45 protein-coding genes (1 of these 45 running past the window's edge) are annotated in these 57671 nt (G+C 67.7%); 26 read left to right on the top strand and 19 right to left on the bottom strand.

Annotation, left to right across the window (positions count from 1 at the left end; all coding sequences use genetic code 11):
* Positions 1-359: 359 nt before the first annotated feature.
* The 10 genes from AB0I04_RS37590 to AB0I04_RS37635 form a co-directional block, all read right to left on the bottom strand.
* Positions 360-755 (bottom strand): integrase core domain-containing protein, encoded by a 396-nt coding sequence (locus tag AB0I04_RS37590; RefSeq protein ID WP_360895931.1) that lies wholly within the window; start codon positions 753-755, stop codon positions 360-362.
* A 434-nt stretch (positions 756-1189) separates the two neighbouring features.
* The gene (locus tag AB0I04_RS37595; protein WP_360895934.1) at positions 1190-1987 is read right to left on the bottom strand and encodes a BTAD domain-containing putative transcriptional regulator; all 798 of its coding nucleotides are present in this window, start codon (positions 1985-1987) and stop codon (positions 1190-1192) included.
* Positions 1988-2355: 368 nt separating this feature from the next.
* Entirely contained in the window at positions 2356-3609 is a 1254-nt protein-coding gene (locus tag AB0I04_RS37600; RefSeq protein ID WP_360895937.1) for a hypothetical protein, read from the bottom strand.
* A gap of 949 nt (positions 3610-4558) precedes the next feature.
* Entirely contained in the window at positions 4559-5575 is a 1017-nt protein-coding gene (locus tag AB0I04_RS37605) for a hypothetical protein (protein WP_360895940.1), read from the bottom strand.
* Between the two features lie 63 nt (positions 5576-5638).
* The gene (locus AB0I04_RS37610; RefSeq protein ID WP_360895942.1) at positions 5639-6529 is read right to left on the bottom strand and encodes a carbohydrate ABC transporter permease; all 891 of its coding nucleotides are present in this window, start codon (positions 6527-6529) and stop codon (positions 5639-5641) included.
* A 4-nt stretch (positions 6530-6533) separates the two neighbouring features.
* A complete protein-coding gene (locus AB0I04_RS37615; protein ID WP_360895944.1) occupies positions 6534-7451 on the bottom strand; it encodes a sugar ABC transporter permease in 918 nt (305 codons plus the stop codon).
* A 10-nt stretch (positions 7452-7461) separates the two neighbouring features.
* Positions 7462-8754, bottom strand: a complete 1293-nt coding sequence (locus AB0I04_RS37620) for an extracellular solute-binding protein (RefSeq protein ID WP_360895948.1) — start codon at positions 8752-8754, stop codon at positions 7462-7464.
* 83 nt (positions 8755-8837) lie between these two features.
* Positions 8838-9860, bottom strand: coding sequence for a LacI family DNA-binding transcriptional regulator (locus tag AB0I04_RS37625; protein WP_360895950.1), 1023 nt, complete (start codon positions 9858-9860; stop codon positions 8838-8840).
* A gap of 267 nt (positions 9861-10127) precedes the next feature.
* Positions 10128-10418 carry a hypothetical protein gene (locus AB0I04_RS37630; protein ID WP_360895953.1) on the bottom strand — a complete coding sequence of 97 codons (291 nt, stop codon included), beginning with the start codon at positions 10416-10418 and terminating at the stop codon, positions 10128-10130.
* A gap of 236 nt (positions 10419-10654) precedes the next feature.
* On the bottom strand, positions 10655-10918 hold the full coding sequence (locus tag AB0I04_RS37635; protein WP_360895956.1) for a hypothetical protein: 264 nt from the start codon (positions 10916-10918) through the stop codon (positions 10655-10657).
* A gap of 290 nt (positions 10919-11208) precedes the next feature.
* Here AB0I04_RS37635 and AB0I04_RS37640 point away from each other — a divergent pair, with 290 nt between their 5' ends.
* The 5 genes from AB0I04_RS37640 to AB0I04_RS37660 all read left to right on the top strand — a co-directional run bounded on the left by AB0I04_RS37640 (position 11209) and on the right by AB0I04_RS37660 (position 16951).
* Positions 11209-12771, top strand: a complete 1563-nt coding sequence (locus tag AB0I04_RS37640) for a DMT family transporter (RefSeq protein ID WP_360895959.1) — start codon at positions 11209-11211, stop codon at positions 12769-12771.
* A 633-nt stretch (positions 12772-13404) separates the two neighbouring features.
* Entirely contained in the window at positions 13405-14355 is a 951-nt protein-coding gene (locus tag AB0I04_RS37645) for an EamA family transporter (RefSeq protein ID WP_360895962.1), read from the top strand.
* Between the two features lie 63 nt (positions 14356-14418).
* Complete coding sequence (locus AB0I04_RS37650) at positions 14419-14943, top strand: hypothetical protein (protein WP_360895965.1); 525 nt, start codon at positions 14419-14421, stop codon at positions 14941-14943.
* A gap of 447 nt (positions 14944-15390) precedes the next feature.
* The gene (locus AB0I04_RS37655; protein ID WP_360896179.1) at positions 15391-16278 is read left to right on the top strand and encodes a sigma-70 family RNA polymerase sigma factor; all 888 of its coding nucleotides are present in this window, start codon (positions 15391-15393) and stop codon (positions 16276-16278) included.
* 25 nt (positions 16279-16303) lie between these two features.
* Complete coding sequence (locus AB0I04_RS37660) at positions 16304-16951, top strand: hypothetical protein (RefSeq protein ID WP_360895968.1); 648 nt, start codon at positions 16304-16306, stop codon at positions 16949-16951.
* A gap of 70 nt (positions 16952-17021) precedes the next feature.
* On the opposite strand, the gene AB0I04_RS37665 is transcribed toward AB0I04_RS37660, so the two are convergent.
* The gene (locus tag AB0I04_RS37665; protein ID WP_360895970.1) at positions 17022-18182 is read right to left on the bottom strand and encodes a hypothetical protein; all 1161 of its coding nucleotides are present in this window, start codon (positions 18180-18182) and stop codon (positions 17022-17024) included.
* A 231-nt stretch (positions 18183-18413) separates the two neighbouring features.
* Here AB0I04_RS37665 and AB0I04_RS37670 point away from each other — a divergent pair, with 231 nt between their 5' ends.
* Positions 18414-19418, top strand: a complete 1005-nt coding sequence (locus tag AB0I04_RS37670; RefSeq protein ID WP_360895973.1) for a hypothetical protein — start codon at positions 18414-18416, stop codon at positions 19416-19418.
* A 69-nt stretch (positions 19419-19487) separates the two neighbouring features.
* Positions 19488-19949 carry a hypothetical protein gene (locus AB0I04_RS37675; RefSeq protein ID WP_360895976.1) on the top strand — a complete coding sequence of 154 codons (462 nt, stop codon included), beginning with the start codon at positions 19488-19490 and terminating at the stop codon, positions 19947-19949.
* Positions 19950-19971: 22 nt separating this feature from the next.
* Here AB0I04_RS37675 and AB0I04_RS37680 read toward each other — a convergent pair whose 3' ends face one another.
* Entirely contained in the window at positions 19972-21363 is a 1392-nt protein-coding gene (locus tag AB0I04_RS37680; protein WP_360895979.1) for a hypothetical protein, read from the bottom strand.
* Between the two features lie 240 nt (positions 21364-21603).
* Complete coding sequence (locus AB0I04_RS37685) at positions 21604-23448, bottom strand: AAA family ATPase (RefSeq protein ID WP_360895982.1); 1845 nt, start codon at positions 23446-23448, stop codon at positions 21604-21606.
* Positions 23449-23599: 151 nt separating this feature from the next.
* On the opposite strand from AB0I04_RS37685, the gene AB0I04_RS37690 reads away from it, so the two are divergent.
* On the top strand, positions 23600-26116 hold the full coding sequence (locus AB0I04_RS37690; RefSeq protein WP_360895985.1) for an ATP-binding protein: 2517 nt from the start codon (positions 23600-23602) through the stop codon (positions 26114-26116).
* A 101-nt stretch (positions 26117-26217) separates the two neighbouring features.
* The gene (locus tag AB0I04_RS37695) at positions 26218-30078 is read left to right on the top strand and encodes a hypothetical protein (RefSeq protein ID WP_360895988.1); all 3861 of its coding nucleotides are present in this window, start codon (positions 26218-26220) and stop codon (positions 30076-30078) included.
* Between the two features lie 119 nt (positions 30079-30197).
* Here AB0I04_RS37695 and AB0I04_RS37700 read toward each other — a convergent pair whose 3' ends face one another.
* From AB0I04_RS37700 to AB0I04_RS37710, 3 genes are all read right to left on the bottom strand, one after another.
* Positions 30198-30677 (bottom strand): hypothetical protein, encoded by a 480-nt coding sequence (locus AB0I04_RS37700; RefSeq protein ID WP_360895991.1) that lies wholly within the window; start codon positions 30675-30677, stop codon positions 30198-30200.
* A gap of 166 nt (positions 30678-30843) precedes the next feature.
* Positions 30844-34512 carry a C40 family peptidase gene (locus tag AB0I04_RS37705; protein ID WP_360895994.1) on the bottom strand — a complete coding sequence of 1223 codons (3669 nt, stop codon included), beginning with the start codon at positions 34510-34512 and terminating at the stop codon, positions 30844-30846.
* Positions 34513-34653: 141 nt separating this feature from the next.
* Positions 34654-35295, bottom strand: coding sequence for a hypothetical protein (locus AB0I04_RS37710; RefSeq protein ID WP_360895997.1), 642 nt, complete (start codon positions 35293-35295; stop codon positions 34654-34656).
* A gap of 102 nt (positions 35296-35397) precedes the next feature.
* On the opposite strand from AB0I04_RS37710, the gene AB0I04_RS37715 reads away from it, so the two are divergent.
* The 8 genes from AB0I04_RS37715 to AB0I04_RS37750 all read left to right on the top strand — a co-directional run bounded on the left by AB0I04_RS37715 (position 35398) and on the right by AB0I04_RS37750 (position 43267).
* Entirely contained in the window at positions 35398-35979 is a 582-nt protein-coding gene (locus AB0I04_RS37715; RefSeq protein ID WP_360896000.1) for a hypothetical protein, read from the top strand.
* Between the two features lie 82 nt (positions 35980-36061).
* Positions 36062-37309 carry a hypothetical protein gene (locus AB0I04_RS37720; protein ID WP_360896003.1) on the top strand — a complete coding sequence of 416 codons (1248 nt, stop codon included), beginning with the start codon at positions 36062-36064 and terminating at the stop codon, positions 37307-37309.
* Between the two features lie 29 nt (positions 37310-37338).
* Positions 37339-37683 (top strand): hypothetical protein, encoded by a 345-nt coding sequence (locus AB0I04_RS37725; RefSeq protein WP_360896006.1) that lies wholly within the window; start codon positions 37339-37341, stop codon positions 37681-37683.
* 29 nt (positions 37684-37712) lie between these two features.
* The gene (locus AB0I04_RS37730) at positions 37713-39641 is read left to right on the top strand and encodes a helicase HerA-like domain-containing protein (RefSeq protein WP_360896009.1); all 1929 of its coding nucleotides are present in this window, start codon (positions 37713-37715) and stop codon (positions 39639-39641) included.
* Positions 39642-39643: 2 nt separating this feature from the next.
* Entirely contained in the window at positions 39644-40270 is a 627-nt protein-coding gene (locus AB0I04_RS37735) for a hypothetical protein (protein ID WP_360896012.1), read from the top strand.
* A 16-nt stretch (positions 40271-40286) separates the two neighbouring features.
* Complete coding sequence (locus AB0I04_RS37740; RefSeq protein WP_360896015.1) at positions 40287-40973, top strand: TIGR00266 family protein; 687 nt, start codon at positions 40287-40289, stop codon at positions 40971-40973.
* Positions 40966-41679 (top strand): NERD domain-containing protein, encoded by a 714-nt coding sequence (locus tag AB0I04_RS37745; protein WP_360896017.1) that lies wholly within the window; start codon positions 40966-40968, stop codon positions 41677-41679. Before AB0I04_RS37740 ends, AB0I04_RS37745 begins: the two co-directional genes overlap by 8 nt.
* 346 nt (positions 41680-42025) lie before the next feature.
* Positions 42026-43267 carry a hypothetical protein gene (locus AB0I04_RS37750; protein WP_360896019.1) on the top strand — a complete coding sequence of 414 codons (1242 nt, stop codon included), beginning with the start codon at positions 42026-42028 and terminating at the stop codon, positions 43265-43267.
* 60 nt (positions 43268-43327) lie between these two features.
* On the opposite strand, the gene AB0I04_RS37755 is transcribed toward AB0I04_RS37750, so the two are convergent.
* Both AB0I04_RS37755 and AB0I04_RS37760 read right to left on the bottom strand, forming a co-directional pair.
* Positions 43328-44437 carry a trypsin-like peptidase domain-containing protein gene (locus tag AB0I04_RS37755; protein WP_360896022.1) on the bottom strand — a complete coding sequence of 370 codons (1110 nt, stop codon included), beginning with the start codon at positions 44435-44437 and terminating at the stop codon, positions 43328-43330.
* Positions 44438-44531: 94 nt separating this feature from the next.
* Positions 44532-45674, bottom strand: coding sequence for a peptidase (locus AB0I04_RS37760; RefSeq protein ID WP_360896024.1), 1143 nt, complete (start codon positions 45672-45674; stop codon positions 44532-44534).
* A 344-nt stretch (positions 45675-46018) separates the two neighbouring features.
* Between AB0I04_RS37760 and dxr the strand changes: the two genes are divergently transcribed.
* From dxr to AB0I04_RS37805, 9 genes are all read left to right on the top strand, one after another.
* Entirely contained in the window at positions 46019-47260 is a 1242-nt protein-coding gene (gene dxr, locus AB0I04_RS37765) for a 1-deoxy-D-xylulose-5-phosphate reductoisomerase (RefSeq protein ID WP_360896182.1), read from the top strand.
* Positions 47257-48438, top strand: coding sequence for a site-2 protease family protein (locus AB0I04_RS37770; RefSeq protein WP_360896027.1), 1182 nt, complete (start codon positions 47257-47259; stop codon positions 48436-48438). Before dxr ends, AB0I04_RS37770 begins: the two co-directional genes overlap by 4 nt.
* A gap of 111 nt (positions 48439-48549) precedes the next feature.
* The gene (ispG, locus tag AB0I04_RS37775) at positions 48550-49707 is read left to right on the top strand and encodes a flavodoxin-dependent (E)-4-hydroxy-3-methylbut-2-enyl-diphosphate synthase (protein WP_360896030.1); all 1158 of its coding nucleotides are present in this window, start codon (positions 48550-48552) and stop codon (positions 49705-49707) included.
* A gap of 237 nt (positions 49708-49944) precedes the next feature.
* A complete protein-coding gene (locus AB0I04_RS37780) occupies positions 49945-51591 on the top strand; it encodes an alpha/beta hydrolase (RefSeq protein ID WP_360896033.1) in 1647 nt (548 codons plus the stop codon).
* 181 nt (positions 51592-51772) lie between these two features.
* A complete protein-coding gene (locus AB0I04_RS37785; protein WP_360896036.1) occupies positions 51773-53326 on the top strand; it encodes an alpha/beta hydrolase in 1554 nt (517 codons plus the stop codon).
* Positions 53327-53542: 216 nt separating this feature from the next.
* Entirely contained in the window at positions 53543-55120 is a 1578-nt protein-coding gene (locus tag AB0I04_RS37790) for an alpha/beta hydrolase (RefSeq protein WP_360896039.1), read from the top strand.
* Positions 55121-55342: 222 nt separating this feature from the next.
* A complete protein-coding gene (locus AB0I04_RS37795; RefSeq protein WP_360896185.1) occupies positions 55343-56185 on the top strand; it encodes a GNAT family N-acetyltransferase in 843 nt (280 codons plus the stop codon).
* Positions 56186-56264: 79 nt separating this feature from the next.
* A complete protein-coding gene (locus AB0I04_RS37800; RefSeq protein WP_360896042.1) occupies positions 56265-57161 on the top strand; it encodes a hypothetical protein in 897 nt (298 codons plus the stop codon).
* 241 nt (positions 57162-57402) lie between these two features.
* Positions 57403-57579, top strand: coding sequence for a hypothetical protein (locus AB0I04_RS37805; RefSeq protein ID WP_360896045.1), 177 nt, complete (start codon positions 57403-57405; stop codon positions 57577-57579).
* A 3-nt stretch (positions 57580-57582) separates the two neighbouring features.
* Here AB0I04_RS37805 and AB0I04_RS37810 read toward each other — a convergent pair whose 3' ends face one another.
* Positions 57583-57671, bottom strand: partial view of a hypothetical protein gene (locus AB0I04_RS37810; protein WP_360896047.1) — the 3' portion only. 463 nt of this gene lie beyond the right edge of the window; 89 of the gene's 552 nt are visible here — the last part of the coding sequence; the start codon falls outside the window, past its right edge — the gene reads right to left on this strand; it ends in the stop codon at positions 57583-57585.

A 57671-nucleotide genomic window follows, 5' to 3' on the forward strand; every position in this document is an offset into this window, starting at 1 on the left:
AATCGCCTCGGCGTCGTCGATGTCGGTCTTGGCGCGCCGTCGTCGGCGCCGCCGCTCGGCGGTCCGGTTGGCCTGGACTTCCCGCACGTCATAGCACAGCGACCCGGTAATCAAGCAAAGCCACCGAAGCCTCGGCCAGCTGCACAGCCCTTCGAACACAGTGACACCGTCTCGGCAGGCCACGACTCCGCGACCGGGTTTCGACACCCTTCAGGTTGTCGCTCACGCAGGCCGGCGGTTACCCCCTGAGCGTGTCCGAGGTGTCCGGACACGCTCAGGGGGTAGCCGGACACCTTGTAGGGTTCCAAAACCGCGTCCACGGCCTCTGAACTGCAGTTTTCTGGATCATTCGGTGATCTTCATGCCGCCCGGTCGTACTCGTGGATCAGTCCGCCGAGGACCTTGCGACGCAGTATCCGGCCCGTCGCCAGGTCTGTGACCGGGGCTGTGATGCCGTCGCCGCCGTCCGGTGGCCGCAGGCTCCCGCCCCGATGCGGGCGATGCCGTTTATGGTGCGCGACGTACTTCTCCAGGACCGTCCGCAAGTGCCGCGCCCCGGTGATCAGCATCCGGTCGGTGAACTCGGATCGGACGGTACGCACCCAGCGTTCGGCATAGGCGTTCGCCTGCGGGCTGCGCGGCGGGATCTTCACCACCTCGATCCCGGCGCCGGCCAGCACCGCGTCAAACGCCTCGGTGAACTGGCCGGCCCTGTCCCGGATCAGAAACCGGAACCGGGCAGCGCGCTCCCCCACGCACCATCCTGGGGAGCAACCGGGCCAGGGCAGCGAGCACCATCCGATCCGCCCAGTCCAGCCTCGGCCGGGGGTTCTGCCGCCGCAGCACGGCGACCTCCTGGCGCACCACCAGCAACGCGGCATCATTCGACGCTGCCGAGCGCGCCAGTAGCACCATCCGGCCGGCCAGGCGCACGAAGATCAGGTAAAGCTTCCGCACTGTCACAAGCCCGCGATACTGCCAGCCCCTCGACCACCACCGCAGGAAAACCCACAGGTCAATCGCTTATCACCTTGTTTTGAACAACACAGGCCGAATTTTCGGCACTAACAGCCAGCTCTGGAATCAGGGCGGCCTGGCTTGACATGACAAGCTCCGCTCATTCTCTGCTCGAATTCGAATGCACGCCATTTTGGGAAGGGTAAGACGCTTAATTATTGGAAGTTGGTCCTTACGCGGACGGGATGGAGTTCGAGTGGGCTTGGAGGTTTTGGCCGAGGGTAGGTAGCGGGAAGTTGAGGGTGGGTTCTTCGTCGCGTCTCAGGATGCGGATGTGCAGTTGTTGGAGGCTGGTGCTCGGGTCGATGCCCAGGTTCTCGTTGATCGAACGGCGTGTGCGTTCGTAGAGTAGGAGCGCGTCAGCTGACCTGCCGTCCTGGAAATAGGCGACCATGAGGTAGCCGATGAGTTTCTCTCGATAGGAATTTACCGTCATGAGGGTGGGAAGGTTTTCGGCCACCGCTTCGTGCCTGCCGTGCTGCAGGCACAGCTCCGCCCATCGCTCTACTGCGGTTAGGTACCGATCTGTCAATCGCGGCACCATGTCACGCCTCAGTACCTTTGAGTCCACATTGGACAAGGGCGTCCCTCGCCACAACCTGACAATCTTCTCCAACTCCCACATCGCCGACTCGCCGCGCGCGATCTGCAAGGCCCGCTCCATCTGCAGCAGGTCGAGCTGATCATCGTCCACCCACAATCTGTATCCCGCACCTGCTGATTCCAGTGTTAGGGCATCGCCAAGCGCGCCTCGCAGCCGGAATACCGCATTCTGAAGCGCGCTGCGCGGGTGGGTCGGGCTGCCGCGGTCCCATACGGCCTCGATGAGATCATCGACTGGCACTGCCTGATTGGCTGAGATCAACAAGGCTGCGAGCAGTGATCGTGTACGTACACCAGGCAGAGGTATCGGACGTCCCGCGCGCGTCACTTCAACGGGACCCAGTACCGCGAAATAGGGTGTCGCCACCTTGGAACCTTTCTGCTACAGAATCAGAACGTTGGTCAGATCCGGACCACCTGGTCGAACACCGAGCGCGTCGATACCGACCACCAGATCCATGGCCGGCCCCGGCTACGGTGCCCGAAAACGCACCGAACCCGTTACCAGAGTGGAGGTGACCCAACTCGAGAAAGCAGCCCGGACGGTGGCCTGATGTCCAACTGCCACGGACACTCCTGGGGCTCTCGCATGGGCAGGAGGCCCGGCGTGTGCCGGGCCCCCTTGTTTAGGAGCACTCGTTGAGTAGCCGACTCGTACCTCGGTCGCGACGGCGTAGGCGCCGTCCCGGCCGGGCATTGTTTGAGCCTGAAGGCCGGATCGCCTTCAGGCGAGGTTTAGGGGGTCTCGGCCTTCGCGCTTGGCCCTGGCCCCTTCTTCCTCCCGTACTTAATCGTGAAGTACAAAACCAAGAGGCCGGCGAGCATCATGCTGCCGGCCCCGACCAGCTCCAGCTTCGGGACGGATTTATGCTGCCCGAACACCTGCCAGAGAACTCCGACGAGGGGCCCGAATTGGCTGACGGCCTCGTTGATGGGACTTTGGCGGGCCAGTAGATGGTTCGCGAGCAGGCCGATCAACGGCCCTGCCCCCATCCACAACATCATCCACAGCAGCGCGTCGTGCGCCCAGATGTCAGAGCCGTGCGAGTGGTCATACTTCCGGCCCCAGAGCAAGAGCCCGACGCCGGTGATTAGGAAGGCGAGCATTTGGGTGAATTGGCCGAAAATGATGTTGGCCTCATCGATGTGCGAGCTCGCGTTCTGGACGAACGAGAGCCCACAGACTGCGGCGGCCCCCACGGTGGCAATGGCGATCCCGAGGGGGATGTTATTCCCCCTCCCTCCGCCTTGGGCGGAAAAGGCCACCATCGCCACTGAGACAGGCAGCAATGAGAAGCTCGCCCCAACCGCAGCCTTTCGGGGCTCGTACAACCACGCTTGGGCGACCATGGCGCAGATTGATCCGAGCGCGAACAACGCGGTCAGAGTCCCGAAGGGGACCAACATCCCCGCCGCTCTGTAAGCGGCGAGATTTGCGATGTTCAATCCCCCCCACACGACGGCTAGCCCCGCGACCTGGCGGTGCTTGCGTCCTAGTTTCCGCCAGAGACGCCCGAAGACGACGGGCATCCAGGCCAGTTTGCGCCGGAGACGCCTGAAGAGCGGCAGCCCGGCCAGTCGCCCGAAGACGACGGGTACCCAGGCCAGTTTGCGCCGGAGACGCCCGAAGACGACGGGCATCCAGGCCAGTTTGCGCCGGAGACGCCTGAAGAGCGGCAGCCCGGCCAGTCGCCCGAAGACGACGGGTACCCAGGCCAGTTTGCGCCGGAGACGCCCGAAGACGACGGGCATCCAGGCCAGTTTGCGCCGGAGACGCCTGAAGAGCGGCAGCCCGGCCAGTCGCCCGAAGACGACGGGCATCCAGGCCAGTTTGCGCCGGAGACGCCCGAAGAGCATAGTGAGGGCCTGGGTGGCGGTGCCGATCAGCACCGCCACCGCGAACGGGGTGATCCCGCTGGCAGAGCTGTTGGTGAGCACCTTCGCCGAACAGATGGTGCCCATCAGCAGGTTCCACAGTCCCAGGAGCACCGCCGCGCTAGGACGGTGCCGAGCCGTCTCGTGTTGACCCGGTTGGGTCCTTCCTTCCCGTGACATCTTTCCCTCTGTGTGTCACGGCGTAACGAAACGGCTCGAGTTAGTCATCGCTCGCGCTGTTTCGCTACGCCCAACGGAGAAGCAGGCCGCGGATGCGGACCTGCGGGGCGCAACGACCAGCCGAGCGACATCTCTCGGTTGTGTTGCGTTAACAATTCTGACATATAGTGGGATTATTTGCTAGACTGATTAACGTGCAAGCCTCTCTTTGATGCGGCGGCCTAGTCACCCGTCGGCAGGGGCGCACGGAACGGCGGGAAGACTTCCCCTTCCTCTGTGTGGGAAGTCAACCCGCCGCTTCCGCTTCAGGGGGATTGTTTTCGTAAGCCTCGAAGAAGATCAAGCCGATGGCTCTAGCGGCCGCCTTCCTTGCTCAACATCCGCCAGATCCTGAAGGCTGACGGTGGACTGGCTGACACTGAATACCTCGGCACACCTTGGCCACCACCGCCTGGACGGGGTTGGGGCGCGTCACCACCAGGCCGTACAGCCCGGCCGCCGCGGGTCGTCTGCCGGAGAGACCAGATCTCCGATCGCCTCACGGGCCCGGCCGGTCAGTGTGAGCGGTCGGGCCCGACGAGTTCGAACCTGTAATACCTGAGGTTGACCATTGCCCTGCAAAGGGTCACGCCCTGACGCGACAGGCGTTACCACGATGGAAATCCCTGTCGCGTCAGGGCGAAAGCTTTCGGCCGTGTGAACTGCTGTCTCGTATTATCGGGGCGTGTGCCGCACACGCCCGGCGGATCGGCCGGTCCGCCGGGCGTCCGGTCAGTAGGTCACCAGGTTGAAGCGGCCCGGTGGTACGGCCGCGGTCGCGGCAACCGTCCACGGCGAGTACGGTCTGAAGCGGCGCTTACCGTGCCGGAAAGTGATCCTGGGATCATGCGAGCCGATCCAGGCGCGCCACACCAATTTTCGAGTCGGCCATGCCGTAGAACACGTAGTGGAGGCCGTCGACTTCCTCAATTGCCGTGGGGAACACGACATTCGGCACGATGCCGTCTCGCTCGTCGGCAGTCTCCGGGGACAGGATCGGCTCGGCAGTACGGGCCAGCACGTGACCGGGGTCGGCCTGGTCCAGCAGCATCGCTCCGGCGGCGTAGTGGACGTTCGGCTGGTGGTCGGTGCCTGCGACCAGTTCGCCGCTCACACCGTGGTGGAGGAGCAGCCAGCCTTCGTCCACGCGGATCGGGGCCGGTCCGGCACCGATCTTCAGCTCTTCGAACGGGAACTCGCTCATCGCCACGAGCCGGTGGTCGCGCTGGTACACGAGCGCGGTGATGTCGCGTTCAACCAGGTCTACTGGCACATAGGAGATCCAGATGCCGGGCCGGTCATCGGTGATCTGCGCCGGCAGCCGAACTCCCTCGCCCTCGCGGATCCAGCCAAGGTCCCACATCGGCCGGTGCAACATCGCATAGGAGAGGCGGCCGTCGGGGTCGGGCACGGGCTCGGGGAAGAACACCGCGTCCTTGTTCGGGAACAGGTTGAGGTCGGTGTCGAGACCGGGCTGATAGCTGAAGTGCACCGGTCCGAGTCGCCGCCACGTCGACAGATCCTCGGAGACGGCCAGGGCGAGGCGCGGGCCGAGTGGCCCGTACGCGACATAGGTCATGACGTGTACGCCGAGGGACGGTATCCAGGTTGTCCGTGGGTCCTCGACGCCTGCGTTGTTCGCGCCGCGCTCCCAGCCCTCGTCGGGGGCGAGCACGACACCGCGGCGCTCGACACCGGTCGGGACCCCGTCGGTCAGCATGACCTCTGCCAGACCGACCCGCGAGACGTTGCCCGTGGCGACTAGGCGGGGGAGCAGGTGAAGACGGCCGTCCGGGGTGCGGCCGCTGGCCGGGTTGAGGACGCCCTCGGCCTCGTTCGCTTCGCCGGGTTGGGGCGACATGACCACGCCAAGGCGAGTGAGAGTGTACGGGACGGTAGTGGAGATGGTGGAGGTCAAGAGGTGTTAACCCTTCACGCCGGAACCGAGGTTAGTGGACACGAAATGGCGCTGAAACGCTACGAATATGACGACGGCGGGTGCGGCGAGCACGCAAGCTCCCGCGAGGATGGCGCCGTACGGGTTGTCGGACCGTGCCGCGACGTTGCTGATGTAGTTCGCTAGTGACACGGCGAGCGGCTGCATGTTCTGTTGCTTTGTGATCAGGAACGGCCAGAGGAACTCGTTCCACGGCCCGATGAAGGTCATCAGCATCGCCGTGACAAGCGCCGGTTTGACCAGCGGCAGCGCGACCCGCAGCAAGATACGTAGCTCGCTCGCGCCGTCGATGCGGGCCGCGTCGAACAGCGTCGACGGGACTTGCAGGAAGTACTGCCGGAACACGAACACGGCCGTGGAATTGATGGCGAACGGCGCGATCATCCCGAGGTAGGAGTCGCCGAGTCCGTAATCCCGCACGATCAGTACGTACAGCGGGATCGTCAGGAGCTGGAACGGCACGACCTGGACGAGTAGCATCGCGCCGAACAGCAGCCCGCGGCCGCGGAAGTGCAGTTGCGCCAGCGCGTATCCGGCGAGGACGCCGAACACGACCGTACCGAGCAGCACACCGCCGGTGAAGACGCCGGAATTGACCAGTCCGCTGACCAGGTCGATGTTCTTGTCGATGCTGCGGTAGTTGCCGAGCGAGAGGTTCCCCGGATTCGGCACCGCGCCGGACAGCGAGCTGTCCACCGTGGTCTGCAGCGACCCGATGAACATGTAGTAGAAGGGGAACAGGAAACCGATCGCGCCCAGAATGAGCACCGGCAGCCGCCAGCCGATCCACGTCTGCCGCTTCTTCTCCGGATGCTGGGTGGTCACGGCTACTCGCGCCACCCGAACATGCTGGACCATGTGATCATTTCCTCCGCAGCAGGTAACGGTCGGCCAGTGCGACGACGAGCACGGCGAGCACCAGCAGTACGCCGATGGCCGCGCCTACATCCGGATGCCCCTGCTCGATGCCGCGCTGGTACATCACCAGTACCGGCGATGCCGACGCTCCGTCCGGCCCACCTCCTCCGGTGAGCAGGTACGGCTCGGTGAAAAGGTTCGCGCCTGTGACCAGCGAAAGCAGTACCACAAGGGTCGTGGCCGAACGCACACCAGGAACCGTGACCGACCAAAAGGTGCGCCTTCGAGACGCGCCGTCGACTGCCGCAGCCTCGTAGAGCTCTTTGGGCACGTTCTGCAACGCAGCGAGGTACAGCAGGATGAAGAAGCCTAGCTGTTTCCACGTCACGTACATTGCAACGGAGGGCATCGCCAGGTGTGAGTTGACCAGCCATGACGGATGCGGGGCGAGCGGACCCAGCGCCTTGTTCACCAAGCCCGACGAGCTGAAGAGGAACAGCCAGACGCCGACCACAGCCACGCTAGCGGTCACATACGGGATGTAGTACGCCGCGCGGAAGAACGCGCGGAACGGGATCGCCGCATTCAGCGCGGTCGCCAGCAGCAGTGACAGCGCGACGGTGAGCGGCACGTTGATCACTAGGAACAGTGCGATGTTCCCGAATGCCTGCCGCACCGCCGGGTCGGTGAGCGCCTCCTTATAGTTGTCCAGCCCGACCCATGGCCGGGGGACCGAGACGCCAGGCGCGGTGAATATGAACCGGTGGAACGACATCCACACGGCCAATCCAAGCGGATAGGCGAACACCGCGACGAGAAACACGGCATACGGTGCGGTGAAAAGGAGGCCTACCGGCCTACGGCCAAGGAGAGTCGTAAAGCGTCGCGCCCCCTTGGCCGAAGCCATGGTGGTGGTGGTCATCGCCGACGCCTCAGGAGTGCTTCGCCAGGCCGTCGATCTTCGTCGCGGCCGTGTGCAATTCCTGCAGCGGGTCGCTCTTACCGAAAATCACTGAGCGGGACCACGCGTCGCGGAAGGTCTGCCAGATCGTCACGGAGTTCGGTATCGACGGCACCTCGACGATCCGGTCGGCCTGCGCTGCGAAGTCGTTGTACGCTGGATTCTTGGCGAAGTAGTCCGCATAGGTTTGCTGAAGGTTCGTCCGCATCGGCATCTGGCCGGTCTTGCCGAGCAGCTTGCCGTCCTGATCGACGCTGGTGATGAACTTTGTGAAATCCCAGGCGGTGCCGCGGTTCTTGCATGAGGCGTACATGCCGATGTTCTTGGCGTCGCTGAACGTGTGGATCGAGTTGGCCGGCATCGCCTGCGAGGTCGGTACCGGGACCACGCCCCAGTCGACCTTGCCCTTGTAGACGTTGACCGCCCAGGGGCCGACGGTGGCCATCGCTGCGACACCGTCGGCGAAGGCATCGCCGTTGTACTTCTCGGTCCCAGCCAGGTTCCCCGCGTAAATCGAGCGCCAGAATCGCGCGACCGACTGTCCAGCGGGAGTGTCGAACTGCGACTTCCCATCGGCCACCAACGGCTTGCCGCCCGACTCGGCCGCGAACATCGGGTAGAAGTCGAACCACGACTGGAAGAACTCACTGGTGGGCGCCGGGTAGATTGCATACTTGGAGACCTTGGCCGCGACCAGTTTCTTCGCCGTGTCGAGGAACTGCGCGTTGGTATGCAGTGGCGGATTCTTCGGGTCCAGCCCGGCCTTTGCGAACAGCTTCTTGTTGAAGAAGATCATCACCGGGTTCGACTTCCACGGCAGCTGGTAGTACTTGCCATCAGGCGACTTGTACTGGCTAGCCCTTGCCCCGGTACGCGACTCGATGTACTTGGCCCCATCCGGGAAGTCGTTCAGCGGCACCAGCCCGCCTTGCGCTTGGAAGCCCGGTACGGCCGCGGGCGCGGTGTTGAGGATCAAGCACGGTTCCGTACCGGCGGTGATCGCCGCTGTGATGACCTCCTCCGACGTCTTCCCCGCGGGGATCTCCTCGCCACTGACCGTCTCTTTCGGGTGCGAGGCGTTCCACGCCGCGACCGCGGCCTTGCCCCAGGCGACCTCGTCCGGGTTGTTGGAGTACCAGATCTTGATTGGGCCGTGCGCTTGGGCCGCTTTCGTCACGTTTGTGCCACTGCCCCCACCGCCGCAGGCGGTAAGGACGGACAGGCCCACGGCGGCTATGGAAAGAACAATGGGGGTGGGTTTCATCGGATCTCCTCGATGGGGGTGGTGACTCATCGTCGGGCGCGCCGGCGGGGTGCAGTCGGCACGATTCGTTTTCAGGTTCGGGATCAGCCGGGCGCGGATCCCGTGGAGCGGCGGATCACGAGTGTTCCGGGGGTGACGTCCTCGTCACCGGGGTCGCTGCCCTCGACCAGGTCGAGCAAGACCCGCGCGGCAGCTCGCCCCCAGCCGAAGGGATCGGTACGCACGGTGGTGAGCGCGGGATGTACGTGGGCCGACAGTTCCATATCGTCGAAGCCGGTGATCGACAGGTCGTCCGGCACCACGTAGCCGCGCTCGTGTGCGACGGCCATCCCTGCGACGGCCATCAGGTCGTTCGCGTAGACGATCGCCGTCGGCCGTTCGGCAAGACCGAGCAGTTCCCTCGTAGCCGCCGCGCCGCCGGCGGCGGTGAAGTCGGACTCGACGACCGGGCCCGGCGCGAGCCCCGCTTCGTCGAGCGCCGCGGTCCACGCCTCGTGTCGCCCCCTGCCGTGCAGCAACTCGGTCGGCCCGGCGACATGCGCGATCCGCGTATGCCCGAGCCCCACCAGGTGACCTACGGCGGTGGCGATCCCTGGCCGGTCATCGAGACAGATGGCAGGGAACCCGGACTCAATGTCAGGCCGGTTCAGGGTGACCGCGGGGAGCCCGATCTCGGTCAGCAGGGACAGGCGCGGATCCGAGCACCGCAGGTCGGTCAGGAACACGCCGTCCACTCGGCTCTCCCCGCCCAGCCGCCGGTATCCGGCGATCTCCGCCTCGGCGTCCGGGACGACCTGAAGCACCAGAGACTGACCGCGCGGCGCCAGAACGGCCTCGACACCGCCGATGAACGCGGGAAAGAACGGGTCCGAACCGATCGACTCGGGCGCCCGCGCCAGCACGAGGCCGAGTGCGAACGAACGGGAGGTCGACAGCGACCGCGCGCCATGGCTCGGTTGCCAGCCGAGTTCCCTCGCGGTGTCGAGGATGCGCTTGCGCGTCTCCTCGCCTACTCCCGGCCTCCCGTTGAGTGCGAACGACACGGCACCCACCGATACGCCGGCGTACGCCGCGACGTCTGCGATGGTCGGTCGGCGATTGGACACGGTGGCGACTCCTCGACACAAGAAGTTCATAGCCAAGACACACGGACTTGACTAAGTCACTCGATGTTTAGCTGGTGACTAAAGCGGTTTAGTAGCTCTCCGTCAAGCCCTGAAGACGGGGATCACCCCGCCTTGGGCGCCCATAAAAGCGGTGCGGGATCGAAATGAAAGCACGACAGCGGGCCAATGAGATCTTGAAGGCGGCGTCGGCTTTCTTCGCGGCCGAGCTCGACCGGCCACACGCGCACTCGTGAGTTTCATCGATCACTACCACGAGGTGTTCGGGGTCGAGCCGATCGCGAATCTGCCGATGATGCTGACTTTCTGCGCCTCGCTGCCGTCTGGGAACAGTCCCCCCATTTGCGTGGCCGAGGTGAAGGACAGGTCTGTGGTGCCCAGCTTCTTCAGCGAGTAGCGAATGTAGTACGGCACCATCCCCTTGACCCGGTCGCCGAGTTTCAGCGCGGACAGGTCGGCCGGGGAGCCCTTCTCTATCGCTGTGACGGTGATGCCAATGGTGCCCTTCGAGCTTCCGGAGGTGAACGGCACGGTGGCCATTTGGCCGAGCTGGAAGAGTTGGCCAGGCTGAGCCTGGCTGCCGCCTCGTGAGTTCGAAGGCGCGGCAGCGGGGGTCGTGGCAGTTGCCGAACCGGCGGGAGGCGGTCGCCCAGGTCCATGACCGGATCGGAAGGCGCCCCGGCAGGTGCGAGAGAGCGGCGCGAAAGAGAACCGGCCCTCGTCCACCATGAAGGTGGCCAGGGGCCGGCTTGTTGCAGCCGCCGACCGGCGGTGGTTCAGTGTTTGAAGGCCGAGGTGAGCTTGTGCCAGGCCTTGCCCCACCACTTCTGCTGCATAGCCAGGGCGCGCCACGCGTGCTTGGCGTCCTTGGTGTCCTGCCGCTTCTTCTGCCACACGTCCTTGGCGGAGCCCTCCGAACGCTCCGCCATCTCCAGGCTCTCTGCGGCATTCCGGACGTAGCCCAGGGCTACGAGCTTGTCCACCGCAGCGTCCAGTTCGGCGTTGGCCTTCATCAGGCGCGTTTCGCGCGTGACCTTCATGATCTGCCTCATTCCCCTCGTTGTAGCTGGATTTGTTGCCGCATCCAGGTCGACCTCTTGGCCGATGACCGACTGTCCGCGGGGGACCGCTCTTCGCAACCAGGTTCACGGGCGGCCTTCGCCGATGCCGCCGAAGGCCGGTGCCCGGCCCTCGGCTCGGACTCTGTAGCGGTCTCCATGGTCAGGCACGGTTCGACGACCGCCTGTCGTTCACCTGAAGTTCTCTTGCCCCGGGGGCGGCCTTCCGGACTGTCACTGAAGGCGCTGCCTCGCACTTTCTCTCGGCACTGGTGCCGGAAGCAGTGCAGTGCGGACCCCGCGCATCACTAAAGGATGCGCGGCCACACGAAGCAGAAAGCGGTGAAATGAAAATCAAAAAGAAAGAATTGCCGAACCGGCTTGTCGGCCGGATCGGCTCCTACCGCGGGTGGTTGATGCACCCGCGCCGCGCGGTGCGCGGCCTCATCGCCGCCGTCATCGGTTCGCTTTGGTTGCTCGCCGCGGCCGCCGCACACATTGGGGGAACGATCTCCGGGCGGGTCGCGACGGCCGTGATGCAGCCGCTGACGGCTGGTCACGAGTTGGTGGCCGTCCAGGCCACCACCATCACCTACCTGTTCAGCGTGCCGCTCTACGTCGCGCTGTTGGTGACGGCGAAGGGGAAATTGAAGCAGCGGAGCTTTCGTGATGTCGCCTCGAACACCGAAAAAGGCGACAGGCGGTTCACGTGGCTCCTGGACAACACTCGAAGGTTCCCCCTGGTGAACAAGCACCTGGTCCGGTTCGCGGACTGGGAGAGGGATTTTAGGGGGGTTCTGAAGTTGGTCCTGCCGTTCCTGGTGAGCTTCATCTGCGCCAACCTGCTGACGCAGTACTACGCAACGAAGCTTCCCCTCGCGTGCGGCAGCGCAATAGGGACCCTCGGTCCGATCACCATGGCGATGGTGATCGCCTGGAAGGGCGACAACAGGGGTCTCCCGCTGTTCCTGCCGCTGATGTCGGCATTTGGGGCCGCCATGATGATTCCCTGGCACCGGCTCGGCGTTGCGGGCGTACTGGTGATGGCGTTGGTCGCCACCCTGTGTGGTGCGCTGTTCTCCGCCACCTCTGCGATCAGCCGGAAGGTGAAGGGTCTCCTGCTGTTCCTGCCGCTGATGTCGGCGGCCGGGCTGGCCATGGTGATCCACTCGCACGGGCTCGGCGACACGGGAGTACTGGCGGGCGTGCTGGCCGCCCTGTGCGGCGCGGTGTGCTCCGCCACTATGGCATCCAGCGGAAAGGCGATGGCCGACGCGGGCATCAACCTCAAGGGAACGGGACTTTCGATGGTGGCCGGGCTGCTCCTCGGGGCACCCTTCCTCATCGCGGTCCACTGGTCCTGGGGGATCGTGACGCGCGGGGCGATCGCGGGTCTCTTCGTAGTCGCCGCGGGGGTTTTGTACTGGGTGGCGCAGGCACTGCTTCACCTTCCGAAGCGGCTGGTCGGCGCCCTGTCGGCCAACGGGCCGGCGGTGAGTGGTCTGGTGGGTCGTGTGACCCTGAACCAGTCCCTCGGGCTGTCGAGCCTGGCCGGGATCTGCACGATCCTGAGCGCCTCGCTGCTTAACGCGGCGCTGACCGGCTCCCCTGACGAGAGGGCCGCGGAGAGGGCGAAACACCACGCGTACAAGGACGAGGACCGGGCGCCGGCCGGTGACGGCGGGTGCCCGATCGCCGGCCCGGAGATCAACCCGGAGAACAACAAGTCGCCGAAGCCGCAGCGCGGGCAAAGGCGACACGGGCCGAAGAGGCCCTTTGACAAGGACACTCGCCGGAAGACGAAAGCCCTCAGGAGGCAGGCCCGGAGGCGTTAAGCCCGGAGGCACAAGAACAAGCACTGACGAAAGGTGACCCAATAGCGGCCCCGGGGGGTGATCCTCCCGGGGCCGAGTCGCGTTCGGGCGACCTGCGCGTCCGGTATGCGCTGGGTCGGCGAGTGGCCCACTTCGCTCGAACCGGACGGCGACCGAACAGGGCAAAGCACCTGGCCTGGGTTCAGCCCGAGCCGTACCGCGTTCAGGACACCCGCACAGCGCGCAACGGGGGGCGCTGGAGTGTCATCAGGGCTCGTCAACGCGGTGGCAAGGGCCCGATACCGTCCGGCGTTCGAGTCCACCGGGGGTCTCCTGCCCTGGAATGCCCGTACTCCCTCGTTGATCACGGGCGTAGCGCATGCCGCATTGCCGTGCCCCGCCGGAACCGGACGGTCAAAAGGATCCGGACGAAAGATCCGGCCCGCACGGAGCGTAGCCCGTGCGTTACAACGCGAGGGAGTGAGAAACTCGATGAATCCATCGAAAAAATCGGCCTCTTTCTTGGGGGCGGGAGGCCTCATCGGAGGCATAACCGCGTCCACGTGGTCGACCGTTTTGTTGGTCGGCCTCACGGCCCGAGGCTTCGCCGGGGCGACCGGCGCGGGAATGATGACCGCGGCCGGTGGCGCCGCCATGTTGTTGGTTCCCGCCCTCTGGGGCGGGTTCCCCCGAAAGGTGGTCCGCTCCGGACGGGTGTGGGCGAGCATCGCGGTGCTCAGCGCCGCGACGTTCACAATTAACTACTTCTATGGGGCCGCCAGCGCGCTCGTCGTGCTGGCGGTGCTGTACGCCAGCCTAACCGCCGGCCTGGTCATGACCCCTGCGTTCATCGAGTGGCGCAAGGGACCGAAGATCTTCCTATGGCCGATCGTGGCCCTGATGGGAGTCGTTCTGCTGGTCCGGCCCTGGGAGGGCGCATGGAACCTGGAAGGCGTCGTGTTCTCCGCCCTGGCCGGCACGGGCATCGCGCTCCGGATAGTGGTCACGAAGTGGATCCGCAGGTTCGAGGAGGACGCACCGACCGATGAGCGTCTGTCGACGTTCGAGGCGGTCTTCGCGCGCGGTGTGAGCGCACTCGTGGGCGGGCTCCTGCTCGTGCTTTTCGCGTTCCTTAGGGAGAAGAACCACCCCCAGCTTTCCGGCTGGGTGATTCTCATCGTGGTGGTGGCCGGTATTGCCAACACGGCGATTCCGACGTTGGCGGAAGTGGTCGCCATCCGGGTGAAGCTGGACCCGGTGGCGATCAGCACGATGTACGCGGTCACCCCGGTGGTCGCGCTCGTGTTCACCTGTGCGGGGCAGCACCGCTGGCCGACGCTGGTCGAACTCGGAGCCACGGCTCTCGTCGTCGTCGGCGCGGCTGGGGCCGCGTCGATGGACCGCGACGCGTCCGCGGTGCTGTCGGAGCGAGAGAGCTTCATCGAGGCCGATACGCCTCCGGGGCACGACGTCTCCAAGGCGCCGGCCCCGCTCCGTGGTGCGCGGGGACGCCGACGCGGTATGGAACGACCTCCGAGCTGGGCGAAGGCCCAGGGGAGGGGTAACAAGAAGAACAAGACCAACGCTGGAAGGCGCGGGAAGTAGTCGGCGAGAGTCCGTCGCCGAACGTCGGCCCCGGGGTGATCCCCGGGGCCGTGTCGCGTTGCCATGCCGCCGAACTCCGGACAGGTCTTTGTCGTGCCGTACTACCACGTCAAGAGGCTGGGCTGCGGAGGCGTGCTCATCCGCAGTGCGTTCGTGGTGCTCGTGGGCATCGTCGCGCTGATCTGCATCGCCAACCGATCATGGTTCGAGGCCAAGGCCGTCAACGCGCTCTACGGAGACAGGCGCGCGATACACCTCGGGAAGGAGTTCAGGCCGGGGGCCACGGCATTCGAGGACGGGGTGCGACAGACCGCGGTGCTGGTCGACCACGACCCGCACGTCCGAGTGGAGTCACCGACCGCCACATGGCTCCGACATCACAAGGACGCCGTGTGCAAGCACGATGTTTGCACTGCGGCGGCAACGCCGCTGAAGAATTTCGTGGGCGTCGGCATCGGCATGAGCGCCCTGCTCGCCATGCTGGTGGTGCTCTTCGCCGGCTGGACCCTGCTCTTCGACGATCGGGGCGATCGATACGGAGGGTACGGAGGGTACGGAGGGTATGGAGATCGTCGCTATATGCGTTGACCGGCCCTGCGGATCCCACGGATCGGTTGACTGAGCTCGGCCTCACTGCCGTGATCGCCCCGCAGTGCCCTGCTTCATGGCTGAAGCGCGCTCTGCGACTCATCTATCACAGAGTGGGTCGTCAGAAGGGCGCCGATTCGGACAGCAATGAAACACCGTTGATTCACGTTCGCATCAACGCCGTGACTACAGAATATCAATTCTTTGTCAACGACGTAGGGCGTCCCTGTCGCGCGTCGGCTGTAGCGGTCGGTGGACATGGCCTTCTAGCTGGGAACTCGGTGTCGCAGTCGGCACTGGACGGCGTATGCATCCCGTATGGCCGCCTCCGCGCTTTCGCGGTGTCGTGTCAATACTCCTCCGCCTTTGGCACCGAACCCGGGGTCGATCACCTCGAAACTAGGTGTGCCACTAGCTCTTGGAGTGGGAGGACAGGGATTGAACATCGTGCAGCCGACCGGTGGTGAGCGCCGGCCCAACGACGACTTCCGCAGCCGCAACGACGAGCTCTTCGCCCGTCGCATCCGACTTCAGGGACTGCTCGCGGACCTGCGTGCCAAGGCCGACGCCCGTGAGATCGACAGCCTCTCGGAGGCCGCGCTGCGGCGGGCCGAGTATGAACTGGAAGAGGTAACTCTTGAGATCATGACTGCGAACTACGGTCTAGTCCGGCGGTATGTCGCAATGTTCACTTCGAAGCGCAACGAGAACAGCGAAGACTTTGAAAGTGCCGGAAAGGTCGGGCTGCTGTGGGCGATCTCGTCCTACGATCCGTCCCGCGGCCCCTTCTCGAGTTGGGCTTTCAAGCCGATACAACGGGAGGTCCTGCGCGCGGTACGGGACGCCGACCATCCGAATCTCAATCCCGGTGACTTCGAGAAGCGCCCAGTGATCCTGGCTGCCACGCAGGCGTTCTCGGCCGATTTCGGCCTGGATGCTCCCCCCGACTACGGGGACATCGCCAGGCGGGCAGGAACCACGGAGGCCCAGGTGCGGCGGGTCCTGGACGCACCCCGGCTGGACAGCCTGCACGCGCCGAGCGGCGGCTCTGGCGACCAAGAGGTCCCGTTGGAGGATCGGCTGGCCGATCCATCGCCGGGCGTCGAGGAAGAAGTGCTGCTCCAATTCGACCTGCGTGCGGTCCGCCACAACGGGTTGCCGGGCCTCGACGTCCGCGAACGGTATGTTCTGACCCGCAGGTTCGGACTGGACGGCGAACCGGAGGAGCCGCTCCACCTCATCGGCGACAGGCTCGGGCTCTCTCGCGAAGGAGTGCGGCAGATCCAGCAGAAGGCGCTGGCCAAACTCCGTGGGCCGATCGCGGAAATCGCCTAGTCGTCTCGCGGCAACGGAGGAGGAAATGATGAAGGACGAGGGCGAGACGGCGAACCGGCCGGAGGCCACGGACAATTCGTGGATCGTCATCGACGACACTCAGGAGCCCGCAGACGAGCCGTCGGTGGCCTGGGGTGGTGCGGGGTTCGATACTCCGCCGGGGGCTGCTTCGTCGGGGGAGTCGCCGGTGACGCCTGAAGAGCCGTCGGTGACGCCACGGAACCCGTCGTCCGGCCCGCCGCCGAACGGGTCGCAGGGCAATGGCTGGGATTCCTTCGCCGGCACCGAGACCTGGAACGGTATGCCCGTCGCGCCTCCGGGAACCACGCTCGGCAGTGCGCCCCCGGCGGACGTTGGGGGGTCCGTGGGCCGGCAGGTGGCCGGGACCACCGGCCCATCACCGTCGGCTTCGGGCTGGGGCGTACACGCGAGTGAGGCCGGCCAGGGCCGCTCCGAGCGGACGGTGGAGAGCACCTGGTTCATCGGCGACGGCGAGGACGATGACGCGGGCGACGGCGGAGGCACCGGCGGAACGGCCCGTAGCGCCTGGGTGGACCGGCTGCCGCGAGTGGGCGGCCCGGTCCTGAGTCCCGCGCTCATCACATTCACCGTCATCTGCCTGAGCGCCCTGCTGACGATCTCGTCGATCATCTGGCATCCCCGTGCGCCGTGAAGCCGCGTTGTGGTCGGCGGCGGGCACGGATTCCGGCCCGGAGTCGGGCCGGGATCCGCACCCTGCATGGTCAGGCGACCGGAACGCCGGGCGTCGGCTGCAACGGCCGGACCTCGGCCTGAGCGGGGTTGGCGGCCAGTCCGGGAAGGTCCGCGGTGGCCGTTCGAAGATCGGCCACGGCCTCGGGCTTGAGCTCTGACAGCATGATGTCGTACGCGATATCGCGGACCTTGTCAGCGCCGAGGATCGAGTGGACCACGGAGGCGACGGTCTCTGCGAGCACCTGCTCATAGGCCTGGAACCCCACCCGGCCGGCCAACGCCGGGTTCCATTCGAGCCGGTCGCTCTCACTCGTCACGACCTGAAGCCCGCCGGTGACCGGATCGATACCGTCCAGATCGATCTCCGCGGTGATGTGTCCACGGGCCGCCGGCGTGTTGTCCTCGGTGAAGAGCATCACCGGAACGTCGAAGGCGATCCGCTCGGAGGGCTGCCGCCGCCGCTGCTGCCCGGCATTCGGGGACAGGGCCGGGACATCGACGGTGTCGAGCCCGGACAACATCCGGAAGGTCGAGAGGCCGAGGATGCTGTTCAGGACCAGCGCTGTCGCGCGGGTCAGGGTCTCGATCTCACCCGGCTTGCGGGTGAGATAGCCGCCGAAGCTGTAGGCGAGGGTGCGTTCCCGGATCGGGGAACGCATGAAGATACGGAGGCGGACACCGCTGATCGGCAGCTCGAACTCGACGTCGGCCTCGTCGATGTTGGACCTGACATATCCGGCATCGGTCCGGTCCAACCTGCCGACGAGCTTCAGTTCCCCCTCACCGCCGGTGCGGGTCAGCTGGAGGACGTAGAGCGTCTCACCGAACTCGGCGATCATCTCATCGCCCAGGACGGCCGACAGTTCGCGTGCGGTCTCGTTGAGACCGTGCAACGTCTTCCGGGGCATCCGGAGGTGGAGGATGTTCTGGGACACCGCCTTCCCGCCGACCTCGGCCTCGACGTTCTCGACTTCCCGCTCCGCCTGCCTGCTGGTGTAGCTCCGCACACTGAACGCGACCACCTCGTCGTCGGTCCGGACACCGCAGGTCGCCTTCAGGGACTTCTTCGCGCTGAGCGGGTAGGGGAGGTCCTGTCGGACGTATCGGGTGGCGTCCACGAACACCGGGACGTCGTTGTTGAAGAGGCGCCGGACGTAGAACTCTTCCTTGATCTGAGTGGTAGGAGCCACTGTGCCCCGCTTCCGTATCCTGCCGCCGACCGGTGGGCCGGTCAGCGGTAGCGTCGAACGCCCGGCCGAATATGGCCAGGCGTGGCACCGGCCGCTCGGGCCGGCACTCACCTTCCTGATCAGACCGTCTGGAAGGACTCCCGGTCGGCAAGTATTTAAAGGAGACATGCGCGTCGCGTGCCATCCAGGACAGTCAGGCATGTGCTGTCGGGGGGACCACAAAGGAGATCCATGAACAACCTGACCGACTATGTGCTCGCCATCGGTACCACCGGCTCGCCACCGGTCCCCGACGTGGCCAAGACGGTGGACCTCGTTCCGGGCGATGGTGACGCCATCTCGTCCGTCATCGGCGGCCTGCGAGCGAGTGGGCTGACGCCGGCCGACTTCCGGGCCCGGGTCGTCTTCCTCGTGCCTGAAGGCATCGGAGGCCTCGTTCCGTACGCCGCGCTCTGCGGATTCGCCGGGCGGCGGATCGACGTCTATGCCGACGGGACCGTCCTGGAGTTCTCCCGCCTGGACCGACGGGGTGAGGCCTTCGTCGATGCCGGCAAGCCCTCGGAGTTCCTCCTCTGGGCTCAGGTGGGCGGCCCGACCGCGGAGGGAGTCCCCACCGTGCGGTTGGGCACGGGCGAGCAGGGGCTGGTCAGCCCCGAGGCGGCGTCGGTGATCCGCTACGCCGCACGCCTCCGGATGGTGCCACCGGACTCGGCCAGGGACGCGTTGGCGATGTTCGTTCTCGTCTCGGCGCTACGACGGCGAGCGGACGACCGGTTCCCGTACCTGTCCACCGGTACCGAGCCGGTCCCCGTCTCGAAGGAGGACCCGAGTCAAGGGATCGACCTCGAGGCGGTCCGCCGGGAGGCGGCACGGTATCGGCAGGAGTTCCGGGCCGCGCGGAAGGGGGCCGAGGTGGTGCCTCCGGTCCCTGTCCCGGCGCGGAACAAGAGGCTCGCCGAGGCCAACGCGGTCGACATCCGGGAACTGCTCCGGCGGCTGGGCTCCTCGCCCGACGAGCGGGGCCTGTGGTACTGCCCCCGTCCGCGTCGGCACTCCAACGGCGGCGAGACGCCGTCGATGAAGGTGTTCGGGGACAACCGGACCCGCTGTCACCGCTGCGACTCCGAGAAGCTCGGCCCGGTCCGGCTGGCCGTCGACGTTCTGGACATCACCCCGGACGAGGCGGCAAACTTCATCCTGAACTCCGACCGTGTGATCAATATGTGCGCGGCCTGAGCGGATCCTCGTCGCGAACCTTCCGGCCGAACGGAGGAGTCGATCACCAGATCGCACCGCCCGCTGAGCATGGTCGTGCTGGTCGTGGACGGCGAGCAGGCGGGTCTCCTGCATCGCAGCGTGCTGGATCGGGTGGTCGAGATCGCCGATCGGCTCGACTGCCGTAGCGCGGCCGCGTTCGGTGCTCTGCCGGTGTCCTTCAGCGGCACCGACCTGCGACGGCTGCGGCGTGACATGGACCAGGTCGTCGCTTTCGCGGACGCCGCGCTGCGGACCGGCTGGACGCTGGGCGACCTCGCCGTGGCGCCCGGCGACCGGCCGGTCCGTGTGGCGGAGACCTCAGGGGGCACTCTCTGGGCGGATTCGGTGCGCGGGTTCGAACTGCGTGGATCCGCCGACCCGCGGAAGGGGGTCACGCACGCTCAGCCGTCTGCGACGGCGCAGCGGACCGCGTTAAGCGACCTCATGGCCCCGCTCGTCGAAGCTGTGGCACGCGCCCGGGTTCTCGAGGTCTTCGAGCGGGTGTCGTGACGCCCGTCACCGAGGTGGACGATCAGCGGGCCGTCACCTTCCCCAGCGCGGTGGAGCGTCCGGACACGAGCAGTTCCACCTGTGCCGTGAACCACGTCTCGGGGTTGGCGATCAAGGCGCCGATCTGGCCCGTTGCGGCCATTCTCTCGATCTGCGCGCCCGGGCGAACCCCGATCACGTAATCGGCGTCCAGCGGGCTCGCAGTGGTGACGCACCCGGCGGGCAGCACCCCGAACGGCCCTTCGAAGACACGGCTGCCCCTCGGTATCAGCGAGGCGAGTGAGCGCATGACGACCGGTGCGGCCGGACCTGTCAGGGTCACCGCCTGCAACTGCTCGAGCGCCGTACGGATCCGGGAGACCTGATCATTGCTGAGGACACCGGTCTCGACGAGTGTGGCCGGGCTCATGCTGGCCCGATGCGTCCGGGAGATGATGATCGAATCAGCTACTCGGCTGATCCGGCCCCCTGCCTGCGTCAGCGCCTGGACGGCATCGCCGACAGCGCTCAAGCTGCTGAACCCGGGCATCGAGTAGATACCGAGCGTGCCGACGACCGTCACATGGGTGCCGCGGATATGTACCTCCTGAACGCGCTCGTCGCGCCACAGTTCGACGAGTCGGTGCCAGCCGTTCAGCACTGCGCTCACCAGGGCTCCCGTCATGGGGGCCGGTAGGTGAGCATGAGCCAGCTGAGAGTACTGCGGCGAGCCGGAGGGGGCCGATCCGTACGTGGGTGATCCATGCTGCGTCGGACGGGCCGATTCGTTTCGCGGAACCGCCTGCGGTGCCCGCGTCGACGTCGGTCGCTCGTACCTGACGGTCACTTCCGCCTCCCCATGGCTGTGGGGAGGGCGGCTGCCCAGCTGCGAGATCGGACGGGACCGTGCTGCCGACGGCGCGTCCTGCGCCGAGGCGCGCAACGTCTTCGGTTCTGGCGTCGCGACCGGGCTTGCCGGGCTTCCCGGCGATTGCTTCGACGCCGCGCCGGCTCGCCGGTGCTCTGACACCGATTCGGCCTGCCCTGACCGACGTGACGGCTTGAGCGGCGTTGCCCGGGGATCAGGCGCCGGCTCTGACACGGGCCGCGTCGAGGTTTTCGCAGGCGGTTCGGCAGGCGGTTCGGCAGGCGGTTCGGCAGGCGGTTCGGTAGGCGGTTCGGTAGGTGCCGACGGGCTCAGGGCTTCCGGGCGCGGGCCTGCCGTCTTGGCCGCTGCGGCGGGCGGCGCGGTCTCGACGGCGGGCTGCTCGGAAGATGCGTCCTTACCCTGTGGGTTCCAGGCCGAGAACATCGCGGCCCACTCGTCCTGACCCTCCCGCATCGTGGCGTCCGGGTTGATCACCGTCCGCTTGGCAGGGGCCTTCTTCCCGGGCCGCTTCTGTTTCACCGAAGAGGGCCGTTCGGCGATCGCCACCTTCGCGGGCCGGGGCGCCGGCTCGGCCGCCGCGCCGCCGGCTGGTGTGGTCCTCCGAGCGGAAGCGGCCCCCTTGCCAGGCTCGGACTCGCCTCGCGATGGACCTGGGTCCAGGGGGTCGGAGCCGTCTTCACCGATGCCCAGGTCGGCCCAGAAGTCGATTCCGTGGGAGCCGTCTTGTGAAGCTGACATAGGGGTGGGTCCTTCCGAGGAGAGAGGCGCCCGTCCGGCGCCAACCGGTCATTTGAATGTCAGGCCCAGGATCTTCTTGACCCGGTTCGCCACGGTGTTCGCCGACGACCCGATCGGTGCCGTACCGAAGACCGGGTCCTCGGTGAGGACCTGGAGGATGCTGCGGAGAGTGGCGTCCAATTCCGGGTCCGCGTGGAGCACGATCGGTTGATGATTGTTCGCTGTGCGCATCCATTCGTGATCTTCGGGGATCATTCCGGCGAATCGCCAGCCCGGCAACAGATCCATGACGTCCTCCGGACTGCAGTCCACGTCGACTCGGGCCCGGTTCAGGAGCAGCGACAGTTTCTCCGGAGCGACTCCGCCTCCCCGGGAGTGCCGTGACATGGTGATCGCCCTGAGCCAGGACTGGACGCCCTCGAGCGTCACCCTGCTGGGCTCGACCGGAACGAGGACGGCGTCGGCCTCTGGGAGGATCAGGTCGGAGAAGGTGACGTGGTACAGCTCGGCCACCGGCGTGTCGATGAACACGAAGTCGAACGCCTTGCGCAGCACGGTGAGGATCCGCTGATACTGCATCGAGTTGACCAGAGAAGGGTCGGCGTTGATGGCCTCCGGAGGGCCGAGTAGGGCGTAGAGGTCGGTTTGCGGCACGCGGGCGAGATGGTTTCTTATGGTGTCGGCCGAAATGCCGCCAGATGTTCGGAGCAGATCCATGACCGTCGGTGATTTGACGTTCAGGTAACGTGCGACGTCCGCCTGCTGGAAATTCGTGTCCACCAGCACCACCGACCCGGCACGGCCCACCGACTGGAGGATCCTCGCCGCGTGGATCGCCAGGTTGACGATCACGCTGGTCTTGCCCACCCCGCCCTTCGCGGAGGCGACCGCGATGACGCGGCCACGCTTGGCGACGGTAGGAGTGGCCGCCGCTGGCAGGTCCCCGGTCGCAGCCTGCGGGCGGATCCAGCCGTTCGAGGTCGGAGCGGAAACGCCCTGGGGCGGACCGGCCAGGGCCGGTTGGGGCTGGACGGCCTGCGGCGGGCCCCCCCGAACCGCCGGTGGCCGGTCGGCCGGTGGGGCCATCCAGGCCGTCTGTGGCGGAACGGCCTGGAGAGGGGCGGCCGGGATCGCCTGAGGTGAGACAGGCCAGGGCGCTGCGGGCGGAGCCGGCGGCGTCCCATGCGCGGGCGGAACGGCCTGGGGAGGGGCGGCCGGGATCGCCTGAGGTGAAATAGGCCAGGGCGCTGCGGGCGGAGCCGGCGGCGTCCCATGCGCGGGCGGAGCCGCCAGGGGAGATGGACCCCGCGGTGCCCCCGCCGCTGAGGCCCATTCGGCCTGTGCCTGCGGATGCGTGTGTGGCTGCGCCTGCGGCGGCCACACCTGGGACTGTGCGGCCGGCTGGGGGGACGGGCTGTGGCTCGGTGTCCGGGGCGCCGGCGGAGTCGCCTGTCGCACGGCGCCCGCGGGGGATGCGGGCTCGGGCCGGCGCGGTGGTTCCGGCCGGGGACGCGGCGCCGGTTCTGGTGCGGGCGCGGCGTCCCCTGCGCCGAGTGCCGCCAGCAGTTTCGACATGACCAGTTTGCGATCGGTGACCTGCACCTCGGGGCCGAAGGAATCGCCACGTTCTGCGAAGTAGCCGTGGACGAGCACGGTGAACCCGTTGCCGGCGAGGCTGTTGGCCAGGATCTCCACGCCCGCTTCCGGCATGTCCTCGACGAAGCCGGGTGCGAACATGAACGCCGCCGGGGGGACGACCTCTCCTCTCCTGGAGAGATGACGAAGCTCCTTCGCGGAGGTGACGTCGAACACCGCGGGGAATCTCCGGGTCTCCCGCAGCTTCCGCCCGATGCCCGCGTCCCCCGCCACGACGACGGTCGGTGCGGTAGCCATCACACTGTCCTCAGTTGCGCTGCTTTGATCATCGGCCCGGCGATCGAACGCGGTCCTTGAGTCGGACTGTGCGGATACCGGCGGCTGCCGCCAGTGGTAGTTGCCGGACTGTCTGCCGGAGAGCTTCACACGATCCGGGAGATGACCCCGCATGCCCAGCCTCAAAGGGACGCTTCAACGACTGACCGGGACCAGCAGGGCAGGCCGGTCGGATGCCGATACCGCCACCATGTGGACGACCCCGTACGCGTGGCGGACCACTGACGGCACCTACGTCGGCTACAACGGCGAGGTCTGGATGTACCGCACGATGCCGTTGTCACCCATGAAGTGGGAGGACCCGGAGGAACAACTGTCGCTGGCATCGCCGCTCGCGCAGCTTCTCGGCGATCTGGGCGGGACGTCGCGGCAACCGATCGGGGGTCTGGCGACCCTGTCCAGCAACCGTAACGTTCACATCGTGTCGATCAGCTGGGACGACCTCGTGGTCCCGCCGGAGGAGAACACCGAGAACCTGCGCGCCTACCAGGCCGGCGCCTTCGGCTTCCTGGCGCCCAAGCGCGCGCTCTTCGTCGGTGTTCACCTCCGTTCGTCGCTGCTGGAGAAGGCGACCAAGAGCGCGAGCCGGAGCTCGATAGTGAAGAACCTGACCGAGCTGCTCAAGGAGACCATCAGCGAGGACGTGCCGAAGCTGGACTCCTACCAGAAGGACATCGAACTCGTCACCGCGATCTTCGACCGGAGCAAAGCGGAGGTTCCGACCCGGCAGGAGCTGGACCAGCTCGAGGCCTGGTACAGCCTCGGGAACGGCCCGGACGCGGTGATCGAAGAGCTGCCCACCCGACTCGTCGTGAACGGCGTCGGCGAGCTGGAGATGGCCGCCATCATGCGCTTCGACCAGCCGGTGATGCCCTCGCCGTACGCCCAATGGGCGATGGACGCGATCAGTCATCCCGGTGACGCGCCTCACGTCATCTCGATCCGGGCCGAGCTCGAACCGGCGAACCTGACGCGGGCGCGGGCCCGCCGGGCGCAGCGCCGGATCATCGCCAACATGGAAGAGGAGCAGAAGACCCAGGACCTCGAAAAGGTGGAGCTCTCCGAGACCTTCCAACAGGCCAAGGAGATCGAGGACTACCTGGCGGGCTCCAACCAGCCGATGCTGGCGAACTGCAGTTTCGTCATGGCGCGGGAGGTCACCGAGGAGACCGAGACCTATCTGGACTTCCTCAGCCAGAACTACGGGATCCAGATGAAGGCCTTGGAGCACCGGCAGATCCAGGCACTGGAGGAAACGCTGCCGTGCTCGTCCATACGGGTCAATCCGTTCCTGCAGGACGTCAACGTGCCGATGGTCTCGCACGCCGGCCTGCAGTCGTTCTCCCGGCTCGGGGACGACGCCGGGGTCTTCGGCGGCGTCATCGACCCGGACGGGACGCCCTTCTTCATCGACCCGCTGGGCGCCCCACGGAAGAACCTGCCGCCGGTGTTCGGGATCTTCGGGGACCCGGGCAGTGGAAAGACGTTCTTCGCCCAGTCCATTGCCGTTCAGTCCGTGTTGAACGGCCTTCCGGCCATCTTCGTCAACCCGAAGGGCGGCGACTCGCTGTACGGCATGGTCGACTACGCCCAAAGCCTCGGCGTGCCGAGTGGGCGGGTGTCCATGTCGGCGCTGGAGGACAGCCCCGGCGCCTTCGACCCGTTCCGGTATGCGCCACCGACCATCGCGGCGGAGATCGCCAACGTCCACATCCTGTCCGCCCTGGACGACTTCCGGGACGGCCTGTCGCTGCAGGAACGGCTGGCGCTGGGCTCCGGGCTGAAGCGCGGGGCGCTGAACGGGGCGCGGTGCGTGTGGGAGGCGCTGGAGTACATCCCCGGGGAGGACGCCGACCGGTTGCGAAGCCTCATCGAGCAGCAGATGGAGGCGTCCTCCATGTTCTCCCTCGGCATCGCGCTCAAACCGCTGCCCAGACTCGACATGACGACGCAGCGGCTGACCCTGGTCGACTTCGACCGTGATCTCGGCCTTCCCGAGGGGAAGACCGCGAGCGAGTACTCGGTCTCCGAACGGATCGCGCTGGCCGCCGTACGGCTGGTGATCCGGGCGTCGCTGGAGATCCTCATCGCCAACCGGGCCGGTGTCCTGATCGTCGACGAGGCGTGGACCTTCCTGTCGCAACCGGAGGGCCTGGCGTCGCTGCAGCGGATCTCCCGTGAGGGCCGATCCCTCAACATCCTCCCGGTCTTCCTCACCCAACGGATCGCCGACGTGGTGACCAAGGACCTGGAGTCCTACCTCAGCCGCGTGATGGTCCTGAAGCTGACCGAGAAGAAGGAGGCGGAGACGGCCGTACGACTGTGCGGGCTGCGCCCCACCCCGCAGCGGCTGGCGGAGATCCGCGAGTTCGGCCCACTGCCGCCGGAGGGCGACCGGCCCGCCCGCTGGGCCCGCGGCATCTTCCGTGATCTGGCGGGTCAGCACGCGCAGGTCGTGCTCGGTCCCACGCCACCGGACGCCGCAGCGGCGTACAGCACGAACCCGCTGGACCGCCGCAAGCGCGAAGAGCGGCGCCTGACACGGGAGGAGGCGGAGCGCGCCGAGCATGAAGCCGCAGTGGCCGCCGCCGGGACCGAGGAGGGAACCGATCCATGGCTCGTCGGCTGAGCTCGCGTGCCGAACGGCCTCGCTCCGGACCACCGCGCCGGGCACGGGACACGGCCGCGAAGGTGCGTCGGCCCGGGAAGTCGCGGGGTGCCGCCGAGAAGGTGCGCTCCGGGCCGCATCGCGGATATCAGCTCCTGGCGTGGTTCTTCGTCGTCACGGTGGTCTGCGGGCTGGCGCTGCTGACCGGTAACGGCTTTGGACTCGGGGGACACCCACGGCCGTCCGTGACCGCCGCATCGCCGTCCGGATCGCCCGCGACTTCCGTGAGTACGGCCACGGGATCACGGGCCGGTTCGACGACGGCGGCGTCCGTCGCCTCGGACGTGGACGGTCAGGTGCTGGCGGCGCCGCCGGATGCCGGGAACGGCGTCAGTACGACCGGCATGTGCCAGAAGTACAAGGAGAAGAGAGACTTTCTGCCGCTGAACCGGTGGACGTCTTTCAGCCTGTTCACCGTGGACAACGCCTGGATCATGAAGACCCGGCTGTTCGTCTCGATGATCGCCAGTCTGCTGTTCATGGGTGCGGGCCTGATCTGGCAGCTGATCGGCACGCTCATGGGCTTCGGTTACACCTTCGACATGGTGTGCTGGGCGGCGCCGGGGATCAACACCGGCGTACACGACCTCTCGATGTGGGCGTCGTGGTTCCTCATCCCAGTCTGGCTGTTCGTCCTGACGGCGGTGATCAAACGCTGGAACGGCGGAAAGAACGGCCCGGCGTCGGCAATGCGCCTGCTCATGGTGTTCCTGACGGCCACCGGCATGATCTTCTTCATCAGCGACCAATCCGCCGAGCACATGGACGACCCGACGGCGAAGTACACCGTGCCGTGGATGGCCAAGACGGTGCAGGGCTGGTTCGGCGAGATGTCGAGCTCACTGACCAAACTGACGGAACTGGGGAGCAACGGCGCGACGGCATTCTACGACAGTGATCCCGCCACAGCCGGACCCGTGAGCTGCGTGGCGCTTGACAACACCCTCTACGACCAATACGGCAAAGACAACCTCGACACTGAGATGGGTGACGGCGTCGGGGGCATGCAGCAGGTCAGCAAGATCGAGGAAATCACGCTGGACAGCGCCTGGATGAAAGCTCAGTTCGGCGACGGGGACAAGGACTATCCCAGCCCCGCTAAGGCCGCCTGCCGTGATCTTGAGGCGCGCTCCAACGTATCCGTGCAGGAGAAGCTGACAGCCTACGACCTGTCGACGGGGAACCAACCGGGCACCACGACCGAGAACATGAACCGTGGGTACTCGATCGCGCCTCAGGACAACGAGCAGGTGATCATGGTCGCCTGGGGCGCCTGCAAGGCCGCCCCCAACGGGCGCCACAGCAATGGCGACAATGGCACCATCCCGCAGTGGGACCAGGCCAGCGGTATAACCGGAAAATCAGAAGCCTGTAGCGTGCTCTACAGCGAGGACGCGGTCAAGGGCCTGGGAAGCTGGAACGGAGCGCCGGCCGGCGCAGCCAATTCGCGAAACATCATCACGCTGAACCAGTTCTATTTCAACGGCAAGGACGAACTGAACAAGGCCTTCGGTGACTGCATAGCGTCCCCGAAGGATGAAGTCGCCAAGGCCTGCCGGGCCGACTGGGACTTCGTCAGCGGTTGGCTCGGCGCCAACCAGGCCGAACGCATCACCCAAGGGCTGCTGTCCATCATCATCGCCTTCGTCTTCCTACGTGTCCTCGGTCCGATGGCGATCGGCCTGACGATGGCCAGTGTGTCACTGGCCGCTCTCTGCATGATCCTGCCGCTGCTATTGCTCATGTTCGCCGCGGGAGCGGAGGGCGGGAAGAAAGGGCTCAAGGTCGCCGGGGCGGCGGCTGGGGCGAAGGCCGTCTTCACCTTGGGGATGACGTTCCTGACCGGGTTCATCGCCCTGTCCTATTCGGTGGTTCAATCCTCCGTCGCCACTCCGACGCCCAACTTCTTCCAGCAGGTGCTGGAAGCCGGCACCCCCTTGGCCGCGCTCATCCTGTTCAAGAAGGGCGCCAAGCTGCTCGGGCTCGGGGACATCTCCAAGATGACCGGGGCACTGGGCTTCGCCGGCGCCGCGATGTTGAGGGCCACCGGCGACAAGCGCCTGCACCGAGGCGCGGCGGACCGCATCTCCCACGGGCTCGGCCGGATCGGCGTCGGGAACAAGCGGCTGAGCGCGCTCGACGAGAAGTCACTGCAGCGCCGGATGTTGAACAACAAGGCCACGCGTGCGGCTGCCGAAGCCGTCGGAAAGGGAGCGAAACATGTGACGCGTAAGCCCAGGGCATGGGCCCGCGACCAGTACAAGGCCGGAGAAGCATGGGCCCGCGACCAGTACAAGGCCGGACGAAGCGGGGTGAAACGCGGGCGGGACAATCTTCTTCAGTGGGCCAAGTCGCAATCGCCTGCAAGGCGGGCCGCGGCCTACGCGACGTTGGCAGGCGCCGGATTCGCCTCGACCGCGGCGGGCGGAATGGGAGCCTTGGCTCTTCCGGTCATGTTGGGTGCGGGCACTGCCGCCCTGGGCAAAACGGCGCAGTTGGTGCGTGGACGTCTGGAGCCGCTTGGGCCTTTGAAGAACGCCATGCGGATGTTCCAGTGGCTCGAGAACCCTTCCGAGTATGCAAAGGGATCGGCGGCCGGGATCGTGACGACCAAGAACGCCGGTTTGGCCAAGGTGCAAGCTGATGATCACCATCGCAATATCATCAGGGTGAGGAACTCTGCTCGGCATCGGATGCTGGTCACGGACTACGTCAACGACGGGCTCGACAAATCAGTTGCAAGGCTATGGGGCGCCGGGCATTGGGACGGTCTCAACACCACCTTCAAAGGGCTTCCCACCGAAGAAGCCAGGAATGCAGCGGCTCGCGAGCAGGCAGCGAAGATGGGCCTCGCGCCCGACCGGGTGATGGCCGGCAGCCATGGCTTGGTGGCCCCCATCCTGGTGCACTTTGACAAACACGCCGGGCAACGGCGGATCGATCCTGACACGACCGTCGAGCAGGCAGGCCTGGCTTTCAATTGGCTGCCCGAGCATATGCTGCGGCGCGGAGTCAATAAGACCAACGATCAGTGGATCGCAGACGGGTATGCAATGTTGCGGGAATGTGGCTATATCACCGATAACGGAAAACAGGTCGATGCGTTCGCCGCAGCGGGGCTCGATACGAGCGATCCCAAGGTGCGGGAGCGGGTGGCCGCATGGATCGCGGGACGCCAGGACGACGAGCTGGTGGACAAGGTCACCATAAAGGCCCGCCGGCCATTGGACGTCGCCATGTGGGCCAGCCGCGACTGGGTTGATGATCATGTGATCATGCTGGACCAGCGGACCGATATCGAGGCCCAGGAGGCGATGAGGAGCGCCCGTAACGAGATCATCGACCTCGGGAAGAACACGGTGGAATTGCCGAGCGGAGCGGCCGCCACGGCCGAGGAGGCCCTGATCGAACTAAATCAAAAGATCGATGCCATGAAGAGCAACGACTTGCCCCGTGCCCAGGGCATCGAGGAGTTGGCCAAGGTGATCCGGGATGTGGTCGACTCCTCCTCATCCGCACGCAACGCCTGGCAGGTCTGGGCGCACATGTACGATTCGGCGACAGATCTGGATGACGTCGACGCGGTGAAAGAGCAGATCGACCGGCTCAACGCCACGATGCGGGCTCGCAAGGAGGAATGGCACGACGAGTTGGAGAAACTGCTCGGCGGTATCTACCGGATGCCCCGCAGTGACGACAGTGCGGCGAGATTGGACGAGGTCCTCGAAGAGCTCAAGAACAAGATTAATAACCGATGGGCCGATGAGGAGTGGGACAACCGAGACGTCATGCACAAAGTCGACGACATTGAGCGACTGCTTGACATGCAAATCGCGAGAATGGCGGCCGACCAGCGCACTTCGTCGAATCGCGTGCCGAAGCTCCGGGACATGCTGGACCAGATGTTCCATCGGTCGAGTTGACCACCCGCCATTCCGTTAGGCCCTGCAGTGCCCACTGCCGGAGCCGGACATGGGACCGGCCTCCTCCCGTAGCGGGTGGAGGCCGGTGGTGTTGACGGCAGTCCCTGCCGGGAAGGCGGTCACTTGGTGGTCGTCCCCGAAGCGTTCGCCGACTTCGGGTAGCCGGACGCGAGGGTCAGGTCATGTTCCTCAACGTGCCCGTCGCCGTTGGTCAGGTGAAGCGTCCGGCCATGGAGCTGGGCTTCGATCGACCACGACCCGGTGCCGTCGTTCGGTACACCCGTCCCGGTGAACGCGCTTCCTTGCCGCGTCCCCGTGAACTGGTAGGCCCGGTCCTCACGGACCCACTGGTGGGTCCGGTCGCTCATGACCTCGACCCAGCTCTCGCCGGTGAGGTCGGCTCCATCGACCGTCCAGTCGATGACCTCGCACTGGGTGTTCTCGGGCGTGCATGCCCGGAACACGTATTCGATCGGCCGACCGTGCGGCTTGTCCTGCCGGCCCGAACCGCCGGAACCGGAGACCATCACGATCACCACCACGAGGGCGACGACGGCGACGATGGCGCCGGGGATCCAGATTCGCTTGCCCTTGAGCATCTCAACACTTCCTTTTCATAAGGACGCGCAAGGGCTCGAATTGTCATCCGGCCCTCGCGTGTCGTCGTGATTGACGCCACCGTTGGGTACCGGATGGCTCTTTTTTGTTCGTGGTGGAATTATTTCACATCTTGCTGGCATTGATCCAGTCGGTCCAGGACGCTTTTCACTGGGTCACCCGCCCGCCGGTGACGAACACGTCGCGATACCAGCCCTGCGTGATGTCGGAGATCTTGACGACGTCACCGGTGTGCGGAGCGTGGATCATCTTTCCGCCGCCGATATAGATGCCGACATGGCCCCAGTCGTGCATCGCGATGAGGTCGCCCGGCTGTAGATCGCTGTAGGAGACGCGCTGGACGTGCGAGTTCTCCCATTGGGTGGGGACGTAATGCGCCAGGGTCACCTGTCCGCCGGTCGCGTTGTACACCGCGTAGAGCGTGAGGCCGGAACAGTCGAAGCCGGGCTTGCCGCTGCCGTTCGAGTTGTCGCCGACGGTGGGCCCGTGGATGTCTCCGCCACCGAACTGGTAGGGCAGTCCGATCCACTTGCTGGCCCAGGCGACGATGCGCTCGCCGAGCGTTCCGCTGAGGTTGCCGAGCGTCGGCGGCCCTCCCCCGGGCACCCCCCCTGGCGGCGGGGGCGCGTTCCCCGCGGACCCGTTCGCAAGCGAGCCGATGAGCTTGCCGGCGCTGTCGAACGGGGGGATGACGCCGCCGAAGAACCACGCGTAGTCGATGGCGACCTGTGAAACAGGCAGCATGGACCCGTCCGACGTGCCGGTGATCGACCATGCCTCGGTCGCGTCCTCGGCGGCCGGTGCGTTGATGTCGTTGTACGGGCGTGGCGCCAGCCGGGGGATGACCAGCGGGTCTTGGCCCACGACCGGGTCCGTCGGCTTCACGGCGCGGTCTGCGGCCTGGTAGTAGTCGCCCAGGCCGGTCAGGGCGTCCGCGTCCGCCGCGTTGCCGCCCGCCAGACTGGTGGCGAGGTCGGCGAGTTCGCCGCTGAACCCCGGTGACCAGGAGCCGACCATACACGCGGGGTCGATCGCCGGGTCGGCGATCTTGTTCGTGGTCTCCAGGGTGGACAGCTTCTGCCGCCAGGTGTCCAGATCCTTTTCGTCGGGCGGGCTCTTCAGCGCCGCGAACTCCGTCGCGAGCGGTGCGAGCTTGTTCAGGAAGGCCGTCATCACCTTCGTGCATGCCTCGGACGCGTCGAGCGATGTGCTCGGGCCGACGAGCGAGAAGATGCCGAGGTCCTTGCCCATCGCGATGCTCAGCGCCTGCCAACCGCCGGCCATCGGCTGGAAGTCGCCCTTTGCCTTGTCCCGTTTCTCCGGGGGGACCCCCTCGCCGGCGAGCACGAGTTTCGCGGCGCCCTCGATGTTCTTCTCAACGTCGCACCGGTCGGCGACTCCGGCCTTGGCGGCCTCCTCCGGTGTCATTGGGAAGATGCCCTGGCGGTCGTTCGACTTGTCGTCGCACTTGTCGGTTTTCCAGTTGCTGGCGGCGTAGCTGACTGCTACGGCCTCGTTGATAAGGGTCTGTTCCGCGGCGGACCGGTCCTCCTCAACGGTGTAGGTGAACTTGCCGTTCACGGACTGGCCGCCGGTGACCAGATACAGCTCCGGCATGCGGGCGACCTCGCAGTGCCAGATCGAGATGATCTTGAAGTTGATCGACCAGGGCTTCTTGGGGTCGTCCGGCGGCGGCACGGCGCACGGCTCGGCCGGTTTCGAGGCGCGGTCCATGAACATGCCGGAGGCCTCGATGACCTTGCTCCAGTACTTGCGGGCGTTCTCCTGGTCCTGCGCCGACCCGTTGGGCACCCACGGAGGACTGGACGGATCGCCGTGCACTTGTTGCGCCCAGTAGCTGAGCTTCTGGGCGACGAAGTAGGAGGAGTCGCACGGGTTCTGCGGATCGAGGTGCTCGTGCCGCATGGCGCCGGCCATGTCCGGGGTGAGCAGGTACGGTCCGACTCCCTGGGCGTCCTTACCGCCGATGGACGGGCTCGGGTTGCCCACCGCACAGCCGTCGGCCAGCACCCCCTCGCCGGTGCCCGCTCGATCGGCGGCGCCCGTCGGGGCGTACCGGCCGGCGGTGGCCGTGACGGCCTTCAGATCCGCGGCGGCCGCCGTGGCGACGTTCGAGGCGGAAGAGGCCGCCGAGGGGGCGGCGGCGACCGTGGCGGCGTGGGGCCCCATGTCGGCCGGGCGCACGGTGGTGGCGTCCGGTCCCGTGTGGAACGTCGCCGGCTGCTGCCCTGCGGTGGCGGGGTATTTCTTGGAGATCTCCTGCATCTTGTTCATCACGTCGTCGACGTAGCCCCAGCCCGTCGGGTTGACGTCGCAGGCCGCCGGGCACGCGCCCCACTTCCCCGGTGACGTCGCCCAGTCATCGGAGCCGGTGAAGTGCTTGATCGCCACTCCCTGCCACATGTGGAACTTCTTCCAGCTCGCGAGGAAGTCGTTCCTCGCTCGCTGGTCCTGGATGCTCGGCGGCGCGTCGCAGGCGGTGTCCCATTTGCCTTCGTAGTGGTTCCATGTGCTGGGCATGTACTGGTAGGCGCCGCAGGCGGCGTCCCGGCTCCCCGCGTTGTAGTCGCCGCTCGACTCGTGCATGCGCATGGCCCACATGAACCAACCGAGTTGGTGGCTGAGGTCGCCGGCGGGGGGACCGGGGTGATCGGGCGAGGCGGACGTCGACTCACCCGATCCGCTGACCCCCTGGATCGGCCCCGGCCCCGCGCCCGACGTGATGCCGACCGAGGTGTCGTCCGGCCCCCCGGATCCACCGCCCGGAGTGATCTGCGGGGCGGTGCGGCCGGGATCGCGGTCGACATTGTCGTACGGGCTGTAGCGTGCGAAATCGGTCTGGGTCGCGACGATGCCGGCCAGGACCGTCCAGGGCACGGTGGCGTAGTCGGGCTCACCTCCGGAGGCCGCGCGGTCGGCGGCCTGCTCTAGCATCTGTTGCCATTTGCCGGGAAAGTACTTGGCGGCCGCGGCGTTCGACTTGTCGTCCGGCTGGGTCGGCTTGTCGTCGTCGTCGGAGAAGCCTGCCGCGCCCATGGCCATGGGAAGCAGGAGCAGCAGGGCGAGCGGGATCCCGCCAGCGACGATGGCCACCTTGAACCTGCCGCCTCCGGACCCGGTTCCCGACCCGGACGCGTCCGCCGTGTCTTTGCCTTTGCCGCCTTCCTTGCCTTTGCGACCGCCGTCTCCGAGGAGCCCGTTCTTGAACGACTTCGGCAACATCCGTCCGAGTGGCGTCTTGTTAAGGCCCTTGCGGAGCGCGGCGTTGCCCATCTTGGTGTCGGCGAGGCGGCTCAGCGCCTGTCCGACGGGGTGCTTCCGGGCGGCCCTGCGGGCCGCCTGTCCTGCTCGGTGACCGGCCCTTTCCTTGGGGGTGCCTCCCTCGGGCATGGACGGCAGGCGGTTCCCGGCCCCGCCTGCCTTCGATCCCGATCCGCCGGCCTTGCCCGCGAGTCCCTTGGGTGATCCCTTGCCCGCGCCGCCGCCATCAGCCGCGGAGTCGCTCGCCGGCCTGGCCGTGTTCGGCCCTGCCGGGTTCCTGAGCGGGTTGGTGCGGCCCCCGCCGGAGCCGCCGTTCCCGCCCCCGAACTCCGGTTCGGAATCCGACGGCCCGGAGTTGCCGCCTCCGGGGGGAGCATGGTCGTTGATGAGATCGCGGGCGCTCGGCGGCGGGCCCGCGGCCGCGCGTGGGTCATGGCCGGGCGGCGCGCCCGGTTCATCGGTCTCCGGCGGCGGGCCTTCGGACGGCCCGGCCGGGACGGGGGGCTGAGGGGGGCTGTTGCCGGCCTCGTTCACGCGGCGCCTCGCTGAGGGTCTGCGATCGGATCGCGGGCGGGGGGGATTGACTGAAGATGACCGTCCGGCGAGGCGATCACGGGGCAACGCGTCTCTCGGACGGGCGCACGTGCCCGCTACTGCGCGCGGACGGCGTGTCTGCTATCCCGCATGGATCGCGTAGCCGGACTGGTCACTTTCCACCGCGATCCGGTACTGGTAGGCCTTGTCCGGCGCACCGTGGGTGATCGTCGCGCTGAAGAGGTACTGAGCGTTCCCGGTGATCGCGGGATCGGTGACGGTCAGCTGCCCGACGGAGCCCTGCGGTGTCCTGCGGGCCTTGGGAGGCCTGGCACGGCCGATGAAAGGGATGCCGGTCCAGTCGCCGGTGGCCGCGGCCTTCGCGGCAGCCAGGGCGACGTTCCGCGCGCCGGCCGGGACCACGGCCGTCCCGCCACCGGCCTTCGGCACCTGGACCGCCGCCGTGGAGGCGAAGTCCTCGGTCGGCCCTCCCTGCGCGGGACTGCTCGCGTCCGGGGTGGGCGTGCCGGCCGCGGATCCGCCCGAGGCGGAGGGCGTGGCGTACGGGTTGATCTTCTGTACCGAGTAGGCCGGCGGCTGCGTCGCGTCGGGCGTGTCGGTGGACCCACCTGGATCCAGCAGTGCGCTGATCAGAAGCATCCCGCCGATTCCGGCGAGCCCGACCCACACCGCGAGGTTCCACCATTCGGGCAGCTCGGCGCGGTGCCACGGGCGGCGGCGCCGATTGAACCCTTCGCGGACGTAGTCGGTCATCTTCGGCATGTCGTTGACTGTCGCCTTCGATGGCCGGTGGGCAACAGCTGAGTCGTCCTGACCGCGGTCACGGGGCTGGCGGTCCGGCCGCGATCGCGGACGGTCGCAGGTATGAGCGACGAAGCCGAGGAGAATCTGCGTGGGCCGGTGATGCTCGCGGCCACCAACATGCTCAAGCCGCCGCCGGCCGTCATCGGCAGCATCAACAAAGAGATCGCACTGCCCCGCACGATCAAGCTGACCACGCTGCTGTCCGTTGGCATCGGCGCCGTGCTGGGCTTCATCACCGCGTTGTTCATCTTGGGGGTGAGCCTGGACGCGCTGATCTACGGGCCTGCGGTGGGAGGCGTGCTCGGGTGGGGGGCCGTCAACTTCTCCCCATTGCGGGGAGAGTCGCTCGCGAAATGGCTCGGCCTGCAGGCGAACAGCGCCCGTCAACGCAAGCTCGCTGTCGACGGCAGGCCGGTGCGCCTCTATTTGGGCATCGCCCCCCTGCGCCGGACCGCCGCGGGAACCATCCGGATACTGCCGGGAGGTGTCCCGGTCGACGGCGTGAGCTGGGACGAACGCGGTTTCCCCCTGCAGGAGATCCCCCGTATGGCCAGGCTCCCCGCCGCGCCCGGCCGCCAGGGCCGGCGCCTCACCGCCTCCATCGAGTTGTCCAGCCAGCAGGGGCGGAGGAGACGGAAATGACGATGCGGCACATCTGACGTTTGCGCATCCACGTCACGGCCGAACTGTCGTCTGTGCCGGGCGTGAGTATCAGGAGGAGAAGATGCCAGCGGAGTCACCCACCCGTTTCGTGATGGTCCCCGCTAGGCGCTCGAACGAGCCGACGGCGCGCAGGCGGGCCAGGAGGATCCTGGGTGTCCTCTTCCTGGCCGCGAGCCTCAGCGTCGTCGCGGTGTTCTTCTCGCTGGCCAAGGGGCGTACCAAGCCGGACCTGTCGACGGTCGATCCCAAGGGACGCGACCTGGCGTACACGGCCGCGGTGAACTTCCTGTCAGGCGCCTACCAGGCCGTGCCTCGCGCGAAGACCCTCAAGCCGGATGACCTCGCGAAGGCGGCCCCCGGCCTTCTCTCCGGCCAGCCGAGCGCTCCCCTCCAATATCAGTCGCTGAGCTGGGTGGGGTTCACGCCGGAGCACTTCGGCGCGGCCAAGTTCGGTTTCACCGATTTCGAGGTGCACCACTTCCTGGTCGTCCTGCCGAACTCCCCGTCCTCGACGACCACGCCGGCACCGGCGCCGACGGGAACGACCGGGCCGCAGCCCAAGAAGACCTCGCCTGCCCGGCGGGTCGGTTCCACGGCGGGGCAGCAGCCCAGGACGCCAGTGGCGACGGCCGCCGGTTCCGGGCCGAACGGCTCGACCGCGCCTTCCGGGGCACCGAGCGCCGGCTCCTCGGCCGCCCCGAACGACAGCCCGTCGCCATCGCCCACGACCACCGGTGACGGCGTGCAGGCACCGGCCTCCAACATCCTGAAACTGGACGTCCCGCTGGTCATCACGCCGCAAGGCCCGAGGCTCTCGGCGGCGCCGGCGTTCTCCGTATGGACGGATGGCGCCGGCGTACCGGTCGGAGCGGGTGACTACACCAACTACACCAGCCTGACCACGGAGGTGAGCGATGCGGTGAAGAAACAGGTCGCCGCCTGGGCCAAGGCGTACGTCACCGGCGACGCCACCGCACTCCTCGCACTCACCGGCGACCAGAACAGCCATCACCGCTACGTCGGCCTGAGCGGATTCACGCTGCCCGCCTCAGGCGAGGCCGTACAGATCACGTCGGCGATCAAGGCCGCCAAGGGACAGTTGGTGGTCCGTGCGAGGGTCCTGCTTGCCAGATCGCCATCCGGCGGGACGGTCTCCGGTACGAACGGCACCACCCAGCAGTTCGTCACGTTCGCGGACTTCGACCTCCTGGTGGGGGCACCGGCCGGCGCGCAGCCTCCGATCCTCGCCTGGGGGCCGGCCGGGTCCGCGGCGGACCTGGAGCCGTACTCCAACGCTCTGCATTCCTGACCGGGAACTTACAACCCAGAGGAAACACTATGAAGATCAGCGAGCTGCACCGCGTTCTCGCCACCACCATCCCCAGCGGCGGTGGCGGCACCAGCGACGGCGGCTCCGGCGCCACCAACTTCCTGCAATCCACGATCGGCACCGCCGTCATCGGACTCTGCGGCGCCGGCGCGGTCATCATCATGGTCGTCGTCACCTTCAAGATGGTCAAGAGCGCCACCAACGGCCGGCCGGGCGAGGGCGTCAAGGTCTTCTTCTGGGGCCTCGTAATCAGCGGCATGCTGTTCAGGCTTGACATCACCGTCTCCGCCGTCGGCTTCATGGGTGGCCTGATCCAGAAGGTCTTCGACAGCGCCGGCAGTGTCACGGGCTGACGGCGGTCTCCGAGCGGAAGGAGGTATGCGTGGCCCACGATATGGACATGGACCGGGGGATGAGGCGGCCCGGGGAGCCTGAAGACAGCACCGGTTATCTCTTCGCGGCCATCGGTCTCGTCGGCCTCGCCGTCGCGATCCTGGCGCTGGTCCCGGCCGTGTGCGCTTCAGTGATCTTCTTCCTGCTGCGTCGCTTGCTCGCCCGCCGCGATTGGATCATCATGGCGGCCGGCGGTCTGGTCGGATTCGCCTGGTACCTCAAGGCCAATGCCCTCAGCTACGGATACTGGCTGCTCAGCTTCATCAACGTCGGAAAGGCGAGCCCCGCGCAGGTGCCGGTCACCGTGCTGCTCTGCCTGGCGGTCGTGCTGGCGGGCAGCGCGGGCGTCGTCTTCGGCTCGCCCATCGGCCGGGTCGGCAGTGGCGCGCAGACCTCGACTCTGGGTTTCCTGTTGCGCCGTTTGAAGCTGGTGGAGGACTTGCTCAACGGCACTTGGCTGCGCCAGAAGAAGCTGGTTGAGGAGTCGCTTACGCCTAGGAAGAGCCGACGGGAGTCGCTGAAGCGGAACGTGTCCGGCACGGTGACCCTGCGGGACATCCCCGCGGTCCGAGGCCCGTACGCGACGGAGAAGTCCCGCAGGATGCCGATCAAGGCAAAATCCATCCCGATCGGGCTGGGCGCCAAGGGCCGGCCGGTCTGGCTGAGCACCCACGAGATGGGCATGCACGGGTGCGTGGTCGGTTCCACCGGCAGCGGCAAGACCGTCACTCTGATGTGGATCATCGGAGCGGCGCTCGACATAGGCTTCGACGTCACCGTCATCGACATGAAGGAGGACACGGAGCCGGGCGGCTTGCGCGACTTCCTGCGTGCCTACTCCGGGGTACACGACGTGCCGCTCCAGGAGATCGCGCTGGGCGACGAAGATCCGAAGTACTGGTTCAACGTGCTCGCCGACATGAGCGCGGATGAGGTCTTCGACACGATCATGTCGCTGGTCGAGTTCGACGACGCGTACTGGCGGGCACTGAACCGGAAGGTTCTTCAGCAGGTCGTGCAGCTCTGCCACCAGGCCGCCGACGTGGCGCCGGACCGCTTCCAGCCGCCGACGATGCTCGAGCTCGGCAAGATCATGGAACGCGGCACCACCATGAAGAACGCCGTCAAGGAGCGAGTCGTCGCCATCGACGCCGCGGAGGGCATCGGCTACTGCAAGGACCGCTACACCAACGTGCTCTCACCAAGCGGCGACGAGGCCAAGTCGGCGGCCAGCTTCGGCACGAAGCTGACCGGCCTGTACGACTCCGGCGCGGGGCGGCGCATCCTCATCCCCGGCGGCGACCGCAGGATGATCGACGTCCGGCTCGAGGGTCTCACCTACATCGGGCTGAACTCGCTCGGACAGCCGGACATGGCCAAGATTCTCTCCTCGTCCTCGCTGCAACGCCTGTCGGTCTACGCGGCCCAGCGCATCCAGGGCCGCGCGCCCAAGGACCGGCCGCGGCTGATCGTGGTCGACGAGGCGAACTTCATCGCCCGGGACATCGCGATGAACATGCTGTCGCGAGTCCGGTCCGCGCTGTTCAATATGATCCTCTGCACTCAGGGCCCGACGGACTGGATCGACAAAGACGGTGATGACTGGTCCCGGCTGACCCAGAACATCAACTGGCTGATCGCCATGGCCCAATCGTCCCCGGAGTCTGCGGAAAAGTGCGCTGAGTTCCTCGGCATGCGGGACAACAACGAGACGTCCGAGCGCGTCGACAAGACGCCAGGGCCCGCCGAGTTGAGATCCGTCATGCGCGAGGAGTTCATCGTCTCCGCGAAAGAACTGCGCGATCTGGGCACCGGTGAGGGCTATCTCCGCGTCAACAAACCGGACAGCAGAGTCGCGTACGTGGCCATGCCCATGCGGTCCCAGGAACTCCAGTGGTACGAGCGGCAGCGGATATGACGGTGCGATCGCGGGCGGTCGCGACGGAAACCGCGATCATCGTGCTCCTCGGGCTGGGCCTGGCCGGGGTGTCCCTGGGGCTGTTCCGCCTTGAGTATGGCGGCAGCCTTCATCTCAGGCCCGCGGACCTGCCGGCCGTCGCGGCGGCCGGGATCGCCGCGGCCGCGGCCATCCGCGCCACCGTGCGGCTGCACCGCCGCTGGAAGAAGACGGTGGGCAGGTTCACCGCCACCGCCGTACTCTGTGCCATCGCCGCGATCGTGGGCATGCTCGTCGTCATGATCCCCAACGCCTGCCCCGGCGAGCTCGGCACCAGCCGATGCAGCGTCCGGCAGGCGGCCACGTGGGGAGAGGCGGCGGGCCTCGCGACCTTGGTGAACTTCATGATCGCCGGGCTCGTCCTGGCCGTCGTGCGCGGTACCCGCGATCTGGCGCGTGACGGCACTTCGCAGAGCCTCGTCTGGATCAAGGCGTTGTGGCGCCGTCTCGACCGGCGGTCATCGAAGCGGGCACGCCGTTCGAGAGCCTCGGGCGGCGGCCCTCGAGACCCGCGGCAACCGAAGGGCCGGCCGACCCCCCGCCGTGCCGACGCCGAACGGATGCGCCGCGAGCGAGCGCGCGGCGCCTGATCGAGCCGGGAGAACCTTGCACATCGACACCTCATGTGGACTGGCCTATGCCGCCGCCGTCTGCCGGCTCGCAGCCGGCGAATCGGTCTTCGCCGAACGATCCTCCATGGCCGCGCTCTCCGGGAACGTATCGGTGACCGCGACGCTCGGCGGCGGTGGCCTGGCCAGGGGCCTGACCCGCAAGCTGCTCGCCGAGCAGACCCTGGTCGTCGCCAAGTACACCGCCGGCCGTCGCGGCGGAGGCTGGGTACGGGCGGTGCCCCCGTTCCCGGGTGACGTCGCCGTGCTCGACGTCGGTCAGACCGGCCCGCTGAGGGCGCACACCGGTTCGGTCCTCGCCTACGCCACGACGGTGGACGTCACGACCCGATCGTCCGGGACCACACCGCTTCTGATGCATGAGGGACTGACCGCCGTCGGCCTCGCGGGTACCGGCCAGGTCGCCCTCGCCACGTGCGGAGGCATCGAGCACATCGAAGTCCCCCGAGGGGAACAGTTGATCGTCGACTCTGGACACCTGGTGGCTTGGTCGGCGGGGATGAAGATGAAGAGCGGGCCGCTCGGCGGACCGCTCAAGGCCGTGCTCACCGGTGAGCTGTGGGTCGGTGAGTTCCACGGCCCCGGTCACGTACTGATCCAGACCCGGGCGGCGGCCGACCTGCGCGGCTGGCTGCTCCCCGAGCGAGCGAACGCCAATGTATGAGGTCGGACGGGCCGGCGGCTTCGTCTCCCGGCAGATGTGGCGGCGACGGGGAGAAGGCACTCTGTACGGGGCCGCCGCGGTAGCACTGGCGCTCGTCGCGGTCGGCGCGCTCGTCGGGGTCGCGTACACCGGCGTGGCCCCGCTGCGGGCGCTGGCCGCCGTCGTGGCGGCGGCCGCGGCCGGCGGCTGCTGGTACACCTGGACCCGTTCCCGGCGGGTCCTGCGGCAGGCGGGCAAGGCCGCGATCGGCGCGCGCTCCGAGCGGGACGTACGCGCGGTGATCCGGCGTACCGGCTCGATCGCGGCAGCGTACGGCATCATGCTCGGTGCCCGGGGAGGCGATTGTGACGCGGTGGTCTTCACCGCGGGCCGCGGTGCCGCGGCCGTCGAGGTGAAGACCGGGCACGGTGAGGTGGCCGTCGACGGCGACACCATGCGGGTCGGACGTCGTGTGCTGCCCAAGAACCCTACCGGGCAGGCCGCGTTTCAGGCTCGTCGGCTGTCCGACGCGCTAGGCCGCAAGCCCGTGCTGGCGGTCGTCTGCGTGCCGGGGATGACGAACCGGCCCTTCGCGACGGCGAAAGGGGTATGGGTCTGCTCCGCCGACGACCTGAAGACGGTGCTGGACCGTGCGCCCCGCATCTTCGACTCGCCCGCCGAGGCGCAGGAGACGATGAAACGTCTCTGGCACAAGAACAACAGCTGACGGGCCCGAACTCGTACCACCGGCCGGCGTGTGCCCTGGCGTATCCCCACGCCCGGAGGCTGGTCAGGAACCTTAGCTCGCCTGCGGCAGCAGCTCCTTTGAGGTTCCCGAATAGCGCAGGTTGTGCCCCGAATACCGTGATCCGCAGGTCAGCGGGCGACCTGCCGTCCGGACCGGGCCCCTGGCAGGTCCGTCGAATCTCATTCTTCCAAGAACGTTGACTCGCGATTATAATCGCAACACAAAAGAAAAAAGAGCACTCTCGGCTCTTTGTCATCAGTAACCACACAGGTGACAAGGAGCCGGCCGTCGCCTGAGCTCCTTGCACCGTGACGCGGAGGAAGTCATGTCACGTAACAAGGCCGCTGCTCAGCGCGGCACCAACAGCCGGCGAGGACTCGTCGGCCTCATCGCCCCGCTTTCGCTGCTGTTCGCAGCGATCGCGAGGATCCAACACAAGCTCAGCGTCCGGCGGGACCTTCTCGTCGGCCTGATCACCGTCCTGGTGTCCCTGGTGTGCTCGGGGACCGCAGGGGCCAAGCTCAGCGCGATGGGGGGGATCTTCCCCATGGGGCTGGCGATGCTCTTTTCCGGAGCCCTGATCTTCACCGTGGTCGCCCCGGCGGGCATGCTGCGGAAAAAGGACGCCGCCTTCTGGTGGCTCGGGGCCGGGATCGGTGTCGCGAGTGCCGCGACGAACGGGGCGTTCGCGATTGCGAGCTCGATGATCCATGTGGGGACGGTCGTCCCGATCATGGGACTCGGGACCTTGGCCGTGATGATCCTGAAGGCGAGGGGGAAGGGCTGGCGGATCCCGACCGTCCTGACCCTGGGCGGGTTCGTCATCTTCTCGTTCGCGTCCGGTCAGGGGCACAGCGGGCTGATCGGTATCGCTGTCGCCGTCCTGGGAGCGATCGCACTGGGAACGTTCACGTTCCTCTTCCAGAAGGCTGCGAACAGGAAGGGGGGCGCGGCGGAGGGCATGGCGATTGCAGCGATCAGCCATCTGGTCGGCGGAGGGCTCCTCTTGGGGGGTGCCTACGGCGCGTCTCTCGCCACGGGGCAGGGCCTCGGCGGGGGATGGACCCAGTGGAGGCTGCTGCTTCAGGTCGCCCTCCTCGGCTTCACGTGGATGACCCTGCCCACGCTGCTCAACAACGTCGCGGCGAAGCGGCTGCCCGGCGCCGTCTACGCGGCGCTCCAGCCGCTCGGATCGCCGATCAGCCTCTTGGTCCAGATCGCGGTCCTGCACCAGGCCACGTCGGCCTGGCCGATCGTCGCAAACTTGTTGATCTCCGGGGGTGGAGTGTCGGCGGTCTTCCTTCTGGGGTCGTCGGCCGAAGGACAGAACCCCGCGGCCGAGGCGGCGCCGTCCGTGGCGCAGTCCACGGCGACCGTGCTCGGCCCCGAAGAGAGGGCCAAGGTCAAGCCGCAGCTCGAAGAAGGGGTCATGGCTCGCTACGGCGTACGTCTCACGGACGCGGTGCGGGCCGTGCGTGCCCAAACGAAGCGCCGGCACGGTGCAGAGCAGCCGGCCGCGGCCGGGGAAGGCACCGAGGCGGGCACCGACAACAACACGCGCTCCTGAAGGGAGGCGCCTAATAGGCGGCGGGGAGGCCACACCTCCCCGCCGTTCAACTTTCCGAGTTCACGCGTGCTGGGCCTGTTCGTACACCCGACGGACGGCCGCGTCGAAATACGGGCCGTACATCGTCGCCGGATCATCGGAGTACTTGAAGCTGTTCACCGAGGTGACCACGCCCCTGCCGGTCACGAGGTCGAAACCGGCCAGCCACGGACCGCCACTCGCCCCCTCGGACATGTCGCAGCGCAGGCCCTGGTCCTGCGTGAGCCGATGGCGGTCGGGATAGGTCCGGCCGCTGCAGTAGGCCAGCCGCTCACCGTCATAGTGGCCCCCGGTGGGGTAGCCGAAGCCGTAGACGACGGCGCCCCGCGGCTGGTCGAACGCGACGGTCTGGGCGCCGACCACGTCGGTGACGTGGCGGCCGCCGGCCGCGGCCAGCGCCACGATCGCGACGTCGCTGTTCTCGTCGTGCCGTCCGGACCAGGCGGCCGGAACGAACAGGTGCCTGGCGGTGAACGCGCCGTACGGTCGGCGGCCCTGGTCGTATCCGGGGACGTAGAGCCAGTTGCGGGCCCAGGCTCCCGCCGCGTCCTGCACGCAGTGGCCGGCCGTGACGACGAGGTCGCGGTTGGCGCCGGCGATGGTGCCCGCCGAGCACACGTAGTCGCCGCCGTTGATGGTGAAGAACACCTTGCCGGTCGTGACCCGCACCGCGCCGGATGAGATCCAGGGCGAGCCGGGAGCACCGTGGACGGTGTGCCCGCCCGCGGCGTCGATGGCCTGCCGGTCGGTCGTGGCGGCGCCCTGCCGGCCCGGGGTGTCGGTGGTACGCCGGTCCCGGGTGCCGGTTGCGTACGGGACCGGCGTATCGGTTGCGTGCGCGCGCGGCACCGCCGGAGCGACGGCCCGTCGGCCCGCGGGGCCAAGGGGGGAGCCGACGGGAGAGCCGACGTCGGCCGTGGCCAGCGGGTTCACCGGCGGCGGGCCCGCCGGCGGTCGGTGCCTTGGCCGCTCGGGAGGGGTCACGGCGCGCAGCATCCGCCGCACGGTCCAGTACCGCAGGATCGCCGACCGCTTGGCCGCGATCACGTGGTCGGTCACCCCCGCCACGCCCGGCGCGGGGCCGGGCGCCCCGGTGCCGAGCGTGCCGAGGAGGGCTCCGATGGTGGACACGGCGCAGACGATGCGGGCGGACGTGGGCATGGATCGAAAGTTTGCAGGACCATGCGTGGTCGCATCGTGACTGGGCGTAAAGCGATGCCCTCGATCAGATGTTCTGTGCTTTGTCATAGAGGGCTTGGATGGCGGTGCCGAAGTACGGCCCGAACATGACGTTCGGCATCGCGTCGTACTTGAAGGAGTTGACGGAGTTCTGCATGCCGACGCCGGTCTTCTCGTCGAAGCCCAGAAACCAGGGACCGCCGCTGGAACCGGAGGTCATGTCGCACGTCAGCCCGAGGTCGTGGGTCTTGCCCGGGTCGTCCTTGGGTGTTCCGCCGCAGTAGGTCAGCTTGGATCCGTCGTACGGGGCCCCGGCGGGGTAGCCGAAGGCGTGCATCGGCCGGTGGCGGTTCTGATTGAACGCGATGCCCTGGCTGCCGACCACGCTGGTCAGCCTGCGGCCGTTCAGCGGGGCGACGGTGGCGACGCCGACGTCGTAGTCGAGGTCCTCACGGGCCTCCCACTGGGCCGTGGTGAGCGTCCGCATGGCGGTCCACTTCCCGTAGGGTGCCTGACCGTTGTGGTAGCCGGGCACGAACACCCAGTCGGTGTGCCAGGCGCCGTCGAGCCGCACGCAGTGCCCCGCAGTGATGACCGTGCTCTGGTTCGCGCTGGTGACCGCGTTGCCCGAGCACGACGCGGGATGCCCCTGGTAGGTGAAGAACACCCGGCCGGTGGTCTGGGCCACCTTGCCGCCGGAGACCCAGGCGGCCCCGGTGGACGGCTTCGTCGCCGGCGTCTCGGACGGGCGTCCGGCGGGGACGGGCCGCCAGGTCATCGGGATGGCGGCGAGGTCGTCCAACGGGTCCGCGCGGCGCATGCGGTCGGGCGTCCACCAGCGCTCGAGCCGATCGCGGGTGATTTGGGACGCCGCCATCGGGTGGACGGCCGGAGGCACGTCCTGGTCACCGAGGGCGGGAGCCCCGGAACGCACGGGGAGGGACGGCGCGCCGGGGAGGCCGGGGACCGCCGTCCGGCCGCGGTGACCGAAGGACGCGCCGGGATGGCCGCGGCGCGGAGCCCTGAGCCCGGCGCGTACGGGATGGGAGCCGGTACGGCCGGCGCCAGAGGAGGCCGCCGCGCGGAGGGCGGGGCGTGCCGGATCGGCCTGTGCCGCGTGGGCCGGGGGGACCGACAGGAGCGCGCCGACCGCCGCCGACGCGGCCGCGACGCGAGGGGAGTTCTTCATGACCCTTGTGCCCTTCTGCGGTCGCCACGGGGAAACGGCCGCGATCGAGAGACTTGGCCGGAACCCTAGCGCGAAGCGTGTTCACCTGACTACGGAGAGAAATTGTCATATGAACGGCGTGCTCCGATTCGCGGCGTTATCGCGATCGGCCACCGGGGCGCATCGGCGGCCGACCGCCGTCGGCCGTTGGGCGGCGGTGGGCCTTTGGCGGATCCTGGGTATAGGTGCGCGGCGGGCGTCGGTCGTTCGGTGGAGGTGGGTGGGCGGCGGCGTTGGCGGGCGGCGGGGGTGTCGGGTGGTGGTCGGCCGGGGGTGGTTCGGGGCAGGGGACAATGGGGGGCGTGATGCCTGACGACAGCCCGTCCGCAGCCGCCCGCAGAGATGTCGTGATCCTCGGTTCGACCGGGTCGATCGGCACCCAGGCCATCGACGTGATCCGGCGCAACCCCGACCGCTTCCGGGTGACCGGGCTGGCCGCTGGGGGAGGCCGGGTCGACCTGCTCGCCCGTCAGGTCCTCGACCTGCGGCCCGACGTGGTCGCCGTCGCGAAGGGGTCGGTGGCCGAGGACCTCCAGCTCGCGCTCTACGCCGAGGCCCAGAAACGGGGCTACTCCTCAGGGGACTATCGCCTGCCCAGGCTCCTCGCCGGGCCGGGGACGATCGCCGAGGTCGCCGCCTGGCCGTGCGACATCGTGCTCAACGCCGTGGACGGCGCGGCCGGTCTGAGCTCCACGCTGGCCGCCCTCGACGCCGGGCGTACGCTCGCCCTGGCGAACAAGGAGTCGCTCATCATCGGCGGTCCGCTGGTCAAGCGCCGGGCCAAGCCGGGTCAGATCGTGCCGGTCGACTCCGAGCACTCCGCGCTGGCCCAGTGCCTGCGCGGAGGGACCCGCGGCGAGTTGCGCCGGCTGGTCGTCACCGCCAGCGGTGGGCCGTTCCGGGGGCGGACCCGCGCCGACCTGGCCGACGTCACGCCCGAGCAGGCCCTCGCCCATCCCACGTGGGCGATGGGGCCGCTGGTCACGGTCAACTCCGCGACGCTCGTCAACAAGGGTCTGGAGGTCATCGAGGCCCACCTGCTGTTCGATGTGCCGTTCGACCGGATCGAGGTGGTCGTGCACCCGCAGTCGATCGTTCACTCGATGGTGGAGTTCACGGACGGGTCGACGATCGCGCAGGCGAGCCCGCCGGACATGCGCCTGGCGATCGCCCTCGGCCTCGGCTGGCCCGACCGGGTGCCCGACGCCGCGCCCGCCCTCGACTGGTCGCGGGCGTCCACGTGGGAGTTCTTCCCGCTGGACGACGAGGCGTTCCCCGCCGTGCGGCTGGCCCGGGAGGTCGGTGAGGCCGGGGGAACGGCGCCCGCGGTCTACAACGGCGCGAACGAGGAGTGCGTCGCCGCATTTCTCGCCGGAAGGCTGGCGTTCCCGGCGATTGTGGATACGGTCGCGCGGGTAGTGTCCGAGCACACGAACGGTCCGGGCCCCCTGATCAGGGACGATCCGGGCGGCGGGCTCACCGTGGACGACGTGCTCGCCGCCGATCGGTGGGCGCGGACCCGGGCACGGGAGCTGACGTCTGGTTGACCTATCTGCTCGGGGCGCTGGCCTTCATCCTCGCGCTGCTCGTCTCGGTGGTGCTGCACGAGGCGGGGCATCTCGTGACGGCCAAGCGCTTCGGCATGAAGGCGACGCAGTTCTTCGTGGGTTTCGGCCCGACGCTGTGGTCGCGTCGCCGGGGCGAGACGGAGTACGGGGTCAAGGGCATCCCGCTCGGCGGCTTCGTGAGGATCGTCGGCTACACCCCGCTGGAGGAGGTCGCGCCCGCCGACGAGCCGCGGGCGTTCTACCGCCAGCCGGCGCTGCGGCGGGCGATCGTCATCGTGGCGGGCGTTGTGATCAACATCGTCCTCGCGTTCCTGCTGCTGTTCGTCCTCGCGGTGGCGGTGGGCGTCCCGGACGGCAGGAACGCCACCACGCTCGTACGCAGGGTCTCGCCGTGTGTCCCGGCGAGCGGTGGCGTCTGCACGACCCGAGATCCGATCTCGCCGGCCTCGGCGGCGGGTCTGCGAGCGCGGGACCGCGTCGTCTCGTTCGCCGGGACGCCCGTGCGCGAGTGGAACGGCCTGGCCGCCCTGATCCAGCGGACCCCGCCGGGCACCGCCGTGCCGGTCCTGGTCGAACGGCAGGGATCCCGGAGGACCGTGTGGGTCCGGATCGGGCGGTCGGACGGGCACGGCTATCTCGGGGTGGAACCGGCTCCGCGCATCCGCACCCTGGGGCCGGTGGCGTCGCTGCGCTTCGCGGGCCGGTTCACCGGCCAGATGGCGGCCTCCATCGGCGGCATCGTCGTGGACATCCCGAAGGCGATCCCGAAGCTGTTCTCCCGAGAGCGGGCCAACACTCCGGGCGGCCAGGCGGGCAGCGTCGTGGGCGGAGCCCAGGTCTCGGGCCAGGTGTTCTCCTCCAGCGACAGCTGGCGCACGAAGATCGGCATGTTCCTGCTGCTGGTCTCGTCGCTCAACCTGTTCGTCGGGCTGCTCAACCTCATCCCGCTGCTCCCGCTGGACGGCGGCCACCTGGCGGTCGTCTGCTACGAACGGATCAAGGCGTGGATCTTCCGCCTGCGCGCCCGGCCCGATCCGGGCCCGGTCGACCTGACCAAGCTCATGCCCGTGACGTACGCCTTCGTCGTCCTCCTGGTGGGCCTGGGTGTTCTGTTGATCCTTGCCGACCTAATAAATCCCCTCAAACTTCCCCAGTAGGCCCTGGCGTGTGCAGCATCCCCGCCAGTTGCCTAGGCTTGGTCTTACTGCCGAGCACCCACTGGAAGGAGGGCGCGGCGTACGGGGCATAGGCTCCGCGCCGCGTTGCCGATGAGCGTCGATCTTGGAATTCCGCAGGCCAAGCCCAGGCCGCTCGCTCCGCGCCGTAAGTCGCGCCAGATCATGGTCGGGTCGGTGCCGGTCGGCGGTGACGCTCCGGTGTCGGTCCAGTCGATGACCACGACCCTGACCGCCGACGTCAACGCGACCCTGCAGCAGATCGCCGAGCTGACCGCATCCGGCTGTCAGATCGTACGGGTGGCGGTGCCGTCCCAGGACGACGCCGACGCGCTGCCCGCGATCGCCCGCAAGTCGCAGATCCCGGTAATCGCCGACATCCACTTCCAGCCGAAGTACGTCTTCGCCGCGATCGAAGCGGGCTGTGCGGCGGTGCGGGTCAACCCGGGCAACATCAAGAAGTTCGACGACAAGGTCGGCGAGATCGCCCGGGCCGCCAAGGACGCGGGCGTGCCGATCCGCATCGGCGTGAACGCCGGGTCCCTGGACAAGCGCCTGCTGGAGAAGTACGGCAAGGCGACGGCCGAGGCGCTCGTGGAGTCGGCGCTGTGGGAGTGCTCGCTGTTCGAGGAGCACGACTTCCGGGACATCAAGATCTCGGTCAAGCACAACGACCCCGTCGTGATGATCAACGCGTACCGCCAGCTCGCAGCCCGGTGCGACTACCCGCTGCACCTCGGCGTGACCGAGGCGGGCCCGGCGTTCCAGGGCACGATCAAGTCGGCGGTGGCGTTCGGCGCGCTGCTGGCCGAGGGCATCGGCGACACCATCCGGGTCTCGCTGTCGGCGCCCCCGGTCGAGGAGGTCAAGGTCGGCATCCAGATCCTGGAGTCGCTGAACCTCCGCGAGCGCGGCCTGGAGATCGTCTCCTGCCCCTCCTGCGGGCGCGCGCAGGTTGACGTCTACACCCTGGCCGACGAGGTCACGGCCGCGCTGAAGGACTTCCCGGTGCCGCTCCGGGTCGCCGTCATGGGCTGCGTGGTGAACGGCCCGGGCGAGGCCCGCGAGGCCGATCTCGGCGTTGCCTCCGGCAACGGCAAGGGCCAGATCTTCGTGAAGGGCCAGGTCATCAAGACGGTGCCCGAGTCGCAGATCGTCGAGACCCTCATCGAGGAGGCCGTCCGCATCGCCGAGGAGATGGGCATCGACGTCACCGGCGAGGGCCCGGGCGCCGACGTCTCCGTCTCCTGAGGCCTTTTACAGACGCCTTTTACGGCCCTTCCGGAACTGCTCCGGGAGGGCCGTCACCTTTTCCGATTCACTGATGAATCACCTCGTCCGCCGCCAAAGCGGACGTTTCGGCATTTGTCACGATTCGGCATCCTTGATTCCTTACCCTTGATCACCCCACCCGTCACACGCGCACAATGCCCCGGCATCCACCGAATTGCGGGGCTCAGTGGGGAGTCCGCGCAGAGGAGGGGACAAGTGAAGAAGCTCGTAGTGGTCACGGCCGCGACCGGCCTGGCCCTCATCGGAGTGGGGCCGGTGGGAGCCGCCGGGAGACAGGCGACGCCCACGCCGACCCCGGCGGGAGAGTCCGCGCCGGCCGTGGCCGCCGGAGTCGCGTGGACTCCGTGCCCGGCCAACGACCCGATCGAGGGCAAGAATCTGCAGGGCCTGGAGTGCGGCACGCTGAAGGTCCCGCTCGACTACGCCCACCCGCACGGCCGGCAGATCACGCTCGCACTGACGCGCGCCAAGGCGACCGATACCCAGCACTACCAGGGCATCGTGCTGCTCAACCGGGGCGGGCCGGGCGGCCACGGCCGTGACCTGCCCACCCGCTTCGCCAAGGGCACGTACGGCCTGCCGACGTCCGTCGGCGCGACGTACGACTGGATCGGCTTCGACCCGCGCGCCGTCGGTGCGAGCTCGATCGACGGCAGCGGCAAGGGCATCATCTGCGACCCGTCCTTCCAGGCGCCCGGCAAGGCCCGCCCCGACTACACGCCGGCCTCCAAGAAGGAGGAGCTGGCCTGGCGGGCGAAGGCGAAGGCGTACGCGCAGGACTGCGGCCGCCGCTACGGCTCGGCGCTGAAGTACATGACCTCCGCCAACTGGGCGCGCGACATGGACGCGATCCGCGCCGCGCTCGGCCAGCACAAGATCAGCTACTACGGCTACTCCTACGGGACGTACCTCGGGTCGGTCTACGCGTCGCTGTTCCCGACCCACGTGCGCCGCATGGTCCTGGACAGCGTCGTACGGCCCAGCGGGGTCTGGTACGACGACAACCTCGACCAGGACGTCGCCTTCCAGAAGCGCTTCAAGACCTTCCTGACCTGGATCGCCAAGTACGACTCGGTGTACCACCTCGGCGCGACGCACGACGCCGTGAAGGCGAACTACTACAAGGTCCGCGCGACGCTCGCCAAGACCCCGGTCAACGGGCAGCTCGGCCCGGACGAGTTCGACGACACGTTCCAGGCTGACGCCTACCGCGACTACACCTGGACGGACCACGCGCAGGCGCTGTCGGACTACTTCGTCAAGCACGACGCGCAGCCGCTGCTCGACGCGTGGGGTGGCTTCCCCACCAACGACTTCCTCACCCAGAACAACTACGCCGTCTACGACGCCGTGCAGTGCGTGGACCGGCAGTGGCCCACCGACTGGAAGAAGTGGGACCGCGACAACTGGCGGCTCTACAAGCAGGGCAACAAGTTCCTGACCTGGGGCAACGCCTGGTACAACGCGCCGTGCGCGTACTGGCCGGTGCCCGGCGGCACCCCGGTGACCATCAAGGGCAAGAAGGGCCTGCCGCCGATCCTCATCGTCCAGGCCACGAACGACGCGGCCACCCCGTACGCCGGTGGCGTCGAGGTGCACAAGCGCTTCCCGAACTCCCGCCTGCTGGTCGAGAACGGCGGGATCAACCACGGCGTGGCGCTGACCCCGAACGGTGACACCTGCGCGAACAACCTCGTCTCCGCCTACCTGGGCTGGGGCGCGCTGCCGCCGAACAAGCCCGGTGCGGACGCGCGGTGCGACGCCCCGCCGCTGCCCGTACCGGGCAGCGCCTCCGCGAAGGCGACTTCCGCGAACGCCGACGCGGCGGCGATCGCGAAGTAGGGCGCACTGAGTAGAGTCTCGAGAGCCTCCGGTCCTGCCGACCGGGGGCTCTCGTAATTCGCGGCGGCGCTCTGACCTGGCCGGTCATGGCCGCGCCCCTCCCGGCCGCGTTCCGGAATCACCACCATCGTGCGTCACGCACGGCGGGGAGCTCCTGCGCTCCCCGTGTGAAAGGGGTTACGTGAACACGCTCGCCATCACGTCGGCCACCGTCGGAGCCGGGTTGGTCGCGCTGAGCCTCGCGCCGCTCACGGCGCAGGCGCGTCCCGCCCAGCCCGCCGCGGGCCTGACCTGGTCGCCGTGCGCCGAGGAGAGCCTCAGCGGACTCGAGTGCGCCACGCTGAAGATGCCGCTCGACCATGCCGTTCCCCGCGGTCCGCAGATCACCCTCGCCCTGTCCCGGGCCAGGCATACCGGGACGACCGGTTACCAGGGCGCACTGCTGGTCAACCCGGGCGGACCCGGCGGCGCGGGCCGCGACTTCGCGCTGCGCGTCGCGAGCCGGCTGCCGGCGAACCTCAAGGCCGCGTACGACGTCGTCGGTTTCGACCCGCGCGGCGTCGGCGCCAGCAGTCCCGCGCTCAGCTGCGACACGGGCTACTTCAAGCCCGTACGGCCCGACTACGTGCCGCGCACGGGGCCGATCGAGACGACCTGGCTGCGGAAGTCGGCGGCCTACGCGGCGGCCTGCGGGCAGAAGTACCGGTCGGTGCTGCCGCACATGCGGACGATCGACACCGTCGAGGACATGGACGCCATCCGCGTCGCGCTGGGCGAGAGAAGACTCAACTACTTCGGGGCGTCGTACGGGACGTACCTCGGCGCGGTGTACGCCACGCTGTACCCGACCCGGGTCCGGCGCATGGTGCTGGACAGCAACGTCCGGCCCAGCGGCGTCTGGTACGACGACAACCTCGACCAGGATCGGACGTTCGAACGGAACATCGACGCGCTCTTCGGCTGGATCGCCAAGTACGACGCGATCTACCACCTCGGCACCACCCAGCGGGCGGTCCGTGACTTCTACTACGCGACTCAGGAGAAGCTCGCGGCCGCTCCGGCAGGGGGAATCGTGGGCGCCGACGAACTCGACGACGCCTTCCTGGTCGCCGGGTACATCGATCTCGGGTCGTACTGGCCGCTCCTGGCGAGCGCCCTGGCCCGTTACAAGGCCGGTGACACGGCGCCGCTGGTCAACGCCTACACGACGTTCGGCGCGACGACGGACGACAACGGCTACGCCGTCTACAACGCCGTGCAGTGCACCGACGTCGCGTGGCCCCGGGACTGGGCCCGGTGGCGGCAGGACAATCGGAGGCTGTACGCCCAGGGGTACCGGTTCGAGACGTGGTCCAACGCCTGGTACAACGCGCCGTGCGCCTTCTGGCCGGCCAGGGCGGGCCGGCCGATCGACATCGGCGGCGTCTCGGCCCTGCCTCCCGTCCTGCTCTTCCAGGCGACCGACGACGCCGCGACTCCGTACGCGGGCGGGCTGGAGATGAACCGGCGGCTCAAGGGATCCCGGCTGGTGATCGAGGACGGCGGCCGGACGCACGGCGTCGTGGAACGCGGCAACGCCTGCGTCGACGACAAGTTCGCCGCCTACCTCGCGACCGGAGCCCTTCCGGCGAACCAGTCGCACTGCGCGCGCCTGCCGGAACCCGTGCCGCCGTCCACCGTGGCGGCGCGCGGGCTGACCACGGAGTGGTTCCCGCCGGTGCTGCGCCGACCATGAGGCGCTGACGCCGGCGTTCCCGGCGATTCCGATCGATGTCCCCGGTGGCCGTTCCGGTCGCCGGGGACGGTGCTTTTCGGCGGCCGCAACGGGCGAGCCGTCACGATCCAACAACAGTTGCTTGAGTCTCTTCCGTCCCTTTTCTCCCTAGCGCCACAATTCTTCGCATTCCTACCAGTGCGGGCCCGTTCGCGAGCCCGTGCGCAAGGGGGTCATGTGAAGAGACTCATGGTCATCACCGCTGCGGCGGGCGTCGGACTCTCCGGCGCGGCGGTGGCCGTACCGGCGCAGGCGGAGACGGGGCAGGCGGCCGCCAAGATCGCCTGGTCGAAGTGCCCGGCCGACCAGCCCTCCCTCGCCAAGGCCGAGTGCGGGCAGCTGACGGTGCCGCTGGACTACCGGCACCCGAAGGGCAAGAAGATCTCGATCGCGGTGTCGCGGCTCAAGCACACCGACACCAAGCACTACAAGGGCGCCCTGATCGCCAACCCCGGCGGTCCCGGCGGCAGCGGCCTGTACCTCGCCGGCTCGATGGCGAGCTGGTTCACCGGGGTGGGCCACAAGGAGATCCCGGCGCAGTACGACATCATCGGGTTCGACCCGCGCGGCGTCGGATCCAGCAAGCCGGCGCTGACCTGCGACCCGCACTACTCCGACCCGATCCGCGCGGACTACGTCCCCCACTCGGCGAAGGCGGAGGCGGCCTGGAAGGCCAGGTCCAAGGCGTACGCCAAGGACTGCGCCAAGAAGTACGGCTGGCTGCTGCCGCACCTGCGCACCACCGACGCGGCCCGCGACATCGACGCCATCCGCGCCGCCCTGGGCCAGAAGACGATCAGCTACTACGGCTTCTCGTACGGCACCTACCTCGGCGCGACGTACGGCACGCTCTTCCCCAAGCGCGTGAAGCACATGGTGCTCGACGGCAACGTCGACGTCCGTGAGGTCTGGTACGACGCGCAGCTGTCGCAGGACAAGGCGTTCGAGCGGAACATCAAGTTCGTCTTCGGCTGGATCGCCAAGTACGACTCGCGCTACCACCTCGGCACGACCGAGGCCGCAGTGGAGAAGAAGTACTACAGCGTCCGCGCCGCCGCCTTCGCCAAGCCGATCGGAGGCAAGCTCGGCGGCGACGAACTCGACGACACCTTCCTCAACGCCGGCTACAGCACCGGCTGGTACCAGCCGGTCGCCGACGCGTTCTCGGCGTTCGCCACCAAGAACGACGCCTCCGGGCTCGTCGGGCTCTACACGAACTACATCAAGACCGCCGACGACAACGGCTTCGCCGTCTACAACGCCGTCCAGGCCGCGGACGCGAAGTGGCCCCGTAACTGGAGCAAGTGGCACAACGACGCCGCGAAGCTCTACAAGCAGGGCTACCACTTCAACACGTGGAGCAACGTCTGGTTCAACGCGCCGATCGCGTACTGGCCGTTCCAGGGCGGCCCGGCGCTGAAGATCAAGGCCAAGGGAATGGCGACCGCGCTCCTCGTGCAGTCCACGCTCGACGCGGCGACGCCGTACCCGGGCGGTGTGGAGATGCACAAGCTGCTGCCCTCTCGCCTGGTCGCCGAGCAGGGCGGCAAGACCCACGCCAACACGCTCAACGGCAACGCGTGCCTCGACGACAAGGTCGCGGCCTACCTGAGCACCGGCACGCTGCCCAAGAACAAGCCGGGCAGCGGACCGGACGCGACCTGCAAGGCGCTTCCGGACCCGGTCCCGACGGACAACGCGGCCCGGTCGATCGCCCCGAAGGCGCCCGCCCGGCCGCTCATCGGCCGTCCGTAAGTCCCGTAGGGGGATCCCGTTGATCGGGATCTGGTCGTGAGGACCCCCGGCTCCGGCCGGGGGTCCTTCGCGTTCTGTTGGGAACGGCGGCGTGCCGGACCTGGTTGCCGATCTTGGCGGGAGCCTCCCGTACCCTTACAGGGTGAGCGGAGCTAACGTGTCGTCACGGCGATCCGCGTCACCGAAGACCGGATCCACAGCCCGGGAGACAACGTGAGTCCGATGCTGCGCACGTCCCCGGTGCGCCTCCTGGACGACCGCCACCGTGACGCAGTGCTGGAGATCCTGGACGCCGATCCGGTCTCCAACGTGTTCGTCGGATCCCGCGTGTACGCCGCCGGCGTCGACCCGGGACGGCTCGGCGCCGAGGTCTGGGGATTCCACCGCGGCGGCCGCCTGACGTCCCTCTGCTACTCCGGCGCCAACCTCGTCCCGGTCGCGGCCGACCGGGAGGCCGCCCGCCACTTCGCCGAGCGCGCCCGCTCCCAAGGGCGCCGCTGCTCCTCCATCGTCGGCCCGGTGCCCGCGGTCACCGAGATGTGGAACGCCCTGCGCCCGTCCTGGGGCTCACCCCGCGCCGTCCGCGCCGCGCAGCCGGTGATGTCGACGATGGCGCCGCCGCCCGTCGAGTCCGACCCGGCCGTGCGCCGCGTCACCATGAACGACTTCGACATCCTGTACCCGGCCTGCGTCGCGATGTTCACCGAGGAGGTCGGGGTCTCCCCGCAGTCGGGCGACGGGGGCGTGCTGTACCGCGCACGCGTGGCCGAGCTCATCCGCGCCCGCCGCGCCTTCGCGCGCATCGAGGACGGCCGCGTCGTGTTCAAGGCCGAGATCGGCGCCGTCACCCCGTTCGCCTGCCAGGTGCAGGGCGTGTGGGTCCACCCGGAGTTGCGCGGACGCCGATACGCCGTGCACGGCATGGCCACGGTCGTCGCCGAGGCGCTGCGCTCGATCGCCCCCGCGGTGACGCTGTACGTCAACGACTTCAACACTCCGGCCCGCGCCACCTACCGTCGCGTCGGCTTCCGCGACGTCGACACCTTCATGTCCGTAATGTTCTGACCCCTGCCCGGGGGCCGGTTCGAATCGAAGTTCGAAAAAGCGTGTCACTTATAGCGATCGTGCTGTAGCGTTCCGTGACGTGCCGTCCCCCCAACATGACGCGATCAACGGTATGTTCCGCGAGCACCCGGAGTTCGCCGTGGAGGTCCTTCGCGACCTGAAGGGCATCGAGGTGCCCGAGACTGCTCCGGTACAAGTCGAGTCGAACGACTTCAACAACCGGCCGTCGCAGGATTTCCGGCCGGACACGGTGATCACCGTGGGTCCCTTCCAGGAGGCACAGCACGGGATCATCGTGGAAGTCCAGCAGAAGAAGACCGCATCAAAACGACGACAGCTGCCCCGGTACGCCGCGCAGTTGTGGCTGCTGCTCCGTCGGCCCGTGACCGTGCTCTGCGTATGCCCGGAAGCGGACGCGGCGGCGTACTACGCCGAGCCGATCGCTACCGAACTTCCCGGTTACGTCTTCCGGGCCGTGGTGCTCGGCCCGAATGACGTGCCGATCATCACTGACCCGGCCGAGGCTGCGGCTCATCCCGAACTGGCCGCGATGGGGGTGATGATGCACGGCCGGCAGGAGCCGGTGCTGAAGGCGTTCGTCGACGCGCTCGAACTGGTTGAGCCCGGTTACGGTCCGCAATACCTTGAGTACGCTTACAATATGGCCGCCGAGGCGGTCCGACGCATCCTGGAGGAGCTCGTGTCTTCTACGTCCTGGCCCGTCTACACCCCCTTCGCAAAGCAACACTTCGGCCGCGGCAAAGCAGAAGGCCGCAAGGAAGGCCGAGAAGAAGGCCTGGTGGAAGGCCGCACGGAAGGCGAGGCCAGGGCTCTTCTCATGGTCTTGAGCGGCCGGGGCGTGGAGGTGCCAGAGAGTGCCCGCGAGCGCATCAGCGCGTGCACTGATGTGCAGGCGATCGAGGCTTGGCTCAAGCGGGCCGCAGTCGTAAAGACCGTCGACGAACTTTTCGGCTGAGCCCCATTTTCAGTGACGAGTAGCGCTCGTCGCTGCCGATCACCGCTGTTGACAGACGACCGGTGTTCTCGGCATTCCCTGCTGCAGCTATGAGGCTGCTTGCTATATGGCCGCCTCGGCGGTCCGACGCATCATGGAGGAAATCGTGCCTGGCAAGTGGCCCGTCTACAGCCCTTTTGCGCGTGCACATTTCGGGCACGGCAAGGCGACAGGGTGGGCAGAGGGATGGACGGAGGGCGCGATGGACGGCCTTCGGAAGGGGTGGGCCCGCGCCCTTTTCGCGGTTTTGGCCGCTAGAGAGATCGACTTGCCGGAAGACGCCCGTGAGCGCATCGAGGCCTGCGCGGAGTTGGGCTATCTCGCATTCTGGATGGACCGAGCCGCGCGGGCGGAGTCCCTTGAGGACGTGTTCGACTGATCGTCACCTCACGCGGTTGTTGCGGCGATCGATTCGGCGGCGTCGGCCCGCCCCGGTGAGCCAGCGGCGGGCTTGGCGGGCGGTGTGTAGGC

The sequence above is a fragment of the Actinoallomurus sp. NPDC050550 genome (assembly GCF_040655075.1).
Lineage (GTDB): Bacteria > Actinomycetota > Actinomycetes > Streptosporangiales > Streptosporangiaceae > Actinoallomurus.

What these genes read in the sequence shown, in the direction of transcription:
- AB0I04_RS37725 (WP_360896006.1), top strand. Translation starts at nt 37,339, where the DNA reads ATGAAGATCAGCGAGCTGCACCGCGTTCTCGCCACCACCATCCCCAGC.
- AB0I04_RS37750 (WP_360896019.1), top strand. Translation starts at nt 42,026, where the DNA reads ATGTCACGTAACAAGGCCGCTGCTCAGCGCGGCACCAACAGCCGGCGA.
- AB0I04_RS37635 (WP_360895956.1), bottom strand. Translation starts at nt 10,918, where the DNA reads ATGAAGGTCACGCGCGAAACGCGCCTGATGAAGGCCAACGCCGAACTG.
- AB0I04_RS37700 (WP_360895991.1), bottom strand. Translation starts at nt 30,677, where the DNA reads ATGCTCAAGGGCAAGCGAATCTGGATCCCCGGCGCCATCGTCGCCGTC.
- ispG (WP_360896030.1), top strand. Translation starts at nt 48,550, where the DNA reads ATGAGCGTCGATCTTGGAATTCCGCAGGCCAAGCCCAGGCCGCTCGCT.
- AB0I04_RS37670 (WP_360895973.1), top strand. Translation starts at nt 18,414, where the DNA reads ATGAACAACCTGACCGACTATGTGCTCGCCATCGGTACCACCGGCTCG.
- AB0I04_RS37720 (WP_360896003.1), top strand. Translation starts at nt 36,062, where the DNA reads ATGCCAGCGGAGTCACCCACCCGTTTCGTGATGGTCCCCGCTAGGCGC.
- AB0I04_RS37710 (WP_360895997.1), bottom strand. Translation starts at nt 35,295, where the DNA reads ATGCCGAAGATGACCGACTACGTCCGCGAAGGGTTCAATCGGCGCCGC.
- AB0I04_RS37685 (WP_360895982.1), bottom strand. Translation starts at nt 23,448, where the DNA reads ATGGCTACCGCACCGACCGTCGTCGTGGCGGGGGACGCGGGCATCGGG.
- AB0I04_RS37795 (WP_360896185.1), top strand. Translation starts at nt 55,343, where the DNA reads ATGCTGCGCACGTCCCCGGTGCGCCTCCTGGACGACCGCCACCGTGAC.
- dxr (WP_360896182.1), top strand. Translation starts at nt 46,019, where the DNA reads ATGCCTGACGACAGCCCGTCCGCAGCCGCCCGCAGAGATGTCGTGATC.
- AB0I04_RS37690 (WP_360895985.1), top strand. Translation starts at nt 23,600, where the DNA reads ATGCCCAGCCTCAAAGGGACGCTTCAACGACTGACCGGGACCAGCAGG.
- AB0I04_RS37660 (WP_360895968.1), top strand. Translation starts at nt 16,304, where the DNA reads ATGATGAAGGACGAGGGCGAGACGGCGAACCGGCCGGAGGCCACGGAC.
- AB0I04_RS37645 (WP_360895962.1), top strand. Translation starts at nt 13,405, where the DNA reads ATGTTGTTGGTTCCCGCCCTCTGGGGCGGGTTCCCCCGAAAGGTGGTC.
- AB0I04_RS37630 (WP_360895953.1), bottom strand. Translation starts at nt 10,418, where the DNA reads ATGGCCACCGTGCCGTTCACCTCCGGAAGCTCGAAGGGCACCATTGGC.
- AB0I04_RS37620 (WP_360895948.1), bottom strand. Translation starts at nt 8,754, where the DNA reads ATGAAACCCACCCCCATTGTTCTTTCCATAGCCGCCGTGGGCCTGTCC.
- AB0I04_RS37675 (WP_360895976.1), top strand. Translation starts at nt 19,488, where the DNA reads ATGGTCGTGCTGGTCGTGGACGGCGAGCAGGCGGGTCTCCTGCATCGC.
- AB0I04_RS37650 (WP_360895965.1), top strand. Translation starts at nt 14,419, where the DNA reads ATGCCGCCGAACTCCGGACAGGTCTTTGTCGTGCCGTACTACCACGTC.
- AB0I04_RS37745 (WP_360896017.1), top strand. Translation starts at nt 40,966, where the DNA reads ATGTATGAGGTCGGACGGGCCGGCGGCTTCGTCTCCCGGCAGATGTGG.
- AB0I04_RS37615 (WP_360895944.1), bottom strand. Translation starts at nt 7,451, where the DNA reads ATGACCACCACCACCATGGCTTCGGCCAAGGGGGCGCGACGCTTTACG.
- AB0I04_RS37605 (WP_360895940.1), bottom strand. Translation starts at nt 5,575, where the DNA reads ATGTCGCCCCAACCCGGCGAAGCGAACGAGGCCGAGGGCGTCCTCAAC.
- AB0I04_RS37805 (WP_360896045.1), top strand. Translation starts at nt 57,403, where the DNA reads ATGGACGGCCTTCGGAAGGGGTGGGCCCGCGCCCTTTTCGCGGTTTTG.
- AB0I04_RS37610 (WP_360895942.1), bottom strand. Translation starts at nt 6,529, where the DNA reads ATGGTCCAGCATGTTCGGGTGGCGCGAGTAGCCGTGACCACCCAGCAT.
- AB0I04_RS37760 (WP_360896024.1), bottom strand. Translation starts at nt 45,674, where the DNA reads ATGAAGAACTCCCCTCGCGTCGCGGCCGCGTCGGCGGCGGTCGGCGCG.
- AB0I04_RS37715 (WP_360896000.1), top strand. Translation starts at nt 35,398, where the DNA reads ATGAGCGACGAAGCCGAGGAGAATCTGCGTGGGCCGGTGATGCTCGCG.